The organism is Nitrosospira multiformis (assembly GCF_900110185.1).
In the GTDB taxonomy this organism is placed as follows: Bacteria; Pseudomonadota; Gammaproteobacteria; order Burkholderiales; family Nitrosomonadaceae; genus Nitrosospira; species Nitrosospira multiformis_A.
This window is the reverse complement of sequence record NZ_FOCT01000019.1, coordinates 1-53,443: the sequence shown is the minus strand read 5'-3', so window position 1 is coordinate 53,443 and position 53,443 is coordinate 1. Positions and strand designations below refer to the sequence as shown.

58 protein-coding genes, 2 tRNA genes and 1 pseudogene are annotated in these 53,443 nt (G+C 52.7%); 9 read left to right on the top strand and 52 right to left on the bottom strand.

The annotated features are described in order from the left end of the window. Window positions 1–624: 624 nt before the first annotated feature. Complete coding sequence (locus BMY01_RS15690) at window positions 625–1,167, bottom strand: hypothetical protein (RefSeq protein WP_074749056.1); 543 nt, start codon at window positions 1,165–1,167, stop codon at window positions 625–627. A 755-nt stretch (window positions 1,168–1,922) separates the two neighbouring features. On the opposite strand from BMY01_RS15690, the gene BMY01_RS15680 reads away from it, so the two are divergent. Continuing rightward, on the top strand, window positions 1,923–2,177 hold the full coding sequence (locus BMY01_RS15680) for an HU family DNA-binding protein (protein WP_439331413.1): 255 nt from the start codon (window positions 1,923–1,925) through the stop codon (window positions 2,175–2,177). Between the two features lie 75 nt (window positions 2,178–2,252). Here BMY01_RS15680 and BMY01_RS15675 read toward each other — a convergent pair whose 3' ends face one another. The 11 genes from BMY01_RS15675 to BMY01_RS17930 form a co-directional block, all read right to left on the bottom strand. Beyond that, a complete protein-coding gene (locus BMY01_RS15675) occupies window positions 2,253–2,873 on the bottom strand; it encodes a thermonuclease family protein (protein ID WP_254772789.1) in 621 nt (206 codons plus the stop codon). Window positions 2,874–2,914: 41 nt separating this feature from the next. Then, the gene (locus BMY01_RS15670; protein ID WP_254772788.1) at window positions 2,915–3,199 is read right to left on the bottom strand and encodes a helix-turn-helix domain-containing protein; all 285 of its coding nucleotides are present in this window, start codon (window positions 3,197–3,199) and stop codon (window positions 2,915–2,917) included. A gap of 110 nt (window positions 3,200–3,309) precedes the next feature. Further along, entirely contained in the window at window positions 3,310–3,627 is a 318-nt protein-coding gene (locus BMY01_RS15665) for a hypothetical protein (protein WP_074749053.1), read from the bottom strand. A 242-nt stretch (window positions 3,628–3,869) separates the two neighbouring features. Continuing rightward, complete coding sequence (locus BMY01_RS15660) at window positions 3,870–4,622, bottom strand: hypothetical protein (RefSeq protein ID WP_139176961.1); 753 nt, start codon at window positions 4,620–4,622, stop codon at window positions 3,870–3,872. Continuing rightward, window positions 4,558–5,163 carry a hypothetical protein gene (locus BMY01_RS15655; RefSeq protein WP_139176960.1) on the bottom strand — a complete coding sequence of 202 codons (606 nt, stop codon included), beginning with the start codon at window positions 5,161–5,163 and terminating at the stop codon, window positions 4,558–4,560. Before BMY01_RS15655 ends, BMY01_RS15660 begins: the two co-directional genes overlap by 65 nt. Next, window positions 5,130–5,423 (bottom strand): hypothetical protein, encoded by a 294-nt coding sequence (locus BMY01_RS15650; protein WP_302848436.1) that lies wholly within the window; start codon window positions 5,421–5,423, stop codon window positions 5,130–5,132. The genes BMY01_RS15655 and BMY01_RS15650 overlap by 34 nt, the downstream gene beginning before the upstream one ends. A gap of 49 nt (window positions 5,424–5,472) precedes the next feature. Further along, entirely contained in the window at window positions 5,473–6,006 is a 534-nt protein-coding gene (locus tag BMY01_RS15645; RefSeq protein WP_074749049.1) for a hypothetical protein, read from the bottom strand. Further along, window positions 6,003–6,287: a hypothetical protein gene (locus tag BMY01_RS15640; RefSeq protein ID WP_139176959.1), complete on the bottom strand. Its 285-nt coding sequence runs from the start codon at window positions 6,285–6,287 to the stop codon at window positions 6,003–6,005. Before BMY01_RS15640 ends, BMY01_RS15645 begins: the two co-directional genes overlap by 4 nt. 300 nt (window positions 6,288–6,587) lie before the next feature. Then, window positions 6,588–7,805, bottom strand: a complete 1,218-nt coding sequence (locus tag BMY01_RS15635) for an AAA family ATPase (RefSeq protein ID WP_175463296.1) — start codon at window positions 7,803–7,805, stop codon at window positions 6,588–6,590. Further along, window positions 7,802–8,683, bottom strand: coding sequence for a DUF7146 domain-containing protein (locus BMY01_RS15630; protein ID WP_217638690.1), 882 nt, complete (start codon window positions 8,681–8,683; stop codon window positions 7,802–7,804). Before BMY01_RS15630 ends, BMY01_RS15635 begins: the two co-directional genes overlap by 4 nt. Continuing rightward, the gene (locus BMY01_RS17930) at window positions 8,676–9,044 is read right to left on the bottom strand and encodes a helix-turn-helix transcriptional regulator (protein WP_175463295.1); all 369 of its coding nucleotides are present in this window, start codon (window positions 9,042–9,044) and stop codon (window positions 8,676–8,678) included. The genes BMY01_RS15630 and BMY01_RS17930 overlap by 8 nt, the downstream gene beginning before the upstream one ends. Before the next feature lie 180 nt (window positions 9,045–9,224). Here BMY01_RS17930 and BMY01_RS15620 point away from each other — a divergent pair, with 180 nt between their 5' ends. Both BMY01_RS15620 and BMY01_RS15615 read left to right on the top strand, forming a co-directional pair. Beyond that, window positions 9,225–9,770 (top strand): hypothetical protein, encoded by a 546-nt coding sequence (locus BMY01_RS15620; RefSeq protein WP_139176958.1) that lies wholly within the window; start codon window positions 9,225–9,227, stop codon window positions 9,768–9,770. A gap of 5 nt (window positions 9,771–9,775) precedes the next feature. After that, entirely contained in the window at window positions 9,776–10,963 is a 1,188-nt protein-coding gene (locus tag BMY01_RS15615; protein WP_074749044.1) for a tyrosine-type recombinase/integrase, read from the top strand. Between the two features lie 72 nt (window positions 10,964–11,035). Here the strand turns inward: BMY01_RS15615 and BMY01_RS15610 are convergent. Together BMY01_RS15610 and BMY01_RS15605 are read right to left on the bottom strand one after the other, a co-directional pair. After that, a tRNA-Lys gene (locus tag BMY01_RS15610) sits at window positions 11,036–11,111 on the bottom strand. A 230-nt stretch (window positions 11,112–11,341) separates the two neighbouring features. Beyond that, window positions 11,342–12,097 carry a Mut7-C RNAse domain-containing protein gene (locus BMY01_RS15605; protein WP_074749043.1) on the bottom strand — a complete coding sequence of 252 codons (756 nt, stop codon included), beginning with the start codon at window positions 12,095–12,097 and terminating at the stop codon, window positions 11,342–11,344. Between the two features lie 164 nt (window positions 12,098–12,261). Between BMY01_RS15605 and BMY01_RS15600 the strand changes: the two genes are divergently transcribed. The 3 genes from BMY01_RS15600 to BMY01_RS15590 all read left to right on the top strand — a co-directional run bounded on the left by BMY01_RS15600 (window position 12,262) and on the right by BMY01_RS15590 (window position 15,882). Beyond that, a complete protein-coding gene (locus BMY01_RS15600) occupies window positions 12,262–13,119 on the top strand; it encodes a GNAT family N-acetyltransferase (RefSeq protein ID WP_074749042.1) in 858 nt (285 codons plus the stop codon). Window positions 13,120–13,208: 89 nt separating this feature from the next. Beyond that, a complete protein-coding gene (locus tag BMY01_RS15595; protein WP_074749041.1) occupies window positions 13,209–13,652 on the top strand; it encodes a nucleoside deaminase in 444 nt (147 codons plus the stop codon). A 289-nt stretch (window positions 13,653–13,941) separates the two neighbouring features. After that, window positions 13,942–15,882 (top strand): AAA family ATPase, encoded by a 1,941-nt coding sequence (locus BMY01_RS15590; RefSeq protein WP_217638689.1) that lies wholly within the window; start codon window positions 13,942–13,944, stop codon window positions 15,880–15,882. A gap of 77 nt (window positions 15,883–15,959) precedes the next feature. Here the strand turns inward: BMY01_RS15590 and BMY01_RS15585 are convergent, their stop codons facing one another. From BMY01_RS15585 to relB, 5 genes are all read right to left on the bottom strand, one after another. Next, window positions 15,960–17,306: a N,N-dimethylformamidase beta subunit family domain-containing protein gene (locus BMY01_RS15585; RefSeq protein WP_074749040.1), complete on the bottom strand. Its 1,347-nt coding sequence runs from the start codon at window positions 17,304–17,306 to the stop codon at window positions 15,960–15,962. Between the two features lie 26 nt (window positions 17,307–17,332). Beyond that, complete coding sequence (locus BMY01_RS15580; protein ID WP_074749039.1) at window positions 17,333–19,024, bottom strand: carbamoyltransferase family protein; 1,692 nt, start codon at window positions 19,022–19,024, stop codon at window positions 17,333–17,335. Between the two features lie 523 nt (window positions 19,025–19,547). Beyond that, window positions 19,548–20,747: a cupin-like domain-containing protein gene (locus BMY01_RS15575; protein WP_074749038.1), complete on the bottom strand. Its 1,200-nt coding sequence runs from the start codon at window positions 20,745–20,747 to the stop codon at window positions 19,548–19,550. Window positions 20,748–20,919: 172 nt separating this feature from the next. Then, complete coding sequence (locus BMY01_RS15570; protein WP_074749037.1) at window positions 20,920–21,189, bottom strand: type II toxin-antitoxin system RelE family toxin; 270 nt, start codon at window positions 21,187–21,189, stop codon at window positions 20,920–20,922. Continuing rightward, complete coding sequence (gene relB, locus BMY01_RS15565) at window positions 21,173–21,400, bottom strand: type II toxin-antitoxin system RelB family antitoxin (protein WP_074749036.1); 228 nt, start codon at window positions 21,398–21,400, stop codon at window positions 21,173–21,175. Before relB ends, BMY01_RS15570 begins: the two co-directional genes overlap by 17 nt. 342 nt (window positions 21,401–21,742) lie before the next feature. On the opposite strand from relB, the gene BMY01_RS17155 reads away from it, so the two are divergent. Continuing rightward, complete coding sequence (locus BMY01_RS17155; protein ID WP_081353978.1) at window positions 21,743–22,882, top strand: HAF repeat-containing PEP-CTERM protein; 1,140 nt, start codon at window positions 21,743–21,745, stop codon at window positions 22,880–22,882. Between the two features lie 202 nt (window positions 22,883–23,084). On the opposite strand, the gene BMY01_RS18900 is transcribed toward BMY01_RS17155, so the two are convergent. From BMY01_RS18900 to BMY01_RS15380, 32 genes and pseudogenes are all read right to left on the bottom strand, one after another. Beyond that, window positions 23,085–23,192 carry a PEP-CTERM sorting domain-containing protein gene (locus tag BMY01_RS18900; protein WP_368086252.1) on the bottom strand — a complete coding sequence of 36 codons (108 nt, stop codon included), beginning with the start codon at window positions 23,190–23,192 and terminating at the stop codon, window positions 23,085–23,087. A gap of 15 nt (window positions 23,193–23,207) precedes the next feature. Beyond that, a complete protein-coding gene (locus tag BMY01_RS18895; protein ID WP_074749035.1) occupies window positions 23,208–23,552 on the bottom strand; it encodes a hypothetical protein in 345 nt (114 codons plus the stop codon). A 388-nt stretch (window positions 23,553–23,940) separates the two neighbouring features. Further along, window positions 23,941–24,408, bottom strand: coding sequence for a hypothetical protein (locus tag BMY01_RS15545; protein WP_074749034.1), 468 nt, complete (start codon window positions 24,406–24,408; stop codon window positions 23,941–23,943). A gap of 573 nt (window positions 24,409–24,981) precedes the next feature. Then, a complete protein-coding gene (locus BMY01_RS15535; protein WP_139176957.1) occupies window positions 24,982–25,782 on the bottom strand; it encodes a hypothetical protein in 801 nt (266 codons plus the stop codon). A gap of 52 nt (window positions 25,783–25,834) precedes the next feature. Then, window positions 25,835–26,908, bottom strand: a complete 1,074-nt coding sequence (locus tag BMY01_RS15530; protein ID WP_074749057.1) for a Fic family protein — start codon at window positions 26,906–26,908, stop codon at window positions 25,835–25,837. 386 nt (window positions 26,909–27,294) lie between these two features. Continuing rightward, window positions 27,295–27,675 (bottom strand): HNH endonuclease, encoded by a 381-nt coding sequence (locus BMY01_RS18890; RefSeq protein WP_081353977.1) that lies wholly within the window; start codon window positions 27,673–27,675, stop codon window positions 27,295–27,297. Window positions 27,676–27,727: 52 nt separating this feature from the next. Next, complete coding sequence (locus BMY01_RS15520) at window positions 27,728–28,009, bottom strand: hypothetical protein (RefSeq protein WP_074749030.1); 282 nt, start codon at window positions 28,007–28,009, stop codon at window positions 27,728–27,730. A gap of 192 nt (window positions 28,010–28,201) precedes the next feature. After that, window positions 28,202–28,474, bottom strand: a complete 273-nt coding sequence (locus BMY01_RS18885) for a helix-turn-helix domain-containing protein (RefSeq protein ID WP_074749028.1) — start codon at window positions 28,472–28,474, stop codon at window positions 28,202–28,204. 198 nt (window positions 28,475–28,672) lie between these two features. Further along, window positions 28,673–29,182 carry a hypothetical protein gene (locus tag BMY01_RS15505; RefSeq protein WP_139176956.1) on the bottom strand — a complete coding sequence of 170 codons (510 nt, stop codon included), beginning with the start codon at window positions 29,180–29,182 and terminating at the stop codon, window positions 28,673–28,675. 638 nt (window positions 29,183–29,820) lie between these two features. After that, on the bottom strand, window positions 29,821–33,372 hold the full coding sequence (locus tag BMY01_RS15495; RefSeq protein WP_074749025.1) for a tape measure protein: 3,552 nt from the start codon (window positions 33,370–33,372) through the stop codon (window positions 29,821–29,823). A gap of 95 nt (window positions 33,373–33,467) precedes the next feature. Continuing rightward, window positions 33,468–34,151: a hypothetical protein gene (locus BMY01_RS15490; RefSeq protein WP_074749024.1), complete on the bottom strand. Its 684-nt coding sequence runs from the start codon at window positions 34,149–34,151 to the stop codon at window positions 33,468–33,470. 215 nt (window positions 34,152–34,366) lie between these two features. Further along, window positions 34,367–34,543, bottom strand: coding sequence for a hypothetical protein (locus BMY01_RS17925; protein WP_175463293.1), 177 nt, complete (start codon window positions 34,541–34,543; stop codon window positions 34,367–34,369). A gap of 160 nt (window positions 34,544–34,703) precedes the next feature. Then, the gene (locus BMY01_RS15480) at window positions 34,704–35,072 is read right to left on the bottom strand and encodes a hypothetical protein (protein WP_139176954.1); all 369 of its coding nucleotides are present in this window, start codon (window positions 35,070–35,072) and stop codon (window positions 34,704–34,706) included. Between the two features lie 103 nt (window positions 35,073–35,175). Then, a complete protein-coding gene (locus tag BMY01_RS15475) occupies window positions 35,176–35,655 on the bottom strand; it encodes a hypothetical protein (RefSeq protein WP_074749021.1) in 480 nt (159 codons plus the stop codon). Further along, window positions 35,655–36,689 (bottom strand): YfjI family protein, encoded by a 1,035-nt coding sequence (locus BMY01_RS15470; protein ID WP_074749020.1) that lies wholly within the window; start codon window positions 36,687–36,689, stop codon window positions 35,655–35,657. Before BMY01_RS15470 ends, BMY01_RS15475 begins: the two co-directional genes overlap by 1 nt. An 86-nt stretch (window positions 36,690–36,775) precedes the next feature. Then, window positions 36,776–37,099: pseudogene (locus BMY01_RS18480) on the bottom strand (DUF3987 domain-containing protein); the annotation flags it as partial. A 107-nt stretch (window positions 37,100–37,206) separates the two neighbouring features. Further along, complete coding sequence (locus BMY01_RS15460) at window positions 37,207–37,623, bottom strand: hypothetical protein (protein WP_074749019.1); 417 nt, start codon at window positions 37,621–37,623, stop codon at window positions 37,207–37,209. Further along, window positions 37,623–37,874 carry a hypothetical protein gene (locus BMY01_RS15455; RefSeq protein ID WP_074749018.1) on the bottom strand — a complete coding sequence of 84 codons (252 nt, stop codon included), beginning with the start codon at window positions 37,872–37,874 and terminating at the stop codon, window positions 37,623–37,625. Before BMY01_RS15455 ends, BMY01_RS15460 begins: the two co-directional genes overlap by 1 nt. After that, window positions 37,874–38,305, bottom strand: a complete 432-nt coding sequence (locus tag BMY01_RS17920; protein WP_074749017.1) for a hypothetical protein — start codon at window positions 38,303–38,305, stop codon at window positions 37,874–37,876. The genes BMY01_RS15455 and BMY01_RS17920 overlap by 1 nt, the downstream gene beginning before the upstream one ends. Beyond that, window positions 38,271–38,951 (bottom strand): hypothetical protein, encoded by a 681-nt coding sequence (locus BMY01_RS15445; RefSeq protein ID WP_074749016.1) that lies wholly within the window; start codon window positions 38,949–38,951, stop codon window positions 38,271–38,273. Before BMY01_RS15445 ends, BMY01_RS17920 begins: the two co-directional genes overlap by 35 nt. A 10-nt stretch (window positions 38,952–38,961) precedes the next feature. Then, window positions 38,962–40,167: a tyrosine-type recombinase/integrase gene (locus tag BMY01_RS15440; RefSeq protein WP_074749015.1), complete on the bottom strand. Its 1,206-nt coding sequence runs from the start codon at window positions 40,165–40,167 to the stop codon at window positions 38,962–38,964. A 178-nt stretch (window positions 40,168–40,345) separates the two neighbouring features. Further along, window positions 40,346–40,421 (bottom strand) — tRNA-Ala (locus tag BMY01_RS15435). Between the two features lie 89 nt (window positions 40,422–40,510). Beyond that, entirely contained in the window at window positions 40,511–41,410 is a 900-nt protein-coding gene (hemF, locus tag BMY01_RS15430; protein ID WP_074749014.1) for an oxygen-dependent coproporphyrinogen oxidase, read from the bottom strand. Window positions 41,411–41,465: 55 nt separating this feature from the next. Beyond that, a complete protein-coding gene (purD, locus tag BMY01_RS15425) occupies window positions 41,466–42,776 on the bottom strand; it encodes a phosphoribosylamine--glycine ligase (RefSeq protein ID WP_074749013.1) in 1,311 nt (436 codons plus the stop codon). A gap of 201 nt (window positions 42,777–42,977) precedes the next feature. Continuing rightward, window positions 42,978–44,552, bottom strand: coding sequence for a bifunctional phosphoribosylaminoimidazolecarboxamide formyltransferase/IMP cyclohydrolase (gene purH, locus BMY01_RS15420; protein WP_074749012.1), 1,575 nt, complete (start codon window positions 44,550–44,552; stop codon window positions 42,978–42,980). A 110-nt stretch (window positions 44,553–44,662) separates the two neighbouring features. Continuing rightward, window positions 44,663–44,905 (bottom strand): helix-turn-helix domain-containing protein, encoded by a 243-nt coding sequence (locus BMY01_RS15415; RefSeq protein ID WP_074749011.1) that lies wholly within the window; start codon window positions 44,903–44,905, stop codon window positions 44,663–44,665. After that, on the bottom strand, window positions 44,902–45,915 hold the full coding sequence (gene dusB / locus BMY01_RS15410; protein ID WP_074749010.1) for a tRNA dihydrouridine synthase DusB: 1,014 nt from the start codon (window positions 45,913–45,915) through the stop codon (window positions 44,902–44,904). Before dusB ends, BMY01_RS15415 begins: the two co-directional genes overlap by 4 nt. 328 nt (window positions 45,916–46,243) lie before the next feature. Continuing rightward, complete coding sequence (locus BMY01_RS15400; RefSeq protein ID WP_074749008.1) at window positions 46,244–47,551, bottom strand: FAD-dependent monooxygenase; 1,308 nt, start codon at window positions 47,549–47,551, stop codon at window positions 46,244–46,246. 80 nt (window positions 47,552–47,631) lie between these two features. Then, a complete protein-coding gene (locus tag BMY01_RS15395) occupies window positions 47,632–47,976 on the bottom strand; it encodes a hypothetical protein (RefSeq protein ID WP_074749007.1) in 345 nt (114 codons plus the stop codon). After that, window positions 47,976–49,298 (bottom strand): Xaa-Pro aminopeptidase, encoded by a 1,323-nt coding sequence (gene pepP / locus BMY01_RS15390; protein WP_074749006.1) that lies wholly within the window; start codon window positions 49,296–49,298, stop codon window positions 47,976–47,978. The genes BMY01_RS15395 and pepP overlap by 1 nt, the downstream gene beginning before the upstream one ends. Before the next feature lie 114 nt (window positions 49,299–49,412). Then, window positions 49,413–50,120 (bottom strand): N-acetylmuramate alpha-1-phosphate uridylyltransferase MurU, encoded by a 708-nt coding sequence (gene murU, locus BMY01_RS15385; protein ID WP_074749005.1) that lies wholly within the window; start codon window positions 50,118–50,120, stop codon window positions 49,413–49,415. 25 nt (window positions 50,121–50,145) lie between these two features. Next, on the bottom strand, window positions 50,146–51,180 hold the full coding sequence (locus tag BMY01_RS15380) for an aminoglycoside phosphotransferase family protein (protein ID WP_074749004.1): 1,035 nt from the start codon (window positions 51,178–51,180) through the stop codon (window positions 50,146–50,148). A 96-nt stretch (window positions 51,181–51,276) separates the two neighbouring features. Here BMY01_RS15380 and BMY01_RS15375 point away from each other — a divergent pair, with 96 nt between their 5' ends. Together BMY01_RS15375 and BMY01_RS15370 are read left to right on the top strand one after the other, a co-directional pair. Next, window positions 51,277–51,579 carry an accessory factor UbiK family protein gene (locus BMY01_RS15375; RefSeq protein WP_074709282.1) on the top strand — a complete coding sequence of 101 codons (303 nt, stop codon included), beginning with the start codon at window positions 51,277–51,279 and terminating at the stop codon, window positions 51,577–51,579. Between the two features lie 111 nt (window positions 51,580–51,690). Further along, window positions 51,691–53,214 (top strand): YifB family Mg chelatase-like AAA ATPase, encoded by a 1,524-nt coding sequence (locus tag BMY01_RS15370; RefSeq protein WP_074749003.1) that lies wholly within the window; start codon window positions 51,691–51,693, stop codon window positions 53,212–53,214. A gap of 123 nt (window positions 53,215–53,337) precedes the next feature. Here BMY01_RS15370 and BMY01_RS18880 read toward each other — a convergent pair whose 3' ends face one another. Continuing rightward, complete coding sequence (locus BMY01_RS18880; RefSeq protein WP_081353981.1) at window positions 53,338–53,433, bottom strand: DUF445 family protein; 96 nt, start codon at window positions 53,431–53,433, stop codon at window positions 53,338–53,340. Window positions 53,434–53,443 lie beyond the last annotated feature (10 nt).

Below are 53,443 nucleotides of genomic sequence, written 5' to 3'. Positions count from 1 at the left end.
GTGATAGTTTTTTGTACGGTCCTCATACATCCTCCAAGGATATGATGCATGATTTTTATCACATATCGGTGTGATGGGAAAGTTCGCGCCTCCGAGGGAACTGATGGGACTTACTGGAGAATGAAGGACACTGAGAGTTCTTCATCACATTTTTAAAAATGGTTATTCCATTTTTTGCCTAAAATTGAAGGAACTCAGAAAGTGACCAAGGGCTTAATCACCCCCTTCACCCGCCCTATCTCCAGTGGCCCGAAATAGCGGCCATCGAAGGATGACAGCTTACATCCGACATGAGCAGCAACTCGGACTCTTTCAGCTCATAACTGGAATGCGGATAGCGCGGCATGGTCCTCCCTGCCTTATCTGCCTTGAGGCTCGCGCTTGCGGGCAATAGCTGGCAATACCCTTCTCGCTCGCCATGGCCTGTGACAGCGGCAAACGGGGAAAAGTGGGGAAGATTTTCTCCGGCGATAAAATATTCAATTGATTTGAAAAAGAGATCGTTACCGGGTGGCCGGGACGACAGCTTCAGGCGGGATGGCGGACTTTACGTACCTCATCAGAGTCATTTTGCAGTCATCAATTCTCGGAGCGTATTTTCCCAACCGATTGTGATTTACATCGTTAATTACGGCTTGCGTACCAGACCCCATCAATTTGTTCAAATCCGCCTTGCTCCTCCAAGTATGAGTCGAAATTCTCATGGTCGGCAGACAGCAGAATCAAATCACCATTCACATGGCCTTCGGTTTGGACGATCATACTTTTTACTGCCTCTGGTGAGAGCCCGCCGATGTTTCCACGCTCATCCACCATCCATCTTGTAGCATTCATGAATGCCTCGTTGCGGGTAAATCCTGTGCCGAAAACGTAGTAACCCGATTGAACAACCGCAAATCTGATTGGCAAGCGGCCTCCTGTCGCCCACTCCCGGTATTCAGGATAGGCCTCAACCAGGGCAAGTCCATCTTCGGTAGCTCTTACCGTCCAATGCTCTTCAGGGTATGGAATTCCGGTAGTTTCATTTATGGGACGGCTAATTGCTATTAGCCCTTCTGCCTCCAATTCCGCCAAATCATTAGTGTTATAGATTTCCGTAAAATGCTTTCCCGCCTTGTTGTGGGTAGTAATTTTCGAGAGGATTCGCACTTGTTCTGCTGTCTTCATTTTCTGCTCCCTGTAATGTCCTGCTCATTGTTGTGTCATGTTGCTTCGTCAGCTACCCATATATGGCTTAATCATGCTCTCAGGGCAGCCTGCCCATCTTTGTCATATTCATTACTTGGATCTCAGTTCGGCTATTCCAGTTAAAAACTGCATACCTGGATAATGAGCAGTTTCTTTGCGAAATTTGTCTACAAGATCCTTCTCCATAACTTGTACGCCATTCGCACATGAAACCTCGGCTTGAACGCCCTCGGGTATTTCGACCTTATCAGGCTGGTAACAAGGTCGAGTGCTTCAACTGAATCGGTATCCTCATAGAGAATGGAATCGACAGCTTCGAGGTTATAGTAAATCTCTGACACTGGTTTTTTCTTTTCCGTTGGCCTCAATCAAGGAGGCGGCGTATCGGACCACTTTAACCTGGCAAGGAGCTTTAACTTGCAATCACTTTTGCCTCGCTGTCCCCCAAATCCCTTCGGAATGATGAATGCCCAAATATAATCAGGGTCGCGGCCTTCCAGCTTTTGAAGTTGCTCCCTGCTGGAAACGAATCTGCCCAACATATCCTTTTTGACATTTTCCTCAAATTCTTTCCAGTAGTAAAAAACGTCCAACGTTATTTCTCCTTATTTATAAATAAGTTTTCTTATTTCACGTGCGACAATTCTCCCTCCATCAATCAACCTTGAGAGCTTCCGATAGGAAAGCTCTTCCTCGCACATCAGCGAACAACGCAAAAACGGAGACATCAAACCATGAACAAAAACGAACTCATTGAGGCGATTGCCGCCCAGACCGACTCCAGCAAAGCTGAGACCGAGCGCGCCGTTCGCGCGCTACAGGAAGTCATTTCGGAAACGCTACAAAAAGGGGAATCGATAACATTGCCCGGTTTTGGCACATTTGAAGTGCGTGAGCGCGGCGAGCGAACGGGCCGCAATCCCAAGACCGGCGAAAAATTGAAGATTGCCGCATCGAAGGTTGCGCATTCAAACCCGGGGCAACGCTAAAGGCTGCTGTGAACGGCAGAAAGTAGAAAGCTAGCAAGCCTTGCAGTGCTTCGAAAGCAATGATCATTCAAGCATTCATCGGAATGACTTAGCCAAATCGTCTTGAAGCGGGATGAAATCCTTATCCCACACGACCTGGACCTGAGCTGGGATAATGCTCTCAATCACGGAATAAATATCCACGGACTCATCTGGCACTTCGATACTGACAATCAAGCTATACCGGACATTATTCTGCCACCGATCCTGTGCCAGGTGCGACTGGTATCGAATCACTCCACAGCCCAATGCCCTTGAGACTGGCTGAGACTTCTGGGCCTCGGCATAAAGCCGCTTATCAGCCAGCCGCAGATCTTTGTCATACTGTGCGTAATGCCATGCCAGTCCCGCCTTGATCTGTTTAAGGTTCACGTCCTGTCCATTCAGCAGCACTTTTCCCAAAACACGCTGATAGCGGTCTTGCTTGTGCCACTCCACGGCAACTTCCTTGCCAAATACCAGATCAGCCAGGTTTTGCCGGGATACCGTGCGGAACGGCTGCTTGCGCTCGGGTGCATCGATGCCTATAAGGCTTACCTTGTGTTGATGTTTTGACTCATCGAGGACTGTGACGGTGTCGCCATCGGCGATCTTGACGACTCGACCCCTTAGTATTTCTGCGTGAGCGAGGCAAGTGCATAAGATATAGACAGCCAAGCCAATTATTAACCGGCTTAACTCTAATCCGGCCCGCGGCATTACGCGGTTACCCTGATGCCAGCCGCGTGCGTCCCATGCGCGGGCCGAACAACTATCTCAACATGCTGATCGAGCGAGACCAGTGCCTGCATCAGGCGTTCGAGCGAAATGTTCTGTAGCTTGTAGCGCCGAACCTGGGACACTTTCGGCTGCGTCATGCCGGTGAGGCGGGCAGCTTCTGTCTGATTTAAGCCCCGCTTGTCGATCAGTTCGTTCAGCTTGACCGCGAGGACCGTCTTCGCCGACAGCTCCTCCGCGTCGTCAAAGCCGAGGTCGGCCAGCACATTGTCGTACCTCGAGGATGGCCTTCTTGTGTCATCATGATCTCCCATTTACCCGATAGCGGGCGAGCACTGCCTTCAACCGCTTCTCGATCAACTCCACACGTCATACTTCAGAAGATAGAGATGGTAATGACCGCTGGCGTACCGGCGGTCCTGACCTCACCCTTGACACTTCTCGCCATTTGGGCGAATCTGGCGCCTACGCCAGCGGGAGGACTTTTCAAGAGACTTGGGGAACCGAGTCGTACCGAGGCCCGATTATACGCTGGCGTAGCGTCAAGGGTCGCCTTGGCTTGAGGCTGGCGGGAATTATATCCGCCTGAGTTCTCTAGCCAATCGCGGCCTTTGCGTTTTTCCGTCGCCCCTTCCACGAACCGCCTTGCCGGCAGCAGGTAGTTCTCGATGATCTCCCCGTCCGACAGCTTCATCTTTGCAAAGCCGGGAATGTTCTCGCGCAGCCACGCGCGGATTATGAAAGTTCCCCTCGTACTCTTGCCAAATAGCTATTGCGGCAAAACTAGGAGATCTGGATCTAACGCTATACCGGCATCCAAAACATTCAAGTGTGCAAGAGCATTTCGCACGTTTCTGAGTTTTATAAGCTTTGCTCGAATGCTAGGATCAATATGCGATTGCCTCGCGAAATATGCCAAGTACCCGATCTCCAAATCTAAGGCGTCATTGATCTGTTCACCATCGCATCGATCTGCACAGGGAGCTTTAGCCGGTGGCGTATTTTCCGAACAAGTGACCGGCGGTGTAATTCGATTAATGGTAGTAGCGAGGAAGCTTGGCTACTCCAAACGCGCATCCTTACTTCTTTCGTTGGGTCGTTAAGAGACAGAAACGCCGAATGGATCTGGCGTCGCCCGTCAAAAATATCAACTGTTCCGCTACTCCATGATGGTGGCCGTTCCTTCGTCCATCCATAAGAGTCAGCTAGTTCACCGAGGATTCTTTCAGGCAAGAAAAGTTCTCTAGTCTCCGCGTCCAGCAGCAAATCGGCAGCAACCACATCCCACTGTGCAAGTCTGGCTACAGTCGTAGCGATCAATTGACCATGCACGCCCTTCATACCTCTTTCCCGGACTCTCGAACCTGCATAGGCAATCATGTCTATTTCCGACAATACTCCTTCCCATATAGCGATCCCGAGAGTAATGTCTCCCTTCGGGAGGGCTGAGCGCTCAACACCATAGACAATACACACTAGTAACGGGCGGTCAAATGGCGGAATTGCTCTACAGACAAGCTCATATTCGCTTATAAATGTCTTCCATTGTTCCCAATGGCTTATCGGCACTCCATCCACAACCACAGTCTGCCCTGGTTCCAGCTTCTTGCTTAGGATCGATGGACTACGTTTCTCTGTCGCGGCAATGTCGATGCCCAACTGAACAAATAAGCAATCTGCTGGCTGCATATCTGTGCACCAGCACTTCTTCCGCTGCTTTCAGCCGCTGGGCCTCGATCCTGACATCCAGCCCGTAGCGTCTGGCCATCGCTTCTACATCGCCACGGCGCAATGCTGCGATCTGTCTCAGAATCCAGTTCAGGTCGGCGCCGTAGAGTCCGCGCAGACCGAAATGGCCGAGTGATTCATGGAACAGGGCCTCGATCAGCTCTTTCGTGCTTCCGATCTCGGATGCAACGATGTAGACCCTGTTGCCAGCGATGAAGGCGCGGGGGGTACCGCTTGCTCCACCCGACATCTGGAGGGCATTTTCCATGTGCACGGCTTCGGGTACGGCCGGATCGCCCATGTTCTCGACGATGACGATTTCAGGGGCGTTCTTCCACCTGGCGGCGATTGCACCAGTGATCGCGCGAATCTGCGATCTTGGGAGTCCAGAAACAGAAAAGCCACCCTGGAAGGTGGCTTTTGTGGGTCCCGGACGGGAGAATAACTGATCGAGATTGCCCTGCGATACTAGACTCTGCCCATACAGTCGAACTTGTTCCAAAATTCCGGGTCTTTCGCCGCTTTCGCTTGATATAAGGGACTTAATGAGTATGCCGCGACGACTTGTTGCCTCACCCGCTCCCGCCGCTCGTCCCATTCCTTGACTTGGCCGCGCTGAAACGCTCGCCGGTCCAAGGGCTGACCCAATCCCCCGATGAATTCTCTTCTGTTGAAGTCGTATCTGTCATCCTTGAACTCCGGTGCCTTGTTTTCAAAAGTCTTGACGAAAGTATGGATCAAGGCCTGCGTCTTGGCAACGATGTCAATTCCCCAAGCTCGTTGGCTCTACAAAGTTTTCACAAATGCCGTTTCAATTCCTGTCCATCAGAATGCAAAGCAACAATTCTTTAACCTTTGCGACGGTTTCAGTATCCGGTACAGCTTGACCCTGACTGCTTTTACGCGGCACGAAGACTTTGGCATCCACTATTTTTCGCGCATCGGCCGCATCGAAACCACGAGCAGCGCAAACTTCATCAAGAGCAATATCAATTGCCAGGAGACAGCTCTCAGCGAAATTCAATGTAAAGCGGCGACCTTCCATTTCGTGCTCCGCTTCTTCCGTTTCTATTCCTTTGGATAGCGTAATTAACATACAAAGAGCTGCTCGCATCCGTTCATGCTGATATTGCCAGTAAAGCAGCCCCCAGGCATTCGCCATCCGTAAGAAGCTCTCTATCCTGTCGATATAGGCGCTGTCCTGCATTGTGTAAGTCTTAAGAGGACAAGCGCTCCTGATTCTCGCAAGCTCACGCTCATCCCCGGCGACCATGTACTTCACCGCCAATGGCGCGAGTTCTACCGGCGTGAGGTGAGCGTACATCTTTGATGTAGGATCGTTCATGACTTCCTCCGTTCGAGGGTCTGCTCGATGAGTTCGATGCGCTTCTTGATATCCTCGGTTTCGAACGCTTTGCGAATCAAATCGAGAACATAGGCTAATCGGGTTCCATCCTGTGTCTCTATCCTTCCAGCCCGCATATCCCGATAAACAGAAGCAAGTTCCCGTCTCAGGGCATGAGCATCGTGAAGGTCGATTTTAGGGGGGGTAGGGTTAAGCAGTTTTCCTTGCTCCTCAAGAGCTTCCAGCGAATAATTTACGTTGGACCCGCCGTCCATTAGCATGCCCCTCCTGTATTGGCATTAATAAATATCGCTCGTCCCTGCCTTATCAATGAGCGTGAGCAATTGCCACGGGTCGTACTTTGCCTCCGGCACTCTTCATTGTTGTGTTACGCCTCTGACTATTGTTCGGTTTGGGGACATTTTTTGGTCCGCCAGCCTCGCCGTTGGTCCGCCGTGTCTTTTGGCGAACCTGAGGAAAAAAGGGTCATCGGCAGGGGACTTTTGGTCCGCCGCCGTTGATTTCCCTATAGGCGGCGGCGAACCAAAGATGATTATTTTGAGTGAGGGAGGATTAGTCATTCAGGATCTGTGTTCACCATACTTGACTGACGCCATGGGATGTAAATAAGTGCGTGCACCGCCGCGACCAGATTTTTTTTCAGCGGGCCAATCTTCCTGGGTTAACCGACCTGATGCAAGCAATCGATCCACAGCTTCTCGGATTTCTGCACGCGGCAAACGCAGATCGTGAGCTTCCAACGTACTTTTGTTATAGTACTTCCCTGCTCCGAGTTGCTCGGTAAGGAACTGGAGTACCCGATCTTCGGCACTTTCCTGTTCCATCTGCTTTGTGACCTTTATCCGCTCAATACGCTCAAACCGGTATCCACTGCGGCAAATCAGGATTTCATCCTGTGGGGCGCAATAGCTTATTTTAGGACGGGCAAGGATCAGGCCAGTTTCACCTTCCTCGAGATCCCTGTCCGTTGCTGCATGCCATTCATCCGGAGATACGTTCTGTAATACAAGTACCATTCTCGAACCATCTGCAAAAGCGCTGCCGCCGCGTCCTGCATACTGATCTTTTGCCCTGTCGCGAGCATTTTGCTTGCCGGAGTGATGAACATATAAGATGCAGCATCCAATCATTCTCTTCAGCCGGCGCGCTGCTTCAATCAAACCCTGTTCCGCGTCGTTGACTCGGCTCTCCCCTACACCAAATGAAACTGCAGGATCGATTACCACCAGAACAGGTCGCAGTGTCTGGCACCCTTGAATCAGGGCATCTACTTCTTCTGCGGCTGGTCTTACTACCTCGTCCCGGATCTCGGTTACTCGAAAACCTTGCCCTGATACATCGCTCAGGAGCACTCCTTGCATCACCTTTGTCCTTTCTGCCTCGTTCAGTCCCATTGCGTCAGCAAGGGCTCGTAGTCGGGCCACAAGCATTTCCCGGCTATCCTCTGCTGTTATGATGAGCACTGGGCCAGGTTTGAAGATCCGAAGGCCGAACAAAGGAATGCCTAAAACGATGTGGATTGCCATGTGAAGTATCAGCGTGGTTTTTCCTGTCCCGCCTGGTGCGATGAGCAACCCCACATCGGCATACAGTAGTTTTTCGATGATGCAATCCGGTGTGATCCGTGCGTTCTGAAATTCCTGAACCGTGATCGGAGAGGGAAGCTTCCATAAGGGTGGAGCAAGCTCATCAGCCCGAGCCATGGCGCTTCCCTGCTCCCCCTCTATGGTGAAGGGTGGAGCTGAGTCGACAAGTTGTCGTATTTGGTCGACACTCATTTCGGCTCCATTGCCACATCGTTCAGATCGCACTGCCGGGGAGGAATAACGATGCGCACAAACTTGCCAGTTTTTGTCCAGCACGTTGCACATTGTCTGGCTGCCCTGGCCCCCGCCTCATCGTTGTCCGCTCCAATCAACAATGCCTCGATCCCGGGTAATGCTGGAAAAGATGCCAAGTTACCTGCATCCACGAGACTCCACATAGGAGTGAACGCGTGCGCCAGGCTAAGGGACGTTTCTATCCCTTCACACACTCCTAACCCCAGTGTGACATTCGCATCAGGCCATAACCGGATGACACCGCCTGCCTTCCGATGACCGGATAGAAGTAGACGAGGCGGGTCGACATCTGCCTTACTACCAGTCGATTTAATCCAGGTGCGATGCAGTGTAATCGGTTCATTTGTAACGGTGTCCGTCACCAATGCCACCAGGGCCGGCCCGACATACCCACTAGGGTGTTTTAACGCGGGGTGGTAACGGAGATCGCCGTCCCTCGGAGGAATCACGCACTTCCGGGCCTTGAGGTAATCCAGCCCAACTCCCTGAAGCGTCTTTGTTTGATTGAAAAGTTGTTGTCCGTATTCTGATAATGTTTGAAATTTTCGACTTGTTTGGATGTGTTTCATCCCAGCCGTGAAGTTAGACCCGTCCTGCAGCGCAGGTCGAAAAGTCTCCACGTAATTACAACGAAAGCAATGTGCTACCCCCGCCTGATTTCCCTTGATCGTTAACCCGAGTGTTTTGTCGTCCTTACCCCGTCCGCAATGGGGACACCCAAGCCGATGATTGCCAAAAGCGAAGCGGGACCAATCGATTGCCATATTGGGGCTGGAGTTTGCAGGTTCCCGCTCAATCGAGATGAAATCACTCATCGTTCTTTCCATTTGAGAAGCGGCCTTTAGCCTGTTGCTTTGTCTCAACTTCTAAATTGCGTCTTTTTTGGGCTTGCGCCGTTCTGCGGAGTTTTCCGTCCTCGTTCAGCCAATCATCGTGATTTCCATTAGAGAAATCCTTTTTCCCCTTTTGCGCTGCCACAATTCCTAAATTGCGTCTTTTTTGTGCTTGCGCAGTGCTGCTGAGTTTTCCGTTCTCGTTCACCCAATCATCCAGGTCCTCTTTAAAATAGAAAACCCGTCCTCGTTTCACGAATTTCGGCCCCGTACCGTCACATCGCTTCGTTGCCATCGTTTTTACGGATAACCCCACGTAGCTCGCTGCATTTTCGGTATCCATACGTCCATCAGGAAAAATCAGGACATCTCTTCGTATTATTGGGAAAGACATGGAAGGAGTTCCCTATGTATTTAGATATAACTCACAAGTTAACATAACTTCTATGTATTGTGTTACATTACCTAACGTAGGGGAAAAAAATGGAAACTTATGGAACTTTCAAACAGAAGGATTTTGGAGATGAGCGAGAACAAAGGGCATAAAAAAGGGGGTGGAAAGCTTTCGAGGTCCGAGGTCGTCACGGTTAGGCTCGATCCGAAACTGAGATATATGGCGGAACTTGCCGCGAGAAAACAACGACGCACGCTTTCCAGCTTTATTGAATGGTCAATTGAGCAGAGCTTAAAGGAGGTGCTTGTCGTCAATGCAAGCAAAGGGGAAAGAAGCAATCTGGCTCAAATGGCGGAATCATTGTGGGACATCAGTTCACCAAAAAGACTTGTCAAGCTTGCTCAGAAATGTCCCGAGTTGCTCAACTATAAGGAGGAGCGCATATGGAGATTAATGGATGAATGGAAAGCGCTTTTCGATTTCTATGAGGATGGCTCCCGCCGCTTCCGTTGGGAATTGTTGGACAGTCTCTGGAAAGAGTTCGAACAGTATGGCGACGAGGAAATTACGGAGAAAGATTTAGGATGGAAAGTCGGGGAATACTTTCAGAGAACTGGGCTGCCCTCCTCTGCTCTGGTTATCCATTCCGAACCTCGATACATAGATGAGATTTGACATAAATGGCTAAAACATTTGTAAAACTGGCGCGTTTAGCGATGCGCAAGCTTGCTGCCGGCAAGAAGATCAGCGAACAGGGAATTACTTTCGAACGCCAAGCCAATGGGGATGGCGTGTTCTCCGTCAACATCATGGTTGATGGTCAACGAATTCACCGGGTAATCGGACGTGAATCAGATGGTACGACGCGTACCCAAGCGGAGGAGTTTATCGAGAAAGCGAGGCAAGACGCCAAATCGGGACGTCTCAATCTTCCGAAGGGGCGAAAGACGGCAATGGGGTTTGTCGAAGCCGCAGATAAATACCTGGCTAAGCTCGCGCAGGAAGGCGGCAAGGACCTAAAGATGAAACGATACCGACTGAGTATGCATCTATCGCCATTCTTCGGCGCTACGCCGCTGTCAAAAATCAGCACCTTTGACATCGAGCGCTACAAAAAACACCGATTGGAAGAAGACGTACAGGGAAATGTCACTAAGGATGGCACACAGCTCTATAAAGGAAAAACCAAACCAGGTACTGTGAATCGCGAACTAGCTGCCCTATCCCATCTCTTTACCAAAGCGGTGGAGTGGGGATGGCTGGATCACAAGCCCGCCACCATCAAGCGCTTGAAAGAGAATGATGGTCGAATTACCTATTTAACGGTAGATCAAATCAAACGACTTCTTAAAGCAGCGCAGGAAGACCAGAATATCCAGATATATCCCTTCATTCTCATTGGATTGGAAACCAGTATGCGCCGTAGCGAGATATTGGCCATTCGACGTGACCATATCAATATCGAGCGATTGAGCATATCCATTCCGAAAGCAAAAGCGGGAGCACGTGAGCAACCCATCACAGCTTACCTTGCCGACTTTCTTATTAAGTATGTGGAGGCACTTCAACCGGGGACACCGTGGTTATTCCCGTCTCCTGCAGCGAAAGAAGGACATACCGTCAACCTGGATAAACCGTTTCGACGCGTTGTTATCCGAGCCGGCCTGGACCCGACTTCAGTAGTGAGGCATACCCTACGTCACACTGCGATTACTCATTTAGTGCAAGCAGGAGTGGATCTGCCAACCATAAAACGTATTTCAGGGCACAAAAATTTGAGCATGGTAGAACGATACAGTCATCAGAACGGGGCACATATCGAGTCAGCAATGGATAGGCTTGCAGAGAGATACCGCAAGTCCAGTTGACACAATTACACAGGAATTACACAAATCGTGGAAAAGAAAAACGGCTTCCAGCATGGAAAGCCGCTTGAATACTGGTGGGTCGTGAGCGATTCGAACGCTCGACCTACGGATTAAGAGTCCGCTGCTCTACCAGCTGAGCTAACGACCCGGATTGAATGAACCGGAACTCTCAGTTGCAGGCTCAAGTGGGACAGAGGCAAAACCTAATTCGTCCTGTATTGCCCAAACTGAGGGTGCTAATCCTACCACATCCGGAAAGAAATTCGAATGGTACAATTACTTGATCCGGCCATTACGTGATCAAAAGCTGTGACCGGATGAGCAGGAGATCGAGCTTCCCCTCCCGATGGGAAATATTCAGCTGCTCAACGTAAGCGGTTATCCAGCAAATCGATTCGGCTTAATACACTCCTCCAGCATCGTCCGCATGCGTTGCCAGTGCGAACCCTCCCAGAAAACCCGCTGACAGATATCACACGTGCTGAAATGGTCGAAGCGTTCGCGTACGGAAGGCGGCAGGCGCTCAAGCACTACGGCCTTCTCGACAGGGCGTAGAGGCGCATTGCAGTTCAGGCATAAAGTAAAAGGCTTGATGCTGTGTGCGAGGTCCAACCGATCGAAAATCTCGCAGAGCTGGTCAGGCGGCTTCAAGGTCCGCACGTAACATCCATGCGTAATCGAACGCCGCTTGAGCAGTTCCCGGTCGCGGGTGAGCACGATGCGCTTTTCCTGGGCAGCGAGCAATTCGATCTGGCGGTCGTGATAATTATTGTCGTACAGCGTGTCGAAACCCGTCATGCGCAACAGATGCGCCACCCCCCCCAAGTGAGCATCTGCAATGAAGCGTGTTATCCGCAGGGGATGCTCACGCACTCGCAACAAGGGTGTGACATCGACCATTTCGAATTTGGGAAAGACCGCGACCCGGTCGCCATGCTCCAGTATCCGGTCGAACCCCACCGATTCTCCATTTACCAGCACCAGTTCCACTTCGGTATGAGGCACGCCCAGTGCTTCGATCATATGCTTGGTGGTCGCTGCACGAGCGCAGGGACAGGAAAATTCCCGCTTGCGCCGCTCGGGAGCGAGAAAGTCATTCAGTTCCTCATAAAAACGGAATGTAGCGGTAACCATGAATCAGTATTGCACTTTTCAGGCTTAAGCGCATGATTACCCCTTTCCTGGAGTATCAACGGCAGTTTGCGCGAGAGTGTTCTCTTTTTCTGGAGTAACATCGTCATACTGCGCGCACGTCTGCTGTTCATCGCCCATCAGGTGATTCCATTAGCGGGGAAAACATGCAATTCAGAATACGGGAAGGTCGCCTAGCGGATGCTGAGGCGGCGGGGATGATCTGCTACGAAGCATTCAGGACCATTTCTCAGCAGCATGGTTTTGAACCCGATTTTCCCTCGTTCGAAGTGGCGCGTGATCTCCTCCTGGCGTTGCTTTCGAGACCCGATGTATATTCAGCCATGGCTGAAAGCGAAGGAAGAATCATCGGCAGCAATTTCTTGTGGCAGGATTCCGCCATTGCCGGCATTGGCCCACTGACGGTAACACCGGAAGCCCAAAGCGGCAGGGTGGGCCGAGGCCTGATGGAGGATGTGCTGGAGCATGCCCGGAATAAACATTTCGCGGGCGTGCGGCTGGTGCAAGCTGCATATAATAACCGCTCCCTCTCCCTCTACGCCAAGCTCGGGTTTGAGGTGCGGGAACCATTGGCAACTCTGCAGGGAGCACCCCTGCAAATCGATATCTCCGGCTACAATGTCCGTCCGGCAGGGGCGGAGGATGCAAACGCGTGCGACTCCTTGTGCCGAAAGATACACGGCCACGATAGAGGGCAGGAATTGCGCCATGCGATTGCGCAGCAGACCGCAATGGTGGTGGAATACGGGGGCCGCATCACCGGTTACGCGACGTTAATTGGCTTCATGGGGCATGCAGTGGGAGAAAGCAATGAAGAGCTCAAGGCCCTGATCGGCGCCGCGGACGCGTTTGTGGGCCCAGGCTTTCTTCTGCCCACGCGTAATAGCGAGTTGTTCCGCTGGTGCCTGCAGCAGGGGCTTCGGGTAGTTCAACCGATGAATCTGATGAGTCTTGGCCTCTACAACCGACCCTCGGGGTTCTTTCTGCCCTCCATTCTTTTTTAAGGGGAAGGGATTCCAGGAGCTTGCCGTATTCATATCGGTGCGACAGTTGGCACGGACGATACAAACGGATAAGTTAAACAGGAGGCCAGATGTCTCAACATGAAACATTCCTGCGGGAAGCAGTGCGTCTCGCCAAAAACAACCGTGAACGGGGTAACCGGCCCTTTGCCGCAGTCCTCGTTGTCGAGGGGCAGGCCGTTTCCACCGGCGTCAATGACGTCGTGCAGAGCAATGATCCCACCACGCATGCAGAAATGGAGGCAGTGCGCACTGCCAGCCGGAACCTCGGTCGTCCTGATCTGAGAGGCAGCATCGTTTACGCCAGCGGTCACCCGTGCCCCATGTGCCTGGCAACCATGGTGATAGCAGGAGTGGATGCCGTCTATTACGCTTTCGACAACGATGATGCGGAACCCTATGGTTTTTCGAGCAAGGCGGCTTATCAGAAGCTGCGCCTGTCACTGGAGCCTCCACCCCTGCCGCTCATTCGACTCGATCTCGGCCTGTCTCCCGCAGAACTGTACGGCACCTAGCTTTGTAACTTGAGAATGAAGGCAGAAAAAGAATAAGAAGCAAGGAGATAAGAAAAAGGAGGTAAGACGTGGCCGTGCGTTCCGCGGCTTTTTTGGCGGGTTGACAAGAGTGTCGAAAAGTATTGCAAATTCTGGCTCAACAAACGCTCTTTAAGTACCCGCCCTGAGCAATCAGAGAGTTATAATGACGATACATATATTGCCTGCCAAAGAAAAAGACACAGACTTTATGAATAAGCAACCATTGCAAGACATGCTGCTCCTTCCCCGAATATCAGACATACCAGAGATGCCAGAGCCTCAGGATCATGCGGAAGTCACAAGCAATAGCGAAAGTCCCGTTGAAAGCCCTATTGACAGCACTGTTGACACCCCGATCATGGGAGAAGCAATAGACGACAGAATAATACACCCTATGCACCTTACCCGATTTCTGGTCACAAATTTTCGCTCGGTAGAGAACAGTGGCTGGATTGAGGTTGATAGCGTTACCGCCCTCATCGGCGTGAACGAATCCGGCAAGACAAACCTGCTGGTTCCACTCTGGAAGTTGAACCCGGCAGTCGGGGGAGAGATTGTGCCGGCTTCCGACTACCCGAAAAAACAATTCGGCACCCTGCGACAGGCACCCGAAAGCTTCCACTTCATAACGGCGGAATTTGAAGCAGGAGAGCTTGGAGAAGAGCTTTGCGGCAAGCTGGAGATCTCCAGCGAAGAGGCCTCCCTCATCGCTGTAAAACGATACTTCAATGGGGATTATTCGATCTCCTTCCCCCGGCGGGAAGAGCTTGGCGAGATCAGGAGATCATCAGGGGAGGGCGCGGAGGACGTTGTGAATACCGTAATCCACTCCCTTCCGAAATTTGTCTATTACTCTGAATTCGGAAATCTCGATTCTGAAATCTATCTTCCCCACGTAGTACAGAATCTTCAACGCACTGACCTTGGGCCCAGAGAAGCAGCCAAGTCGCGTACATTGCGAGTTCTTTTTAAATTCGTAGGCCTCGAGCCGGGAGAAATCCTTGAACTCGGGCGGGACTTCCCAAGGCGCAAGGGCCGTCGTCGTGAACCCACAGCAGAAGAAATCCGGGAAATCGCGATGAAGAAAAGGGAGCGTTCCATCTTGCTGCAATCGGCAGGCGGGCTTCTGACGGATAAGTTCAGAAATTGGTGGAAGCAAGGAGATTACAAATTCCGCTTCGAAGCAGATGGAAGCCATTTCCGCATATGGGTTTCCGATGACCGCCGCCCGGAGGAAGTTGAGCTCGAAAGCAGAAGCACGGGGCTTCAGTGGTTTCTGAGTTTTTATCTGGTTTTCCTCGTGGAAAGCGGGGGTGAGCACCAGAACGCCGTCTTGTTGCTGGACGAGCCTGGATTGTCGCTGCACCCCCTGGCGCAGCGCAACCTTTTTGCCTTCTTTGACAGTCTTGCAAAAGTCAACAAAATCCTCTACACGACCCATTCACCATTCCTGCTGGATGCAGAGCACCTGGGACGCGCGCGCAAGGTGTATGTTTCCGCGAGCGGAACGACGCAAGTGACGTCCGACCTTCGTAGCGTGGAAAAGGATGTCCGGCAGGCGGGAGCCGCCTATGTGGTTCACTCGGCGTTGAACCTGAATATTGCCGAGAGCATGGTAACGGGCTGCCAACCGGTCGTCGTGCAACGCATCTCGGATCAATATTATCTCTCGACCATCAAGACACTGCTCATTGGGGCAAACAAAATAGCCCCGAAGCGCGAACTGCTCTTTCCTCCGGCCGGCGCCAGCAAAACGGTAGGCGTTATCGCAAGCATTATCAGTGGGCGCGACGAGACGCTGCCCAAGGTAGTCCTGCGGGATGATGAAGCAGGAAAACAAATCAATGCAGAATTGAAGGCGGATTTGTACAGCGACGCGCAAGAGCGCATCTTTTCGACGGATAATTACGTTCTCTTCAGCAATTCCACGACAGAAGATCTGATACCTGCACCGTTTTTTGCACAAGTGATAGACCGCTGGGAGAGGAATACGGACACGGCCTTTGCGGATGTCCTGGTCAACGGCAAGCCGGTGGTGGAGCAGGTGCAGGCCTGGGCCGAAGCGCAGGACCTAGTGCTACGGGATGAATGGAGAGTTGAAGTTGCAAAGCGCGTCAAGGAACAGGCGCTGAAAAAGGGCATCGGTGCGTTTGATGCTGGCACCATTGCCCGCTGGGCGAAGCTCTTTCAAGAGTTGATCCGAAACTGATCGCCTCGAATGAATCGCTGCCAATGCTGTTGGTCCCATCGCAAGACGATTTGCAGCACAAAGCAGAAATCTCCTGATTACTCGCGAAGCAGCTGGTCGATGACATTACGTGTGATGGCATCGACCTGCAGGTTTTCGAGCACCTGAGCCCAGTCGGTAGTTCCCGCAGTGAACACCGCGCCGTTGCGCGAAAAAATTCCCATTGTTGCCGCGTGAATACCTTCACGGGCGGGATAATCCTCTCGAGGCGGGAGTTCCTGCCAATTGCCATCCAGCACGCTTGCTGCCAGAACACGAAACCCGTCTGGAGTACCGGTATTTCCGGCGTTTGAGGAAAGGACTGCAAGTCCCGTAGCTTTGTCGAAGTCATCCAGCGGAGCGCCGTCGCACTCGTACCCGACCAGCGGTGGCGAGGTTTTGTCACCAAATGCGTCGCCGCGTCCCAACCCAGTGCCGGCAAACACCCAGTGTTCCGGGTCCTGCACGATATACCCTCCCGTGTTCCGCGGTCCATCCCACCAGCCGCCGCCGTTCCGATAACTCACGCCCGTCAACGAATCCTCGGGACGAGCCACACCTGTGGATGACCACCAGTGATCAAGCGCTCCACGAGGACCGCCTTGATGACATAGCATCGCTGCTCCGCCATCTAGGATATGAATGCGCCACCAGCAGAGGTTGGCGCCGAAGAAGGCAACGTTGCCTCCTTTTGACACAAAATCTTCCGTCCGGTCTCGTATCGTCTCGCTCCAGTATTCGTCGTGCCCCACGCTCAGCATAAGCCGGTAGCGATCGCACAGGTCCGGATCGGAGTGGATATCGAGATCGGTGCAGAATTCCGGCTCGTATCCGTTGCGCAAAAGCCAGCGAATGAAGCGCGCATCCCAGTGGGCGAAAGTCTGGCGCGGCGAACTCAAATCGTAGTAATCGAGCGCCCCCCAGGTCTCGCCGCCGATGCCGCCACCCGGACGAAGCAGCGAGAGCCTGGCCCCTGACGGGTCCTCTGAACGCGGAGGATTGACGTAGAAGCAGCCACCGCCGGTGCAGTTATAGGCATGGTAAGTGGCGAGTGGAATCTTGTAGAGCAGTTTGCTGTGTCCCCTGCCGCGGACGACGAACAGGATGGCGGCGCTTTCCATTGTGAGGGACACGGCATTGCCGCCCGGTTCCTCCAGGTGAGCAATATAGACTCCGGACAGCCAGTCGTGTGGAACAGGAAACGCGTATGACGGCCATTGCCAGTCTTCCCCGGCGTTTCGTGGAGGTGCATATTCCCCTGCCAGCCAATCCGTTTCAGAGACCCGCAGCAGGCCCTCTCCCCAGCGATAGAAAACCACGCGAAAGCGCGGCGCGTCGGTGGCAATGTGCAGTACCAGCGTATCTCCAGGAGCGATGCCTGCCGAAGCGGGATAGCCTCGAATCACGTTATTTCTCCTGCTGTTTTCTTCTGCTACCCGACAGGAGTGACCGGCTCGGGTTCGATACGTTTGCGCACGAGATAGGGCGGCATGGCGAGTGCGTGCATTGGTGTGCGGCGAAATGACTCAAGCGCCTGGGCAGGCGTCTCAACGATAGGCTCTTCCTTTCGATTGAAGGATGTATTGAGCACTACGGGAACGCCGGTACGGGCTTCGAATGCTTTCAGCAGGGCGCGTAGGAAGGGATCATCCTGCTCGCCAACGGTTTGCAACCGGGCCGTGCAGTCGACATGCGTGACAGCGGGGATGATGTCGGCGGCCTTGGGCCAAACCGGCGCAGCGAACTGCATGAAGGGGGATGGACGGCGGATATCGAAGAATTCATCCGCCCGCTCGAGCAGCACTACCGGCGCCAGCGGACGAAACCATTCCCGCTCCTTGACTCTGGCGTTGATCCAGTCACGCACGTAGCCATGGCGCGGATCTCCAAGAATACTGCGGTGGCCGAGTGCGCGCGGACCAAATTCGCTACGCCCGCGATAGAGCGCGACCACCTTGCTGTCGGACAGCAGGTCCGCTATACGACCGCACAAGTCGGCAGATTGTTCTATATGCTCCACGACAAAGTCATCCGCCCCGTTTAACACGGACTCGATGTCTGACAGACGCGGCTCGGGCCCGAGATAGTCGTTCTCCCACCTATAGTCGCAACGCATTCCGCCCACTTCGGTAAGGCCGTACACGGCGCAACCAAGCGAAGTGCCCGCATCGCTCGGGGCCGGAGGAATGAAGACGCGCTGGAAAGGGGTTTCACGCAAGAGGCGATCATTGGTGGAGCAGTTAAGACCGGTGCCTCCGGCAAAGCATAAGTTCTCGGCGCCCGTTTGCGCGTGCAGCCAGCGGGCAACTTCGAGCACTGCCTCCTCGAATGCTCGCTGCCCGGCAGCAGACAGATTAGCACTATCGGCAAAACGGGAAGCATCATCGGCAGCATAGCGAAAACGGCTGCGATCGCGCAGTATTTCCATCCAGCGGCCGGGAATCGTCACCTGGGGACCATCCACCTGCAGGGGCGGCAGACCAAGCGCATTCGGGTCGCCATGCGGGGCAAGCCCCATCACTTTGCCTTCGTTGCCCTCCCCTGGAAAAACCGCCTGTGTCAGCAGAAAGTAAAACATTCCGAGCCCAACCAGGCATCGCTCGTTGCGGTCCCACAATTGCTTGCCGATGCATTCGATCCGCCCCCTATCTGCCTGATAGAACGAGGAGACCTCACGCCAATCCGGGGGCACACTGTCCGATCCGCTCCATTTCTCGGTGAATTCGGAAACCGGGCTGCCCTGACCATCGATGATCATCACCGCCGCTTCTTCAAATGGCGAGGGATGGAATACGCTGTAGACATGCGCGAGATGGTGCGAGATACGCTTGCGCCGACAGCCGGGGGCGAATTTCAGCGTCTCGGCCATCTCCTGCTCATAGGCAGAAAAATTTTTTATCTCGCTGTCGGATGAATAGCATTCGACGAGGACATCGATCGGCTTGCCGAGATCGGGCAGATGCGGCACGTACGCATTGCGGAAATCGTCGAGCCTGCCCCAGTGGTGCTTCCGCCTTGTGAGCCGTTCCTTTTGTATTGCATATACAACCTGTGATCCATGCATTAGACAGATGCTTGCATCCTGCGTGCGGTTAACCCCAAGCACTACCAATCCATCTCCCATTGGCTTCTCCTTTGTTGTTAAGCGGGATCGCTCACCTTGGAATGAATACATCTGGCTGGTTTTTTCCAGATGCTCCAGCCCGTGGAGCGGGTATGTTTGCGATACTCGGGGATTCACCTGATGGGCCAACGGGTGAGGTCCGTTCAGGAATCGCTGCTGGCGTAGCTATCCTTGCAGCTACCCTCGTCTCTGAATTGAGGGAATTTCTTGGCAGCCTTATTATGACTATAGTAGGGATTGGGTATTTGTAAAGGTTACTTGCGGGAAGGAAGTGAGCTGGCGGGGAGTTTCATGAAGGAAGGAGAAGCGGTAAAGGAGAAACACTAAAAGAGAAGAGAGAAGCGCCGAGGAGAAGAAAATTGCCCGCTACCTGCTCGCTGATTTCCGGGCGCATTTCTTTCCCGACTCTAATAGAGCCGACATCGATGACAGGTAGGAGCGTATCACAAGAAGGCAAACATAAGCTTCCCGGGCAGATAGCACTGGGAGTGCCGCTGACAGAAGGAAACAGAAGGAATTCCGCTCAGTACAACACTGTTTCCTGCTCGTTGTGGTCGGTATCACTGGCGAGAGAGGCGATATTACCCCGTATGCTGCAACTGATGACTTCCACGCAGCTTTTCCAGAAACCCCCGGAGAGCAGTTGCAGGGCCCGGAAATATCTGTTCGAGATTTCGGTCGGGGCGGTATAGCGGCAGGTGATCCCCAGACCTTCTTCATTGAGATTGATCGTCTTGTGCCACATCCAGGCAGGGAAAAACAGAACGTCGCCGGGATGAAGCTCGAACTCATAACGCGGCGCATATTCCACCAGGGGATACGCATCCCGGTCGCTCGGTTCCCCTTCCTTATCCGGGATGAACTCCGCAAACCGGCGCATGCCGTTGCCAAGTGCTGCCGGGTATAGCAACCAAGAATATTCGGATTCGATCAAGGTCCAGCGCTTGGAGCCGGAAACAGCAAGATACCAGTTGGGCCCTTCCTCACAGTGGTAGTTGGCGTTCAATCCCGCTCCCAAGCCTAAGATCAGAAAGCTCAGGACCGGCTTCGAGGGCCGTCCCATGACGGGAAAATACGCATGCGAGCGCGGAATGCGGAAGTATTCGTAGAAAGTTGGATTTTGATCGAGCAACAATTGCTGCGGGATGTAATTGCAGCGGCGGTCCTCCGCAATCTCGCGCAGCGAGGCATTCACCATCTTCTTGCTCCGCTTGTCCAAAGCCTGGACGATGGTATCCGGAAAACGTTCCGCAAGTTTGTCGAGCGTCCAGTCGACTGGCGCGTTACCCACGAACCCGCGCATAATGCACGGTACGCTGCGCTTCACATGCTCCCGGTAAAACCGATTGGGCTCTATCTGGCCGGGTTGATACTCCGTGATGGGGAGAACTTGCCTGCGCGGTACGCTCCGATCCTGTAACCGTTGCAGGATGCGCAATTCGGTACGCTTGCGGGCATCCCGCAGCAGATTCGGGTTATGAGACAGATGCTGGCACAACATCATACTCTTGAGCGCCAGCACATTCCAATATCCCAGCGGCAGCTTCTTCACAGCACGCCTGCCCATACGCTCCACAAGAAAGGTACGCAGAAAAAGCTGCTGCTCCGCCACCAATTGCCATAGAACATAGAAAAATGTGGCAATTCCAGCGAGAGGTATTGCTAACGTGTCTCGCGCACGTGTCAATGCAGTAATTTTTTTTGGCTGGCCTGCAATCTCCATGGAAGCCTCCCTCTAAGGTTGATTCGCCATGAGAATCAGTTCATTTAACTCCTCATCTTATGAGCTCATTTTATGGATTAAGTCTAGTCCGTATTCCGACATAATGGAAATAATGGACGAACGAATTAACGTGCAGCTTCCTCCTCCAATACTAAAAACAGAGAAAAAACATTCAGCGATATATCTCCCTGCGCTGGCTTATTCTCACAACGAGAATCCGCACCGTGCTGTCCTCGATATTTGCGATAACACGGTAATTACCCACCCAATACTTCCAGAATTCATTCAATTGGGAACCCTTCAGGGGCTCACCGATACTGCGCGGGTCATCAAGCAAGGCCACGCGTTCGTACAAAAAAACCAGAATAGGACGTGCCGCTGACAGGTCGAGCTGGCTCAATTCACGCTCAACTGCAGGATATAACTCAATCTTCCACGCCATAACGCTTCATCACTTCCTCTATCCGCACTGTCTGAGTTTTACCGGAACGAATATCGACCACGCGTTGCTCGGCTAGATACAAATCTTCCAGATCATCCAGATGCTCACGGATCGCCTCGGTGATGTAATAACTCTTGGTTCGCCCCGTCCTGGCCGCCAGGTTTTTTAGCCTGGCTTCCAGATCACTGGGAAGCCGAATCGAGAGAGCCATGAAAATTCCATTGCGAGCAATGTAAATTGTGATACAAGTATCACATAAGGGATGACGAGTCGCAATTTTTGCATTGGACAAATGATCTACCTAACTCGCTTGGTAGAATTAGAAACCTTTCTGCGAACTCCCTAGATTGGTAGCTCTAGAAAGGTGAACGGCCAGCGGGGCAGGCCTTACAGCATGCGAACTGCCTGCAACACGGCACTGTTGTTCGAAAGACGCACACTTTCAGTTATTTCCGCTTAATCCAACCTCTTTGCCTTGAAAGTCCATATTTATTTACTAGTATGAGATAAAGGGCATTTCCTGACAGACAACTCTTAATTAAGCGCTTGCGCCATGAAAATTATCTTTAGCTTTAAAGGCTCCGGCCTTGTCTTGGCAGCACTCTTAAGCCTTGGAACAGGTTCGTTGTCTCCCGTGTTCGGGCAACAGACAGTTTCGTATCTAATTGACCTCAACAGCAAGGCGATGACCCAGCTAGGAAGCCTGGGTGGAGACACTTTCGCTAGTGCCATCAACGATGCCGGACAGGTAGTGGGTAGTTCCTTTCTAGGCAAACCAACGCCGAATTTTGCGCCCAGTTTGCAGGCTTTTATTACCGGCCCCAATGGCATGGGCATTAGAAACCTTGGCGTGCGTGGGTTCTTTGTCACTGCCCCTGACATCAACGATGCGGGACAGGTAGTAGGAACTTCCCAAGTCGGACCCGATGCGCCTACTACTAGTGGTTACATCACCGGCCCGAATGGCATGGGCGTTATGGACCTCCGCACTTTGGGAGATTTTGGCTCGGGCACGTCTGCACACGGTATCAACAGTTCAGGACAGGTAGTGGGGCAGTCTAGCGTACTTGCTTTCATCACTGGCCCCAACGGCGTCGGTAAGACCAGCCTCGGTACTTTGGGCGGAACATTCAGTAATGCAAACGCTATAAATAATGCTGGGCAGGTGGTGGGTGTGTCAAGTACGGGTTCAGGCGGGGATCATGCTTTTATCACGGGTCCCAATGGGGCGGGAATGACCGATCTCGGTACTCTGGGCGGAACATTCAGTGATGCAAGCGCTATAAATAATGCTGGGCAGGTGGTGGGACGGTCAGGTACGGCTGCCGACCAGGATGCATGCTTTTGCCAGTATCATGCTTTTATCACGGGCCCTAACGGAGCAGGAATGACCGACCTCGGTACTCTGGGCGGCCCTACCAGTGCAGCCGCCGACATCAATGACGAGGGACGGGTAGTAGGCTCAGCCGACACAGCCGAAGGCGTCAGGCATGCGTTTATCACGGGCCCTAACGGGGTAGGAATGATCGATCTTAATACGTTTCTGGGTTTCCGATCCGGGGTTATTTCAGGAGCCACCGGCATTAATAACCTGGGGCAGATTGTCGCCATTGCCACGATTCCCGAGCCGTCGTCCTATGCCCTGCTGCTTGCCGGTCTGGGAGTGGTGAGCTTCATGGCAAGGCGCAGGTAGTAAAAGAACCAGGGCCGTTCACGGACTCATCAACCATACGTGTCGGCTATCAGTTTCAATTTTGGAAATGATGGCAATGGCTCATTCTTCCTCCATATACCTCTTGGACTGCCCGTAGCCTGAGCGTCGAGCTTTCCCGCACTGGCACGACGAAGCTTCAGCGTCCGGAAGTTATTAGGCGGAAGTTTATTTAACTACAGACCTATCCCAGGCTAAAAACTTCCCCATCGATCTTTTTTCGCCGCGCGATGAATCCAACAAGGGGCAACCCCGCAAGAAAGAGCGCATAGATCTCCGGCTCCGGAACGATTGCGATAGCGATGACCTACCCCGCGTTGTTGATGCCGCGGGCTTCGGTTAGAATCACCCCACCAGGCAGATCAACCAGGGAACTGAGGTCCATCACGCCTGCGCCATCTGGGCCGGTGATGAAAGCATGTTGAGCGCCTCCCGCCGTGTAAGACCAACCCACCACCTGCCCGGCGTCGTTGATGCCTTGAGCAGAGGTGAAAGTACCACCCAAGGTGCCAATAACAGTTGCTGTCTTGCTGTTGAGGTCGATGAGGTATGAACGTACTTGTGCGGAGGCGCTGGTGCCGAAACACAGACCAGCAGAAAATGCTGAAGCGAGGATAAAGCCACGGATTTTGAAACCACAGATGATTTTCATGATGGATCCTTCCCGATTTTCTCAACAAAAGGTCGGATTGCCAAGCTATCAAAAAGCAATACTCCTGCTTTGAATGTAGATCAAGGATTTGAATTATCAAGGGGCACGAAATGCAGGATGCCTGTCAGGTCATCCACCTCGAAGCCTGAAGGAAGTACCCCAATGATTGCAATGGATGAGATTGGACGGCGAAAAACAAAAAAACCGCGCATCTCTTAGATTTGCGCGGGTTCTCTAGACTGCTTTGAATTGCTTAAAATGGGTTATTGGTGGACGAGGAGGCTCGAATAAATACCGTAGATTGTTTACTGATAATGGTTTTTATAATTGCTGCTGAGAATATACCCCCAAATGTACCCCATCATATGACCGTTAGGATAGCTTCAAGTTACCAATCAAATGCTTCGATGCTGAGAAAGATACCGTAATTCCATTGCTCGCCTCTTGGTCCACGTCCGCCTATAACAACAGCCTTGCAAGCAGTAATCTGCCCAGATAATTTCTTAGCGCCAAGTCTGCGCCTGAAGCTGCGCGCATCTTCTCTGCCGAAATATCCTACAGTCATTCCGTCGATATCGACCCGCACGGCTTTGTTGTCATAAGGGTTATTATCTTCAGGAATAAGGAACGCCTTAAATTTTTTGCTTCCAATGTTTTCATCGTCTGGGCCGGCCAGAAGCTTTATTGCATCTTGATAATATGACTCTCCAACAATATCGCACTCATCGCCATTGTCTGGCCATTCGTAGGCGACATTCGGAATAGGATTTTTGCGTGGTTCTTTTTTGGATGAGTTTAGTGCGTAATAGAAGCAAAAAGAAACGACAGTTATGACTGCGATAGAAAACCCAAGCACTTGAGGCTCCTTTTGTGAAGCGAAGGCATTTTCGCTCCGCGAATTATAGGAGTCTTGGCTATTTAGTCATTTGTACCAAGGTACTATCTCTCCCGTCCTGAGGCTCTCATAAGAATTTTGTAGGCCAGAACAATCACAGTACCTAGAGCGCGGTTTACATTTAGGGATTGCCCATAATTTTTCCTGCTCTACCTGCCGCGCAACTCTTGGAGCCAGGTTGCAGCTGGCTGTCGGGGTTATCGCACTGGCCGACTATAGAGAGGAATGGCATGTACCCCCGATTTATACCCCCATAAAAGGCCGGATACAATAGAACTTTGTCGAACGTTGCAGGACATAAACCAATGAAAAAGCCCGCTAATACGGGCTTATGGGACTTCTTAGGGACGAGGACTCTCGAATTAAAATGCAATACCTTGTAGCAAAAGATATTATTGAACAGGATAAGAAATATGCCCCCAATTGTGCCCCCAAAGGATGGACGACCCCATACTTATACCTCAAATCGTCCTCTGCGGGGGTGGTAGCGATATTGGGTTGCACTCGGCTGTTTAGAATTAAACATAAAAGTTTTTAGTTGTTTTTTATAAAACCATGCATCGCCCAGATTTGCTTCTCAAGTTCTTTTTCGTCGAACATCGATGGCGGTTTCTCATTCAACTCCCATGGCCCGATCGTTGATACTACGCGCCTCAACTCACGCATGCCGTTACGCTCCAAAATTTTTACTTGATTTTCGCACCAACTGGTCAAGCCCAGGATTGTTTGACAGTACCCTTCGGGAGGGCCCCAATAGTACGCCAGTACATGAGGACGAGAAAATCCGTTGACTTTATCATGATGTCGAATGGACTGAATTAAACCGGGATCTATTCCCTCCGTCGCGATTTGGTGCACATAGGCATATGCTTTTGGATCGAGAACGTTATTGTGCCGCTCAAGAATAACAGTTGCTCGTTTCCGATGATGGTTGAGATTATCCGGTAACCACTCCCACCAAGTTCTAGGCGGTGTGACATTAGGTTGCGAATCCATATTCAGAAATTTCCCCATCTTTTGGAATGAGTCCGCGTTAAAGAGCTTATCAAGTGACTTGGGTGAGGCTTCTGGGACACATGAACCATATACACTCGACCAGAACTCGACGATCCTACTGGTTAATAGCCGCACGTCTTCATAAGCGGTAGCTTTCTGAGGCAGTGATCTACGCTCTTCTTGTCGTTTTATCAAGTTATCCACTATTACCACCGTTACCAAAATACCGAGCGTTTCGGTAAAAGCATTGAGGCCGAAGTCTCTGAACGCCTCCGAACCATATAGCCACAAGCACAGACATACTGCGGCAGATAACAATAGAACGAGAATAATGATCAATCTGTATTGCATTGGGAGATCAATTAAGGGATAACAGGCTACACATTATGTTTTACAAAGCTTCCTGGCTGAGAATGTCGCATAGAGGTCGATTGATGTAATAACTGGAACGCCCTATTTTTTGTTTATGTAAAAAGCCGCCTTCGGCTAGCGAGTCCAGATATTTGGTAGCAGTTAACCGCGAGACCTTCAGTTCGTTTTGTACAAATTCAATTTTTGTGTAAGGGTGTGAGAACAGGTTGTTGATGAGATCCTGACTGTAAAAAGAATAGTCTTTACGAATTCTGTGTTTCATATCCATTAGCAACGCCTTTATAGCCTGAATGGTAGTTATGCTACCCGAGGCAGTACGCTCTACTGCGGTAAGCATGTATAGTATCCAACTCTCCCAGTCATCCCTTTCGCGAACCTCCTGAAGCAGCCGATAGTATTCAGATTTAGTGCGCACAATGTAGCGACTGAGATAGAGTACCGGGACATCGAGGAGGCCCTGTTTAACCATATAAAGTACGTTAATAATCCGTCCGGTGCGACCATTTCCATCGTAAAAAGGATGGATGCTCTCGAATTGATGGTGAATAAGCGCCATCTTAATTAGAGGATCGGCATCAAATAACTTATCGTCATTAATAAATTTTTCTAGGTCATTCATTAACATCTGGACAGTGTTGGGATCTTGGGGAGGGGTATATATTATTTCACCGCTAGTACTCTTAAGTGCGGTACCGGGCAACTTGCGAAAACCCGCTTTATTTTGCTCCAAGACAGACTGAATCTCGAGAATATGATTATTCGTCAACAAGCCAGTCTGCCGAACATACCCAAAGCCGAGATGAAGCGCTTTCCGATATTGAGCCACCTCCTTCGTAGCGATATTTGTTGTGGTTTCGAGGGTATCTGCAGCACGAAACAATTCATCGTGAGTGGTAACTATATTCTCGACCTCGGAGCTATCTTTGGCTTCCTGTAGGCCAAGCGTGTTAATCAGAATGCCCTGATTTGGCATGGTTGCGGCTACACCTTTGAGTTCAGCCAACTGACGACTAGCTGTCGTTAGCCTTTTCAGAATATCCGCTCTCTCAAACCTCGAAGGATGCAAGTCAGTCAGTTGGCAAAGCCAAGTCATTTTTAAATTAGACATGTATAGAAAATGGCAAATTGATATACATGTTAACAAACATATGTAAAGGGTAAGGCGTTTTTCTATACAAGTCGCGATTAATTGATGGGTCACCTTCTGCTTTAATCACGTCTTTGATATATGCCCCGCTGATAACCTCTTTTTTGAATTTTTCATTTTGTGGAAATGAAAAAATGGTTAAGCGCACGGTGTCCTAGGCACATGCCCTAGACTTTTTGCCCGCCCCCCTATATTCGGGTTGTGTGGCCCGCCACTCTTATCTCTCACACCCGCCATTTGCTGAAACTTGATTTCGTAATTGAAAAATCAAGATGAGCTTTTATTTAAATAAATCAATGGCTTTCTTACCTTCTATACCCTACCATTTGAATTCAATTTGAAATATGGGATTTTTTGTCTGCGTGGGAAGGCGCGCGGTGTCCAAGCAGGAAAGCTGTAGACTTTTGCCCGCCCCCGGCCCTCTGTGTCGCCTCTCGTTTCGTCTTGGCGTCGTGGCACGAATCGCACAACAACTGCTTGTTGCTTTCATCGTCTGATCCACCAGCCCATAAGGGAACGATGTGATCCACTACTCTCCCGAGTCGTCCGCATGACTGACATACGCCGCAGTCTCGACGCTTAATGCTCTCTCTTTCCTTGACGCCAGCACTACCTCGTTTGCGCTCAACGATACCGGGACGCACAGACTGAAGCGTCTGCACTCTTGATGTGCCTATAGTGCCGAGCCGGGGCTTAAGGGTTACCAGCTTCATGGGCAATAAAAAAGCCCACGTATAAGGTGGACTCGATGGGCTGTTTTAATCTCTACTGTAGCGGCTCGTATGTGTATCCACGTGCCAGCATACACATCGATATGAGTTGCTCTTTTCTCTCACGTATCATTGCATCATGTACTACCGCTTCCCTCACGTCATACATCACCGCACTGCTCGCGCTTGCTGTTGCCTTTGCTGCCTCGAATTCACACTCCGTCAGGTCTTTGTGACGCTGAACAGGATCACCGCCAGGCTTACTTAAAATCATTTGTTGCTGTGCTGCGCATGCATACAGGAGCACGCACAGAATAACAGTGATGTGATACTTCATGACGCATCCCTCTTTGTTTATTGGGAGAGCCATTGTATCAACTCTATTTACCCACCCCCGGCCCAACAAAAACCCCCGGTTTCAGGCCGAGGGTGTCTTGTTTCATCAGCGCCAGCTATTGGAGCAGCTGCCGCTGGCCGTCGCGGTTATCGCACTCACGACTAATTGGGCGAAGGACGTCTGACTTAGATTTCAGTTATTTTTTTGCCGCCTCTTCTCCCGCATCGCAAGAAGTTCGATTTCAGCCGCACTGTATTTTGAAGTATAACTGCGCCGCCAATTCTGCTCAGAGGGAGATGCAGCACCTGTCCTTTGCTTTAGAAACTGATCAAGCGCATCCCTGTGTACACGGTAAATTCTTCCGTGTACATGGATGACGGGCAGCCCATCGGCGACCATGCGTGAGACAGTGCGGAGAGACACCTGCAGCTCCTTCGCTATGTCTTTAAAAGTTAGGTAGGTCATGAGGACGAAGAGGTAAAAATAAAACCCGCCGAAGCGGGTTAAAAAGGGAGCGTAAAGGCAGGGAGCTGTCTACCCTGCCATTTCAATATAGCAGATAACAAAAACCTGCTCGGGGCTGGTTTAGGCGGATGCGAAGTGGCTAAAGATGCGAGAAGAGGGAGGGAAAACCTCCGTGCAAGAATACACGGAGGGCTGAAGCTATTTAATCTTGCTATAAATGATTGAAGCGGGATCTCGGTCCTGGATCTGGGAAACAAGCTGATTTGCATCTAGTTTTATTTCAAGTTTATTTTCAAAACTAAAAGTACAGGATCGTGAGGCCGCTACTAGCACCAAGAGAAATGTATAGATGGGCATCTTTGGAAATTGCTGCCCAAGAGATGGGCTAATTTCCTTGATTTCTCTTAGTAGATTTTCTGTAGGTATTTTTTCCGTATAAGCCTTTATCGCCAAGCTCTCCAATCTTGAACACATTTGTCTGGTTAATGTTGCATCGCGAACCATACGAAGAACACCGTTAACCATATCAAACGTTCCTTCTTGAATGTCTGCTAACGCGCCGCAGAACAGACATGTTTCTTTATTATTTAGAAAGGCAATACCTTTGGTGTTGCCCGCAATTCGAACACGCTTAGACCTAAATAGCGCCCCGCATGAAGAACAGGAGGCGTGAAGCTGAGTATCGCTATGCACCATATTTGTTTTCATAAATCCCTCTTGTTTATTATTGGGATTTTTAAAGAAGCAATAATCGTACCCTCTTGGAAGTGATTGAAATAAGATAACTGTTTTGTTTATGAGACCATTCCTGTAAGAATTTCCGACTTCTGAGAGGGTAATAAAAAACCCGCTCTAGGCGGGTTTGGTGGTCTTTATCCTCAATTTTAGAAAAATTGATTACGTTTATGAAAGGAAGGCCCCGAGCGTGCTCTAGAGCGGAAAGAGGTAGAGATTTGTCCTCCCCCTCCCCCTCCCACTTTTCCTTCTATAGTACATTGATGACCTATTACGATCCGATGGCATATGGAAAGATGGAAAGTAACGTATCAACCAAAAGTCGTATCAAATAAGCCGCTGGGGACTTATGTTGATAGCGGCGCTAACCGTGATCAGGTAATAACCAAAGTAGTTCAGAGGATAAAAGCGGAGTACCCAGCTATTGATCTTGAAAAAAACTACATCCCACAGCCAGAAACAGAACGCGTTACCTATTCCAATGATGATTAGGATAATCGGTCGTCCTGCCATAATTCTGAGTTTCTATTTTGTGGAAATGAAAATCTGACTAGGCGCACGGTGTCCAAGGGGAGGGATCTAGACTTTTGATCCACCCCCGACCTGAATTATCAGATTGCTCGCTCCCTTGGCATTCCCTCTACATTCCATTCTTCTGAGAGCCTTAGCATCCTATCTGTTGTCTTCGCGGTACTCGCTGTATTGCGGGCGATAGCAAGATGCGCAGCTTTCAGTTCAGAACGCAATTGCTTGATCTCGTCAGCCATAGCTTTCGCGCTCTCGTTCGGCTCACGCAGTCTCTGCATGAGTTCACGGTTATCGGCGGCCGGAATGATGCGCTCCCCGGCATGGGCATTGATCGTCATGTCCTGCGGTAGTGAGTTCGTGCCGACGGCGAAGCTCGGAAAAACCTTAGCGGGAGGCGCCTCGAATACCTGCTCCGGTTGCGCGCCAGTCACCCCTGCATTCGCGGCGAGTTGCAGATACCGTTCGTACTCAAATTTTGTCGCAAAAGAGTCGGTTGTCAGCAATTGCATCGAGTCGCGGATACGCTTCGCCTCTGCTTCCGCATCGGCAGCCGCCTGTCCCATAGCATCGGTTACAGAGGCAAATGCTGGCGCGAGGCGCAACAGCGCAGCGAACATTCCCTGCCCTGCCTGCGTGTTCAGGTCCTGCGCTTCGACCAGTGCGCGGAATTGCTCGCGTGTAGCTGGTAGCGTGGCGATGCCGAGTCTTTTCAGTTCGGCATTCATTAGCCGGGATGTGCTGGCAGCGCGTTCAGCGTCGGTATAGAAACCTTCGAAGAAGGGTTGCAGCAATGAGCCAGCGTTTTGCAGGCCACCGAGCAGTTGCACGAGGTTGTCACGTAGTCCGATGGATGCAAGACCGATCTGGTTTAGCCTTTGGCCGGTCAAGTCCAGGGCGGCATTGACCAGGACGTATTCCGCCTGCACCCGGGCAGCCGTATCTGCAAGCGATTCGCCGGTACGCTGGAGCTCGACAAGCTCCGGGATCAGGTGCGCGCCGAGCGAGTTCGCAAGGTCTGTCGCGAGCTGCGCTCGCTGTTCTTCCGTTTCAATCTGGTTCTTGACGGCAAAATTCCAACCGGAGAGGGAGCGGGTAGCGTCCCCGGCCGTGTCAGCCAGAGAGTCGAACACGTCCATGACCCCGAACATGATGCCGTTCACCGCGTCGAGCTGATCCCGCTCGATACCGAGTCCCCGACGACCTCGTTTCTTGCCTCCGAAAAGACCGACCTTACGAGTCCAGTCGGCTTGAAATTCGCCGTGAAAGCCATCCTCCAGGAAGTTTCCGGTCAGTTCTGCGGAGCCGAACCTTTTGGGACCTTTCCCAAACAGTCCGGCAGCAATACCAATGATTGGCGCAATGAAATTCAGGGGACTGTCACCCTTAATGCCGAATATCTTTTTACCGGAACCGAACATGCTACTGAGCGATCCGGCGGCCATCATTGCGCCGATGAACGGCGCCGCTGTGCCGAGCATCGAGCCCATCGATATAGCGGAACCGATACCGGACATTCCCGCGGCTCCGTAAGCTCCGGCAGCACCAGCAGCCGCGCTACTGCTCATGCCTATCCCCGCTCCAAATGCGCTAACCGCACTTGATCCGAAGACGGAACCCAAGCCAGATACAATGCTGCTCAGGCCGCTTGTCAACCCGCCGCCAAGCGCACTAAGAATGGATGAGGCTCCACCCCCGGTTGCGGCACTTGCCGTTCCTGCGGCTGTCCCGCCCATCACGCCCATAATTGCCCGGCTCATCGGTGACAGAACGATGTCGATAACAGGTCGTAGTATCAGCGTCTGAAACATGTTCTTGAGGCTGTCTCTAAAGTTTTCGGCAAACCCCTTCCCAGACTCAAACCCGCGCAGGAGAGCGTCTGTAAGCGAGCGGTTTATGTCTCGCGCGGCGTTCTGCCAAGCATCTGATGCCGCTTTTGCTGCATTCTTCGCGGCTTCTAGCGCCTCTCCTCTCTTCGCCTCTGCCGAAAGTTGCTTCGATAGCTCAAGTCTGCGCTCGAGCATATCGATCACCTTGATGTCGATATTGTCAGCCGCCCATGCGCGGTCGAGCGCGGCTTGCAGATCGGCCTGCCCCATCTCAGCTACAGCTGCCGCTCCATACTCTAGGAGAGCGTTTTTCTGCTTGAGGGATTCGAGGGATTTTTCGTCTGCGGCAATCAAGGAAGCGTAACCATCGAGACGTTTCTTCTCTTCCGCTTCGAGCCGTCTCGCAGCCTCTACGTTTTCTTCCTGCGCGATAGTCGCTTCTGCCCACGCTTGAGCAGACGCCATGATTGCGACACGCTGAGATTCCAGAGGCGCGGCAGCTGCGGCACGAGCAGCAGCAAGCAACTTGACCTGGACAGCATTCAGGCCGATCGCTTCTGTTTCCTGGTGGAGACTGATAATGTGATCGTTGGCGGCTTTCTCAGATGCTTTTGCAGCCGCTATTGCAGCCTTTGCGGCTTTCTCCGCTTCTTTTGCAGCTTCCGCAGCTTTTGCCTTGGCTTCAGCTTCGGCCAGCAGTTTTTTCATGCCTGCAGCGGGATCGGTTGCAGCCTCTTCCGCTAGCGCCGCTGTTTTCGATAACGCACTGAGATGCGCTATCTTTTTTTCAATTATGGCGATCTGAGTATTGAGGTCCCTTACATCGCCAAATACAAAATCATTTATCCAGTTGGCCGCCGTGGGCGCCGATAGCTCGTCGCGCATCTTTTTCATTCGCGCGACTTTTTGCTCTAAGTTGGCAACGGTTGCGGCAGCGTTTGCCTGTTCTTCGGGAGTTGCTATCATCCACCCAAACAAGTCGCCACCACCCCCAAACGCGCCTCTCAATCCATTAAGCGCCTTGGCAATCAGGCTGATCCCTTCGGCGGCTTTTCTGCTTGCGCCGGTAATTTTGTCAATTTCGCCTACCGTCAACAGCAATTCGTTTCGCACTGCCTGCCATGACGTGCCGATGGTATTCGGCAGCGTTTCCGCTTCTTTCAGTAGTTTGGGTAGTTGCGAACCGAGGCCCTCAACCAAAATATCGGTCGTGAGCTTCCCTTGATGCGCCATCTCGCGCAGCTGTCCGACAGGCACGCCTATCGCGTCAGCCAATGCCTGCATGACACGCGGAGCAGCCTCGTTGACGGAATTAAATTCTTCGCCGCGCATTACGCCTGATGCAACGGCTTGCGAGAATTGCAGCATTGCAGATGCTGATTCTTCCGCTGTTGCGCCGGATATTCTCAGGCTGAGAGCAAGCGCATGGCTTGTATCTGCCGCCTTACGCTGTCTGTCAACGGTATCAGGCAGCGCCTGGGCGATACGAGTGTAGAGATTGGCTGTTGCTTCCAGCGGCCCTTTTGTGCTTTGAGCGATCCGTTGAATATCCTCCTGCGCTTTGGCAAACTCTGCCTGGCTCTTTGTGGCAAGCCGTAGACGAGCGTCCATGTTTGAAACAGCATCGGCCATCTTCCCGAGTTCGCCTATGCTGACCATGGCGAACATTCCGGCAAAAAGGCCGCTGACGAGATTGCGTATCTGCGAAACGGACCGGCTGACGACGCTCTTGGCGCGATCCATGTCCCGTTGCAACCGGGCAATGTTCGCCGCCATCTCGATTGTCAGAGTGCCGATGTTTCCGTTCATTTTTTCATTTCCTTTAATTGTTCATAAAAAACCCCAGCTATTAGGCCAGGGTTCCTTTTTGAAATATGCGCGACTCGTTGATCGATATGCATCCCTTATGCCGCCTCTATCAAGGCATTGAGCCTGGTCTTCAGTGCCTTGCTTACGGGATTCTTCGGTTCCCGAGTCATTTTCGGAAAATTCTCGGGGAGCTCGCTCTGGTCAATAAAACCCTCCCGGAACGCCTCCATGAGATAACGATAGACACAGGAGTTGGGGTCCTTCAGAGATCCTAATTCCAGGATGCACATGGGTGTAAGTCCCCCTGCCGCGAAACCTGCAAGAGACAATCCTTCCCGTAAATCCGCTTCAGCAGTCAGCGCCTCGTCCAGTTCCTTGAGCTTTGCAACAATCTTGCGAACGTTCTCATGGTGTACCGGCCGGAATCGCTCTACGACCTCAAGCGATGCCGCAGACCGCTTATCCATGACTACCTGTTCCTGAAGTCGAATAGCAGCCTTGATGACCGAAATACGCGTGATCAGATCTTGATAACTCTCCAGCAATTTCGCTTCATCGGTGGTTTCAGGACTTGACCCCTCTTCCAGCATCTTCTCTGCCGCTTCTTGAATGGGGCTGCGTTGCGGTTGCCCTTTTCCAAAATGCATATCGATCAGAATTGCGTCTCTCTTTTCTTCCGCCTCAATCAGTTGAAGCCGTAAATCAGATAGTTTGTTGCTTGCAGCAGCGTATTCCTTGTTGTCCGAAATCTTGGGTAGTGCAACAGCTTTATTCTTCATTTCGATGTTTCCTTATGGTTGAAAAAGGCTTTTGGCCTTGATATTTGATAATTCCGCCTTCTTTGCCCGCCCCCTTGATCAAGGGCAAGAACAAGCTTCCTCCTTGCTACCAATGAGCGGGCGTCAGGAAGGGGCCCGGCATTCTTGTCGTTCATGATCCTGTTTTGGTAGAAGGCCATCATCCAGTCTCTGTAGTGGTTCATCGCTTATTCCTCTTAATTGTTATTCAGGGGTATCCGCTTGGACGAACGGGTTTGCCGCTGCCCGGTCTTCTTTGCAAACACGCTCACATTCATTTCCAGGTTCTTGAGACGCTCATCGTTTGCCTTCTTAAACTCGGCAAATGCCTTGCCTTGATTCAGAAGCATATTCTTTATTTCTTCGTTATCCATATGCTAAGGTCCTTATGTGATGTCATCGTATTAATCATGAACTGAGTATAGGGATATGATATAACACGGGATTCCCGGCTTAGGGGTATAGGGAGAAGAGCGTTTGAAAAAATCTGAGGTAATAACGGCGCAAGTGTCGCACCGTTACCAGGGAGAGGAATTACTGATTTGCCTTGCACCAAGAGAGCTTGTTCCTGATGCTCTTAAACGAGAGTAACTGCCTTCCGGTCTTTGGGTGATGATAGACCACTGTCTCCCACACCCTATCGACCTTCTCTATTGGGCTTTCTTCCTCGCCGTACATGTCCCGGCGGGCTGCTTCCAGTTCGAGCTCATGCAAGAGCCGGTCGAAGGTTATGGGGCCTTCTATCTTAGGAAGCAACTCCTGAAGATAGCCTTTCAGAAAACCGGGCCTCTTCCCAATTCTTTGCTGTTTCTGGAATGAGAGCCCCAGTCTAACCAGCGTAAGCACCTCCTCACGTTCGGGGCTGGGGGGGCAGGTTTGCTCTATGTAAGAAGTAATGCTCACTTAACCCCCACCCCTATCAATTTCGCGGATATGCACGCGGAGGGGAGGGCGCGCTCTAGAGCCATATGGCTCAAGGAATACCCCTCCCCCGTACCCTCGCGGCTCATACTGCTTCCCTCCTCGCGTCAGGAAGGCTCAGACTGAGTTCTTTTGCCTCAGTTGAGGGGTAAGTATTGCCTGCTGATTTTAATCGTGTGGAAGAGCCCATAGACAGGGCATCCTGTTTCAGCGCTCTAAAACAAACCAGTGCGTTATCAAAATCTGCCAGGGCAATGGTCAGAGCTTCGTCATGTTCTTCCTCAGTAAAGCCGTGGAAGTCCGCAATGAAACGAACCAAATTGGTAAGCTCCAACCGCTCAGAGTCTTGCTCCTCCTTGCGGTTTGCTATTGCTATTGTTGCTACTTTTGCTACATGGAGATGCGACGCTGCACCACCACTCCTTTGAATAGGGTTTGCTACTGCTATTGTTGCTACTTTTGCTACTCTTTCCGTTGATTCCGTATGTTGTGTAGCAGGAATAGCAGGAGTAGCAGTAGCAAGGTCTCTGTCGTGTCGTTTTTTGATCAGCGCAGACAAAGCCATCACGCACCCTCCTTATTTAACAGAGCAGGATTGATCTTGATGATTAGCCGCTTGCCATCCTTTTCCAACTGGACGCGGTTAAGTTCCTCAAGCTCCCGTATCGCAGCGTCCAGTGCTGCTCCATCTCGAATGGGTCCGTGCTGCCGGGTATAGTTCTTCCCGATGAGCGTAACCTGCTCTCGACGGCAATACTCAATCAGCCAGTTGTCCAGCCTTGCCGCGTTCGCTAGTTCTGCAGGCAAGGCGAGTTCTCCGAAGAACCGTCTTGATTCGCTCAAGTGCCAGGCAACAATCCGGCTTGCAGATTCAAAGCATTCGTAGCTAATCGGTCTGATCCCCTGCTCGAATACCTGGAACAGAGCGGCAAGCCGTGCAGCGTTGTCGGCTGATTTGCTTGCCACGTCCCGTACGTCGTATAGCTCCCCGCCGGACCGCAACTCGGATTCAATCTCGTTGTGAAACTCGATCCAGCATTCCTTGGCGTCGCGTTCCAAGGTGAGCAGAGTAGGTGTGAGGGTTTCATCCTCATCCAGGGGAGCGGGGATATTGAGGATTTCCGTAATGCGCCGATCAAACGCGGCAACATGAGGCCAGTTTGCCGGCGCTTCAGTGAAGGGCCGGTATCCTTGTGTTGACTCGGGCCATGCAACCAGGAATCGAGCAAAAAATCCTGTTCCTCTTGCCAATGCTCCGGACCTTGCAAAGAATTCCCGCAGCGTAGGTTCCTGCACTTGCAGGGCTACGGTTAGCCGTGCTCCCCGCACTGTGAAGGATTCCGTTGATCGCCGGTCAATCGTCAGACTGGTTCCATCCCATAGCTGATTCAGCAAGCCAAGGTTCCTCATGACACTATCTTTACCCATGCCATGCGAACCGAAGACAATGCCTGCTTCTGCCGATACCACCCCACCGGAAGGCCACTGTTTTGCCAACCCATACGCCAATGCTTCGGGAGTTGCATCGGCATAGAACAGACGGGGAATGCGTGGGGGCTCCGGCTTTTTGTGTTCCAGGTCGCGCAGTGCCAACTCCATGCTTTCGGTAGACTTGTTGTCTTTGGAAAGCTGCGTATTTTTTCCTTGATGCCGCCACGCTTGGCATCCCAGGCCTCTATATCCGCCTTGTAGTCTTTGAGCGGCTGCTTTGCCATCTCGGCTTGTTGCTGCTCGTAGTCCCGTATAGCTTTGGTAAAGAAACCGTCACACGTGGATTTGCGTTCGCCGGAATCAGCTATCGTTAGCATGAATAGTCCGGTTGGACCTGACAGCTTTTCAGCCCGTTTAACGTCTACATGGTTTTGGATTGCCAGGGAAATGGATGACAGAGCTGATGAAGCTACCAGGGGAATAGGCGCTTTCACAAATCCTGCCACCTCTTCCACTGCATGCCGGATCGTGTCTGGAAGGGCATCGATCGGATAAGGCTCGGCCGGTACCTTTGCCATCAAGGGTTGAGGATCGGGCCACTCTTGCAGCGGAACGCCCATTAACGCCATGAACTCCGCGTGCGCTTCCGGTGTCGCTTCTACTGTTTCCCCCATCGCGTTCAGCATCACGCGGCCTCCTGTATTGCAAGGTACCGCTTAAGGATCGCCCAGGCATCGCCGGTACCGGCAAGGTCAAGTGCAAACGTTGCAAGGAAGCAGGGATTAACCTTGGCTACTTCCTGTGCAACGGCATCCACTCGGTGCGCGTCTTTGCTGCGGTAGGTTATTTGAACAGACAGACCAGCAAGGAATCTGAATTCAATCTCAGCCGGGGTGAGATCATTTGGAATGATGATCCGGGGATAGGCCTTACCCAGATCCCAATCGAAAGCAACTACCACCATCCTGGAAGGGGCTTTTCCTACCTCCCGAATAGACATTAACTGCTTGCCGTAGGGCGGCAGTCGTTTATAATCTGATTGCGGTTTGGTTTGGAAAGTCGCCCTGGTGCCCTCCAGGGCGTTTTCTTTTGTGGGGCTCATTATTTGTCCTCCCACTCGTGTTCTTCCAAAATCGTGTTTGCCTTTTCGATGCTCTTGATCAAGTTTTGGAGCACGTTGGCAAACCCATAGGCTTCAGCTGTAGATAACTCGAATCCGCTATCGAGCCCTGCTGCATTGCAGATGCTTCCCCGTAGGAACTCAGCTACATAGGCAGCCTCCCAAAGCATGTCCCGGACTTCAACGAGTGAATTTGTTGGATTAGCTGGCGAGGCTTTAATGAGTGGATTCATTATCTGCCTCCTGTCGCGGTCATTGGCTCGACAAGCTTCAGGTAGGGCGGATTCTTTCTATAGCGGGAGTGGGCCGACTTTATGGTGTTAATAATGTGGACGGAAGCAGAATTTATCTCCTCCGTAGCCCACTTTTCCAATGCCGGATTCCCCTGCATTCTCCATACGTAGTTGGATACGCAGGAAGGATCGGTTCCCTCCTCCGGGGCATACTCGATCTCAAATTTTCTGAGGATGGGCGCAGCTTTCTTTGGCTTTCGGTATTTGTGGTATTTCTTAACCTCGAAAATGCCGCCTTTCAGTTTCTTTGTTTGAAAATCATCAGGGCCATGCTCTCCCTTTGAGAATGAGATATGCCACTTCAGTCGTTTCCTTCCTTCAGGGAATTGGTCAGGCTTAGCGATACCAAAAGCGTTTGGCTGCCGCCACATACTGTTTCAGCTTTCGATGCGACAGGGGGAATGTCTTTAACAATGCATCAGCTGCTTTCTCGTTTGACAAGGATGGGGAAATATTGGCTTTCCAATATTCAACAACTTCATTCCGAAGCATGTAAGTTTCGTGATGCCTCTTCAGGGCGTTTGCTCTAGCCACAAGTTTTTTATGCTGGATCCCTCGAATTCTCAATCGGTACCCCGCAAGTGCCTCCCGCGCTGCGAACACTGAATCGACGAACTCATCATAATCTTCTTTTTTCGTAAATCTCAGCGCAGCCATGTCCAGGGCCGCTGCCGCCATTCCCAACACGGAAAACGCCTTAATAGTGTCGAATATCTGATCAGGTAGCCCCTCAAAACTAGCGAATGCGAGCCCCTCTAGACTTTTCATTTTGCCAATGCTGGCGTTCAGTGTTTCTGGCAGGGGCGGCACAAATTTTAATTTCTCCGACCCACCTTCCTCATTTCTCAAAGAGAAAGCAAAGGAGAACGATTGGAACCATGCCTTTTCTTCCTCACTTTTAAAACCGAGTTTTTCAAACTCCTTGTATATCTCCTCTTCAGAAGATTTGTACTGCTTCATTAGTGCTTCGCCGAGCAGTTTTGGATTGTAAGAAAGGTGTATAACCCGAGTCGTCATTTACTCTATTTCACTCCGTTACAGGCACGGCTTCAGGGCCGGCTTTAACCTGATCTAAGTAATTCGCCCACAGCTGCATCATTTCCCGGCGCTCTTTTAAAAACTTCGTACGATTGTAGGCGGCTCCCAGGACATCGGGTACTTTATGCGCGAGTTGGTGCTCGATAACTTCCGGTTTTTGGTGTAGCTCTTCTGCCAGGATAGTACGAGCCATAGCCCGGAAACCATGTCCCGTTATCTCCGTTTTGGTGTCGTAGCCCATTCGGCGCAAGGCAGCATTGATCGCAGCATCGCTCATGGGCTTTTTGGGGTCGCGCCCGGGAAAGACATACTGTCCGGCTCCTGTCAGCGCCTCGAGCTCGCGGAGAATTGCTACCGCTTGATGAGCCAGGGGAACAGAATGTTCCGTCTTTGTCTTAGTGACAAAATAGCGCCATTCGGGTTTATCAAAGTCAATATCCTTCCATTCAGCGCGCCGTAGCTCTCCAGGACGCACGAAAAGCATTGGGGCAAGGCGTAAGGCACACTGAACTACGAACGTGCCTCTAAAGCCCTGTATGGCGCGCAACAGCTCCCCGACCTGGGCAGGGTCTGTGATCGAAGCAAAATGATTCTTCCTGGTGGACGGAATGGCATCCTTCAGATCCTGAGAGGGATCGCGCTCTGCTCGACCCGTGGCCACGGCATACCGGAATACCTGCCCGCAATTTTGCTTAACTCGATGGGCGGTATCCAATGCTCCGCGGCTTTCGGTCCGGCGAATTACCGCAAGTAGCTGAGGAGGCGTAATGTCTGCAATAGGTTTATTCCCAATCCAGGGGAAAACGTCATTTTCCAGGCGGCTGATGATTTTGTCAGCATGGGAGGGCGCCCACTGCGGGGAAAACTTGGCGAACCACTCGCGGGCGATTGCCTCGAAACTGTTTGCTGCATTTTCCTTGCCTGCGCGCTTAGATTGCTGCTTAACCACGCCCGGGTCTACATCATTTGCCAGCAGCTTGCGCGCATCGTCACGCCGTTGCCGTGCAAGACTCAGGGAAACATCAGGATAAACTCCAAAGGCGAGCCGTTTTTCTTTTCCTCCAAAACGGTACTTGAATCGCCAATATTTCGAGCCATTCGGCATCACTTCGAGGTACATGCCCCCACCGTCCGCTATCTTGTAGGACTTGGCTTCTGGCTTTGCCTTGCGCACAGCCACATCGTTTAGCTTCATGACGAACAGGTGATTGGGGGCATCAATTCTGCATTGGGGGCATTTATGACGAAATTATGCCCCCTTTGATAACTCGATTGCAATAGACGGGAATGAATGGCAGACAACAAAAAACCCGCGAATCTCTTAGATTTACGCGGGTTCTATGTATGAAGCTGGACTACTTTAGACGGGGTATTGGTGGAGACGAGGAGGATCGAACTCCCGACCTTCGCATTGCGAACGCGACGCTCTCCCAGCTGAGCTACGTCCCCATTGATTGCATATTTTATAACAAACCGTTGCGCCGTAGTATGCCGTCGCAAAGCAACAGGAGTTTCAATCCTAAGCTATCCATAACGGCTTACACCCAATCCTTCCCGATCAAAAAATTGGTATAAAGCTTGTCCTCCGCACTGCCCGGCTCCGGCTTCCAGTCGTAACGCCATTTCACGACCGGGGGCAGGGACATAAGGATGGATTCAGTACGGCCCCCCGATTGTAGACCAAACAGAGTTCCCCGGTCCCACACGAGGTTGAATTCCACGTAGCGGCCGCGGCGGTAAGCCTGAAAGTCGCGTTCGCGCTCGCCGTAGGGCACACTCTTCCGCCGCTCCAGGATCGGCAGATAGGCATCCAGGAAGTGAGTACCCACACTCTTCGTCAGGTTAAAGCAGTTGTCAAAGTCGGGTTTACTCAGGTCATCATAGAAAATGCCGCCAATACCGCGCGGCTCCCTGCGGTGCTTGAGGTAAAAATATTCGTCACACCATTTCTTGAAGCGCGGATGAAAATCGTTGCCGAACGGTTGCAGCGCGTCCTTGCAGGTCTGGTGAAAATGCACTGCATCTTCTTCAAAGCCGTAATAGGGCGTCAGGTCCATGCCGCCGCCGAACCACCATACCGGCTCGGCGCCTTCCTTGCGCGCTTCCAGATAGCGCACATTGAGATGCACGGTAGGGGCATAAGGGTTGCGAGGGTGCAGCACGAGCGACACTCCCAAGGCCTCGAAACCCCTTCCCGCCAGTTCTGGTCTCGCAGCGGTAGCGGAGGCAGGCAAGCCTCCCCCGAACACGTGCGAGTAGTTCACTCCGCCGCGCTCCAGCACGTTACCCTCTTCCAGCACGCAACTCAGGCCGCCTCCTCCTTCCGGTCGCTCCCATTCATCACGGCGGAAGTGCTTGCCATCGACTTTTTCCAATCCCTCCACAATGCGTTGCTGAAGTCCCGTAAAGAAATCCCGGGCTTTTTGCGCAGTGCTCATGCGATCTCCCATACACCTGTTTGCTGCTGAGTTTTTTCTTCCACACTGTCCACTGCTATTTTCGATGGTTAATAGCCCGATTCCCGATATCATGCCGCATCTGGCAACCGTCGAAATGAATCTGTTCGGCGATTTCATAGGCACGTCGCTGAGCCATCCTGAAGTTGTCGCCCAAGGCAGCTACACAGAGGACGCGCCCGCCAGCTGTCACGATCTCTTCCCCGTTTTCGCCGCCCAGGGCGGTTCCCGCATGGAAAACATGATAGTCTCCTTCCACCGGCAACGTTGCAGGCAAGGCGGACAGACCCTCGATGACATCGCCCTTGCGGGGAGAATCGGGATATCCATTCGCTGCCATCACCACCGCTAGAGCAGCCCGCCGATCCCACTCGGCCTCTATCTTGTCCAGATTCCCGGACAGGGCATGCTCGATGAGGGTGATAAAATTGCTCTTGAGGCGCAACAGGATAACTTCGGCTTCCGGATCGCCCATACGGCAATTGAACTCGAGCACTTTTATGCCCCCGCCAGGGGTAATCATGAGCCCGGCGTAAAGGAAACCTATGTAGCGCTCGCCTTCCTTCTCCATCCCATTTATCGCACGCTGGATGACTTCCCGCATTATTTTCCCGTGGAGAGTGGGGGTAATCGAGGAAGCGGGCGAATAGGCCCCCATGCCCCCGGTGTTAGGCCCCTCGTCGCCATCCTTCAGGCGCTTGTGATCCTGACTGGTGGCCAGCGGCAAAACGTGACGACCGTCAGTCATGACGATAAAACTGATTTCTTCGCCTTCCACAAATTCCTCGATTACAATCTTCGGTCCTGCCTTGCCTGACTGCTTTTCACCCAGCATCTTGTCCACGGCGGCATGCGCTTCTTCCAGCGTCGCCGCCACGACCACGCCTTTGCCTGCCGCCAGCCCATCCGCTTTTATCACGATGGGAACACCCTTCTTGTCGACATACCGGTGCGCCTTGGTAGCGGAACTGAAGGTGGCATAGTCTGCGGTAGGAATGCCATGGCGGCCCATGAAAGCCTTGGCGAAATCCTTGGAAGTTTCCAGTTGTGCCGCCTTTTGGGTAGGACCGAAGATCTTCAGGCCAGCGAAACGGAAGGCATCGACGACACCTTCCGCCAGGGGCGCTTCCGGCCCGACAACGGTGAACGCAATCGATTCCTTTCTGGCAAATTCGATCAAGTCCGGAATGGCGGTGAAGGGCACGTTCTTCAGGTCTTTTTCGAGCTCGATACCCGCATTGCCCGGGGCGACAAATACGGTCGCAGGAAGTCTTCTGCGCGAGGAATCCAGCAGCTTCCACGCGAGGGCGTGTTCTCTGGCACCACCGCCGATTACAAGTAGTTTCATATCTCTGGATTCAGAACTGCAAGGAGTCCCCTTGCGAATCGGCCTGTGCTATCCGCGTCTATCGGGTAATTGGTTGGGTTGATCGAGGGATTCATAGAAAAGCAAAAATCAATAACCGGGAAACAAGAAATTTTTATTCGTTGGCATTGCACGGCGCACTATCGCCCCGGCTGACATTGAACAACCGCTTTTTCCATGCATTCAATGCCTGAAATGGCGCACGCCGGTAAATACCATTGCCACCCCTTGTTCATCCGCCGCAGCAATAACCTCTTCATCCCGTACACTACCACCCGGCTGGATGACCGCCGCCGCCCCCGCCTGAACGACGACATCCAGCCCGTCGCGGAAGGGGAAGAAGGCATCGGATGCTACTACCGAGCCTGCCAGGATGAGGTTCGCGTTCCCGGCCTTGATCGAGGCAATGCGCGCGCTATCCACCCGGCTCATCTGCCCGGCGCCCACACCGAGCGTCTGCCCATTGGCACAAAAGACGATGGCGTTCGATTTGACGAATTTCGCCACCCGCCAGGCAAACAGCAGGTCCTGCAATTGCTGCGCTGTTGGCTGAACTTTGGTCACCACCTTTAATTGCTCAGGGGTAACGTTGAGGCTGTCCGGAGTCTGCACCAGCAATCCTCCACCCACTCGCTTGAAGTCGTAGACGTTGTTCCCCGTTTCAGATGGTACGTCAAGCGCCACGGTCAGCACGCGCACATTGGTTTTAAGCGCGAGCATCTGCCTTGCCTCATCAGTCATTTGCGGCGCGATGATCACTTCGACAAACTGGCTCATCACCGCCTTGGCAGCCGGGGCGTCCAGCGTGCGATTGAAAGCGATAATGCCGCCGAATGCGGAAGTGGGATCGGTGGCAAATGCAAGCTTGTAAGCCGCGAGGGGCGAATCCCTGATCGCCACGCCGCAAGGATTGGCATGCTTGATGATGACACAGGCTGGGGAATCAAACGTCTTTACGCATTCCCAAGCGGCATCCGCATCCGCGATGTTGTTGTAAGAGAGCTCCTTGCCCTGCAACTGCCTGTAGCTTGCAAAGCTACCGGAAACGAGTTGCGGATCGCGGTAAAAAGCGGCCTGCTGATGCGGATTTTCCCCGTAGCGCAGAGGCTGCACCAAGCTGAAATTGAGATTCAGGCGTTCCGGAAAGGTACGACGTTGTGCATTTTCCCCTTCGATGGAGGTGAGGTAATTGCTGATCGCTCCATCATAAGCGGCTGTATGCGAAAACGCCTTGCACGCCAACCGGAACCTGAACTCAGGCGTAACCTCGCCTCCGGTAGCCTTCATCTCGTCAAGTAACGCGGGATAATCCCCCGGATCGGTGACTACCGCCACGCTCTGGTAGTTCTTGGCAGCAGCGCGCACCATGGTCGGGCCGCCGATATCGATATTTTCAATGGCCTCTTCCAGGCTGCAATCCGGCTGCGCCACTGTCTGGCTGAAAGGATAGAGATTCACTACCACCAGATCGATGGCGGGAATTTCCGCCTTTTCCAGCGCGGACACATGCTCGGGCAAATCCCGCCTGGCCAGAATTCCTGCGTGTATTTTTGGATGCAGGGTCTTGACCCGTCCATCCAGCATCTCCGGAAAGCCGGTGTAGCTCCCGACCTCGGTCGCGGCAACGCCAGCATCCCTCAAAAGTCTGGCGGTACCGCCTGTAGACAGAATGGTTACTCCAAGTTTGTGCAGCTCTCGCGCAAACTCGACAATACCGCTTTTATCTGAAACACTGATCAGGGTCCGTTTAATCGACATTCGTATTTTTATTGAATCAGGATGGGTCTGTAGCGTGATGCATTACAACCGTTGATTGGCCCGCTTGCGACTGACCTTCAGGCGTGTAAACAACAATTTTGCCCGAGCGTCTATTTGATCTGATACTGCTTCATTTTATTGCGCAGCGTATTGCGGTTGATGCCGAGCAATTCGGCGGCACGGGTTTGGTTACCTCCGGCTCTTTCCATGACCAGTTCGATCAGAGGCTTTTCCACGCTGTGTATCACCATCTCGTGGATGGCATGCGGCTTTTCGCCGTCGAGATCGTTAAAGTAATCTTCGACCGTTTTGCGTACGCACCGCGCGATATCGTTTTCGTTAATTATGCTCATGCCACCAATTCCTCAGCCTCGACGTAGGTCAACCGCCGCCCATAGCCGGCAAGCTCACTGAAAAAGTCGTTAACCGCAGACAGTTGCTGGTCGGTAGACTGCAGCTGGTTCATGGCATGACGGAAACCCGCAGACCCGACCAGTCCTTTGGTATACCAGGAAATATGCTTGCGGGCGATGCGGACCCCCGAATACTCGCCATAGAAGCCATACAGATCGTGCAAATGTGCGACGAGTACACGGTGAATTTCCGCCACTTCAGGCAGTGGAAGGTGTGAGCCGGTCGCGAGATAGTGATTGATCTCGCGAAAGATCCAGGGGCGGCCTTGTGCTGCGCGACCGATCATGACCGCATCCGCTCCCGTATAGTCAAGCACATGTTTTGCTTTTTCCGGTGTCGTAATGTCCCCATTGGCGACAACGGGAATCCGCACCTCAGCCTTGACTGCCGCGATGGTATCGTATTCGGCATGGCCGGTATAAGCACAGGCGCGAGTACGTCCATGGATGGCAAGCGCCTGGATGCCGGCATTCTCGGCAATGCGGGCAATGGAGAGCGCATTCTTGTGCTGGGTATCCCACCCCGTGCGAATCTTGAGGGTGACAGGTACACTCACCGCGCCTATGACGGCATCCAGGATCCGGCCGACCAGCGGCGGGTCCTGCAGCAATGCAGACCCTGCCATGACATTACAAATCTTCTTGGCGGGGCACCCCATATTGATGTCGATGATCTGAGCCCCTTGCGCGACATTGTAGCGCGCAGCTTCCGCCATCATCGCCGGGTCGGCGCCGGCGATCTGCACCGAGATCGGATCCACCTCGCCTTCATGATTGGCGCGGCGGCGTGTCTTCTCGGAACCCCAGAGGAGCGAATTGCTCGACACCATTTCGGACACAGCCATTCCGGCGCCCATGCTTTTGCACAATTGCCTGAACGGGCGATCTGTCACTCCCGCCATAGGCGCCACGATAAGGTTGTTTTTGAGAGTATGAGAACCGATTTTCATGATTCTGAACTGGCCCGCCAAAGTGCGGCGACGGACAAGGGATGAGAATGGACGTAATTCTAACAGCTATTGCAGATTAGAGTAGCGGCCCTGCCGCTTTCGATAAGGCCTCGGTAGCAGAGCTGCCGCGGCAAGGAGAGAGTACCAGCGGATTCATGGCGAAGCAAATCCCGTTGCTGGAAAGCAGATTTAAGCAGATTTCGCCATGCACGCGAAGCCTTTTCCGGCGCGTTATCTTGCGCCAAACCGCTCTGACCCTTATCCGTTTTGCGATTCACGAACGGATGGGGGCGTGCATGCTCGGGCGATCTCAACTTCATCCTCAGGATCAACCTCTCGCACCGAACATCATGCGCCGCGCAACGAACTTTTTGAGCTGTGGTAGGCAATCGAGCGCACTTAACCCCGCGCCGCGCACAGTGCTCAAAAAGGGATTGTCGTTGGAAAAGAGTTTCACCAGCGAGTCCGTGAAGGTACGTCCCATATTGCTGTCCAACCGGCGCTTGCTGCTGTAGCGGGCAAGCATGGCAGGTGTACCGGTTTCAGCAGGAAATGCCACAATTTCCTCAGCCAGCTCCCACGCATCGCGCAGCCCCAGGTTGAAGCCCTGTCCGGCAACCGGGTGCAGCGTCTGGGCGGCATTGCCAATCAACACGGTGCGAGAGGCCGTGACAGGAGTCGCGTACTTGAGTGTAAGGGGAAAACCGGAGCGCTTGCCGGCTTCAATAAATCTGCCGAGACGATCGCCGAAATGGCCGTGCAACCGCTCAAGAAAGGCGGCATCATCCAGGCTAAGAATTTCCTGCGCCCTGTCGGGAGAAACGGTCCATACCAGCGCAAAGCCGTCGCCTGCAGGCAGTAGTGCAACGGGACCCTCCGGAGTGAAGCGTTCATAAGCCACACCCGGTTGATGGCCTCCGGGAGCATCCTCCGCAGCCTTTGCGTGTGAAGACCGCATTCCCGGTCTCGTTCGAACTCGGGCAAATTTCGGTTTCGTATCTAATAATTCCGTTCCGGAAACCTGCTCCGCCAAATGCTCCTCAAAATGCTCGGTCTTTACACGCGCAACAATCGCCCATTGCTCGTAGTCATGTACCTGTTGCGTGATGCCTTCGATCTGCGCCGTGAGACGGCCCCCGTCTGCCACCACCAGAAGCCTGGCTGTTGCCTTTTTTGTTATCCCCTCATGTTCAAATTCCACCCGTCCAAATCTGTCGCTTGTTTCCATATGGGTTACCTGCGCTCCTGTCAGGTAATCCATTTCGCACTTTTGAAGGGCCTTGTGCATCGCACGGAACACGTCATCGTAATTCACTACATATCCCAGTGCGGGCACGCCTATTTCACGGGCCATCATAACGGTCCGGCCGAGCCCGCCCTGGTTGGAGACATGAATGGTGAAGATAGGAGTAACGTCGGATAACGTCTTCCAGACACCCAGGCGCTGCAGGACAAGCCGGCTGCCTTGGGATAATGCCAGAGGACGGAGGTCTTCCGCCTTTTCCGGCAGCCCGCGCGCCTCCAGCAACAGCACCGACAACCCGCTGTTGCGTAGCGCGAGAGCCAACGCCATGCCCACTGGACCGCCGCCGATGATGATCAGATCATAGTCATATTGATATTGAGCGTCGATCATGGAAAAGCTGACTTGTGAAGCGGATTTCTGTTATTGCGCCTAGTTACTACTGGCTGCTACTGCTGCTGAACACTACTGCACTACTGCCCCTGGCGGCCTTTTGTCTTGTCAACGCGCTCTTCGACAATTTCCGCGTCTTCGATGACAACATAATCTCCTTCCGGTGCCTGCCCGGATTTCTGCAACTTGCGTCGCAACCACCATATGCGAAATGCGAGACCACCAGCGGCGACTGCAAATAATGCAAGAAAAGCGGTAAAAAAGAAAATGCCCAGAACTGCCATGACGATAAACACAGGGACCAGAAACAGATAGGTGAGCAAACGACCACCGCCTCCACCCGCCCTGAAAACGGACTCTTCCGGCGCCCCTGTGCGTCCATCGCGGGTTATGCGTCTGATAACTATTCGAGGGTTTTCATCCATTATTTCGATTTCCGCCGTCGCATCAGTTCTTCAATCTCATCCACCATCTTTGGAGCAGCTGATGTCAATACTTCACACCCCTCCTCCGTTACCGTAACATCGTCTTCGATACGGATGCCGATATTATGAAAATGGGCGGGTACATCATCCGCAGCGCGGATGTAACACCCTGGCTCCACTGTCAGGGTCATTCCCGGGAGTAAAGCGCGCCATCTTCCATTCTGCTTGTATTCACCGGCGTCATGCACGTCCAACCCCAGCCAATGACCGGTGCGGTGCATATAGAAACGCTTGTAGCCTTCCGTTTCCACTACCTCCTCCAGGCTCCCGCGGCACAGGCCGTATTCAATGAAGCCCTGCGAGAGTACGGCAATGGCTGCATTGTGCGGAGCATCCCAGGAATTACCTGGCCTTACCTCGGCTATCGCCGCCGCCTGCGCATATAACACCAGTTCGTACAAATCCTTTTGTGCCGCGCTGAATTTTCCGTTGACCGGAAAGGTACGCGTGATATCGGATGCGTAGCCGTCCAGTTCGCAGCCTGCATCGATCAGCAATAATTCGCCCTCATTCAGCCTGTCCTTGTTTTCGACATAATGAAGCACGCAAGCGTTCGCTCCCCCAGCAACAATCGGCGTGTAAGCCGGCGCCTGAGCTCCGTGGCGACGGAATTCGCGCAGCAGCTCCGCCTCCACTTCATACTCCTTCATGCCAGCGCGAGTTTTCCGCATGACGTGCTGATGGGCACCCGCCGAAATCCGTGCCGCCTGGCCCATGACCTGCAGCTCTTCCGGGCTTTTGAACAAACGCATCTCGTCCAGCAGACGGCGAATATCGCGAATGTCCTCGGGGGGAGTAAGGCCGCTGCGCACCTGTTGCCGCACTTCATTGATCCATCCCACTACACGCCCGTCCCAAGCTGCGTCGTGACCCAGTGAGTAATAGATTGCCGGTTGTCCCGCAATCAGCTTGGGCAACTGCTCATCCAGTGCAGAAATGGAATAGGCCTCGTCGAACCCGAACGCTTCCCGGGCCGCTTCGGGGCCATAACGGTACCCATCCCATATCTCTCGCTCGGCGTTTTTCTCCCGGCAAAACAGGATGTGTTTCGATACGCCATCCACCGGCCCAGCTACGATCACCAGCACCGCCTCCGGCTCGGTAAAGCCCGTCAGGTAATAGAAATAGCTGTCGAAGCGGTAAGGATAATGCGCATCCCGGTTCCGCAGACGCTCAGGGGCAGTGGGAATGATGGCAACGCCTTCCTGCATTTGCCATGCCAGGGAATGGCGACGATCGGCGAAGGATTTAACGGGGGTCATTTAACAAGCATTTTTACAGTATCTGAATGTATAAAGCAAAGTAAATCAGCCCATTCTTTTCCCCTGATCCCGATCCCGCCTGATTCCGGAACGCCGGGAGGGGGTAGGAGGCAGTTACGACACCGGCCGCATCAGATCGGTGTCGAGCAGGCGAAGACGTTCCGGGGTACCTACATCCACCCATAATCCGGAGTAGCGTTGTCCGCTCACTTTTTCTCTGGCCATGGCCTCCTTCAACAATGGAGCGAGTTTAGCCACGGTTCCGGGCACAATATCCTGAAAAAGCTCGGCCTGATATATGCCAATGCCACTGAACGTAAGCATCTCTTTTCCGGTTACTGCAACCCTGCCGGATGCGAGAGAAAAATCCCCGTTCGGGTGATGCGCAGGATTGTTAACCAGCACCAGGTGCGCAAGCGCATTGTCCGGATGCTCCCGCATGCGGTGCAAGACCGGCAGCAGAGTTGAGAAGTCCATGCTGCAATAGATATCGGCATTCACGGCAAGAAAAGGTTGACGCTGCCCTTTGCCAGAGCCCGCTCTTAGTATAGGCAGGGCTTGCGCAATTCCGCCCGCGGTTTCCAGCGCAGCGGGTTCAGGCGAGTAGTGAATGCGAACCCCGAAGCGCTCGCCATTGCCCAGCGCGGCTTCGATCATCTGTCCAAGATGAGCGTGATTGATGACAATATCGCGAAACCCGGCTTGTGCGAGATTTTGCAGGTGATATTCGATCAGCGCCCTGCCTCCCACGCGCAGTAAAGGCTTGGGCAAAGTATCGGTCAAGGGACGCATGCGTTCTCCACGTCCCGCCGCAAGGATCATGGCCGCAAACCCGGTTCCGGCCTTCTCAGAAAGTGTAGCCAACTTTCAATCCCGGCTTGTGGCTCTCCCACCTGTCAAGCAGCGTCAGCAAGGGATCGAGCTCGCGGTAGCGCTCGCACGCCTTGCGCAGGTAATTCGCTACCAGCGGGATGTCCTTGAGATAACCGCTCTTGCCATCCCGATAATTCAGGCGCGAAAATATTCCCAGGACCTTGAGATGGCGCTGCACGCCCATCCACTCGAAATCACGGTAAAAATCCGCAAAGCTTGCTGCAACCGGCAATTCGAGTTTGCGCGCCTGCTCCCAATAGCGGATCAGCCAGTCCAGTATGCGTTCTTCGTCCCAGCGGATGTATGCATCCTTGAACAGGGATACAAGATCGTAAGTAATGGGACCATATACTGCATCCTGAAAATCGAGAATCCCCGGGTTGGATGACGTTACCATCAGGTTGCGCGAGTGGTAGTCACGGTGAACAAAAACTCTGGGTTGTGCCAGATTATTTTCCAGGATGAGCCGGAAAATGGCATCAAGTTGCGCCTTTTGGGTGGGGACAGGCGTCACCTGCAAATGATAAGCGAGATACCAGTCCGGAAAAAGATTCAGCTCCCTGAGCAGCAACGCTTCGTTGTAATCCGGCAACAAGCCCGGTCGGCTCACAAGCTGGATCTTGAGAAGCGCACTCGTGGCGTCGCTGTATAAACGGTTTGCTTCAGCATCCCTGGCCACGCTGTCGATGCCGTTTGAATTGGCATTCAACGCCTGCAGAAAGGTCGTGCTCCCGAGATCGGACAGCAACAAAAAGCCCTGGGGTAAATCCTGCGCCAGAATCTTCGGCACATGAACACCTGCCGCCGAAAACAGGCTGGCCACCTGCAAAAAGGAACTGCAATCTTCCTGTTGCGGGGGCGCGTCCATCACAATCAAGGTTCTGCCGTCGTCGAACTTGACGCGGAAATAGCGTCGAAAACTTGCATCCGCCGAAGCAGGCGACAAGGTAAACTGCCTATCAGGAAACTTTGCGACGAGCCAGTTTTCCAGAAGACGGAAGCGTTCCATATAATCTGCCGATTGCCTATTTGACCGAAGTATGAGATTTTAACATCAAGTATCGCTTCTCACCGGTCCGGTGGCGAAGCAGAAACAGGAGGAATTATGGTTAATCAGAAAGTACTGGATGAAATTGTAACCAAAGTCAATGAATTGGTCTCGCAAAGCCCGGTGAAGGATGTCGAGAAGAACCTTCGCGTCATGCTCGGGGCGGTGTTCACCCGTCTGGACCTGGTAACGCGCGAAGAATTCGAAGTACAGCAGGAGGTGCTCAAGCGCACGCGTGAAAAACTGATCGCGCTCGAAACACGGGTAGCAGCATTGGAAAGCGCTGCGAAGAGTGGCCCCCTACCCAACACCCTGGACGTGCCCCCGGAGACGCTGGACGATCTGTCGGAAACGGAATAAGGCGGGTATTCTGAGGTTCAGAATATCAGGCTTTTAATATGCAAGAAATGCTCAACGCTGCCGTTTATTATCTTTATTAAACGATCCCATTCAGGTTGAGAATTTTTTCGCATGCCGCTTGCTGTTCTCTATAGCCGCGCTATCGCTGGCATGGAGGCGCCACTGGTAACAGTGGAGGTTCACATTGCCAATGGACTGCCGGGCTTTACCATCGTCGGCCTGCCGGAAGCGGAAGTAAAGGAAAGCAAGGATCGCGTGCGGGCTGCGCTGCAAAACGCGCACTTCGAGTTTCCGCCCCGACGCATCACGGTCAATCTCGCACCGGCTGATCTGCCCAAGGAAAGCGGCCGCTTCGACCTGCCGATTGCGTTGGGTATATTGGCCGCGACTGGCCAGATTCCATCGGACAAGCTCGGCCTTTACGAATGGGCGGGAGAACTGGCGCTGACCGGAGAACTGCGCTCCATCCGCGGCGCGCTCGCTATGACTTATGGCGCCGCCCGCTCCGGCCGCAGTTTCGTGCTGCCTCAACAAAACGCCGCGGAGGCGTCGCTGGTCAGAGAAGCTGCGGTTTACCCCGTAACTTCCCTGCTCCAGATTTGCGCCCATCTTGCCGGGCGTGAACCTCTGCAGCTTTATTCGCTTCATGCGGAGAAGGACAAGGGTGCAGGCGAGGGTGAGGAGAGTGCGCGTCGCTATCCCGGCATGGAAGAGGTTAAAGGACAGGCACAGGCCAAGCGGGCGCTCGAAATTGCTGCGGCAGGCAGTCATAGTCTCTTGATGGTCGGCCCTCCCGGTACGGGCAAGTCCATGCTGGCGGCACGCCTGCCCGGCATCCTGCCTGCCATGACCGAAGAGGAAGCACTCGAATCGGCAGCAATGCAATCCCTCGGAAGTAGCGGCTTCAACGTTGCCAACTGGAAGCGGCGCCCCTATCGTTCCCCCCATCATACGGCTTCGGGCGTTGCTCTTGTCGGAGGTGGCAGCAATCCCCGTCCCGGTGAGATTTCGCTGGCAGCGAACGGGGTATTGTTTCTGGATGAATTGCCCGAGTTCGATCGCAAGGTATTGGAGGTATTGCGCGAACCGCTGGAATCGGGACGCATCACGATTTCGCGAGCGGCACGACAGGCCGAATTTCCCGCACGCTTCCAACTGGTTGCAGCCATGAATCCCTGTCTTTGCGGCTACCTCGGACATTTCAGCGGAAAATGCCGCTGCACGCCTGATCAGGTGGCGCGCTACCGTGGAAAGATCTCCGGCCCCCTGCTGGACCGAATCGATATACAGATCGAAGTGCCGGCTCCGCCTCAAGAGGACCTGATGCGGCAGGCGCAGGGGGAATCCAGCGGAATCATCCAGAGGCGCGTGCAGACCGCTTATCAGTGGCAACTGGAGCGGCAAGGAAGGGCGAATGCCTATCTGGCAGTAAAGGATATCGACAAATACTGTATTCCAGACAAATCGGGGGAGAACCTGCTCGGGCAGGCTATCAGTCGTCTGAATCTTTCCGCCCGCGCTTATCATCGCATCCTGAAAGTCGCGCGCACAATTGCTGACCTGGCCGCAAGCCCGGGGATTACCGGTGCCCATATTGCTGAAGCGGTGCAGTACCGGAAAATGGATCGGAACTAGAATTGCCTCAGATTGAATTGCCTCAGATTGCCCTATGCCTGCTCGTTATGCCTTATTCCACGCGACAGCGCGTTAGCATGTTCTTGAAAACTTGCTGAGAAGCATGTTCGCAGCGACTGGAGGTCAAGCGAACGCGTGGGCGATGGTGTAAATCGTCAGGCCTGCCAACCCGCCTATCAGCGTGCCATTGATGCGAATGTACTGCAGGTCCTCGCCCACCTGCCGCTCG

Excerpts from the sequence above, each read along its gene's own strand:
- BMY01_RS15690 (WP_074749056.1), bottom strand. The coding sequence starts at position 1,167 with ATGAAGACAGCAGAACAAGTGCGAATCCTCTCGAAAATTACTACCCAC.
- BMY01_RS15680 (WP_439331413.1), top strand. The coding sequence starts at position 1,923 with ATGAACAAAAACGAACTCATTGAGGCGATTGCCGCCCAGACCGACTCC.
- BMY01_RS15665 (WP_074749053.1), bottom strand. The coding sequence starts at position 3,627 with ATGAAGCTGTCGGACGGGGAGATCATCGAGAACTACCTGCTGCCGGCA.
- BMY01_RS15660 (WP_139176961.1), bottom strand. The coding sequence starts at position 4,622 with ATGCAGCCAGCAGATTGCTTATTTGTTCAGTTGGGCATCGACATTGCC.
- BMY01_RS15645 (WP_074749049.1), bottom strand. The coding sequence starts at position 6,006 with ATGAACGATCCTACATCAAAGATGTACGCTCACCTCACGCCGGTAGAA.
- BMY01_RS15640 (WP_139176959.1), bottom strand. The coding sequence starts at position 6,287 with ATGCTAATGGACGGCGGGTCCAACGTAAATTATTCGCTGGAAGCTCTT.
- BMY01_RS15635 (WP_175463296.1), bottom strand. The coding sequence starts at position 7,805 with ATGAGTGTCGACCAAATACGACAACTTGTCGACTCAGCTCCACCCTTC.
- BMY01_RS15630 (WP_217638690.1), bottom strand. The coding sequence starts at position 8,683 with ATGAGTGATTTCATCTCGATTGAGCGGGAACCTGCAAACTCCAGCCCC.
- BMY01_RS17930 (WP_175463295.1), bottom strand. The coding sequence starts at position 9,044 with ATGGATACCGAAAATGCAGCGAGCTACGTGGGGTTATCCGTAAAAACG.
- BMY01_RS15620 (WP_139176958.1), top strand. The coding sequence starts at position 9,225 with ATGAGCGAGAACAAAGGGCATAAAAAAGGGGGTGGAAAGCTTTCGAGG.
- BMY01_RS15615 (WP_074749044.1), top strand. The coding sequence starts at position 9,776 with ATGGCTAAAACATTTGTAAAACTGGCGCGTTTAGCGATGCGCAAGCTT.
- BMY01_RS15605 (WP_074749043.1), bottom strand. The coding sequence starts at position 12,097 with ATGGTTACCGCTACATTCCGTTTTTATGAGGAACTGAATGACTTTCTC.
- BMY01_RS15600 (WP_074749042.1), top strand. The coding sequence starts at position 12,262 with ATGCAATTCAGAATACGGGAAGGTCGCCTAGCGGATGCTGAGGCGGCG.
- BMY01_RS15595 (WP_074749041.1), top strand. The coding sequence starts at position 13,209 with ATGTCTCAACATGAAACATTCCTGCGGGAAGCAGTGCGTCTCGCCAAA.
- BMY01_RS15590 (WP_217638689.1), top strand. The coding sequence starts at position 13,942 with ATGCCAGAGCCTCAGGATCATGCGGAAGTCACAAGCAATAGCGAAAGT.
- BMY01_RS15580 (WP_074749039.1), bottom strand. The coding sequence starts at position 19,024 with ATGGGAGATGGATTGGTAGTGCTTGGGGTTAACCGCACGCAGGATGCA.
- BMY01_RS15575 (WP_074749038.1), bottom strand. The coding sequence starts at position 20,747 with ATGGAGATTGCAGGCCAGCCAAAAAAAATTACTGCATTGACACGTGCG.
- BMY01_RS15570 (WP_074749037.1), bottom strand. The coding sequence starts at position 21,189 with ATGGCGTGGAAGATTGAGTTATATCCTGCAGTTGAGCGTGAATTGAGC.
- relB (WP_074749036.1), bottom strand. The coding sequence starts at position 21,400 with ATGGCTCTCTCGATTCGGCTTCCCAGTGATCTGGAAGCCAGGCTAAAA.
- BMY01_RS17155 (WP_081353978.1), top strand. The coding sequence starts at position 21,743 with ATGAAAATTATCTTTAGCTTTAAAGGCTCCGGCCTTGTCTTGGCAGCA.
- BMY01_RS18895 (WP_074749035.1), bottom strand. The coding sequence starts at position 23,552 with ATGAAAATCATCTGTGGTTTCAAAATCCGTGGCTTTATCCTCGCTTCA.
- BMY01_RS15530 (WP_074749057.1), bottom strand. The coding sequence starts at position 26,908 with ATGACTTGGCTTTGCCAACTGACTGACTTGCATCCTTCGAGGTTTGAG.
- BMY01_RS18890 (WP_081353977.1), bottom strand. The coding sequence starts at position 27,675 with ATGAAGCTGGTAACCCTTAAGCCCCGGCTCGGCACTATAGGCACATCA.
- BMY01_RS15520 (WP_074749030.1), bottom strand. The coding sequence starts at position 28,009 with ATGAAGTATCACATCACTGTTATTCTGTGCGTGCTCCTGTATGCATGC.
- BMY01_RS18885 (WP_074749028.1), bottom strand. The coding sequence starts at position 28,474 with ATGACCTACCTAACTTTTAAAGACATAGCGAAGGAGCTGCAGGTGTCT.
- BMY01_RS15505 (WP_139176956.1), bottom strand. The coding sequence starts at position 29,182 with ATGAAAACAAATATGGTGCATAGCGATACTCAGCTTCACGCCTCCTGT.
- BMY01_RS15495 (WP_074749025.1), bottom strand. The coding sequence starts at position 33,372 with ATGAACGGAAACATCGGCACTCTGACAATCGAGATGGCGGCGAACATT.
- BMY01_RS15490 (WP_074749024.1), bottom strand. The coding sequence starts at position 34,151 with ATGAAGAATAAAGCTGTTGCACTACCCAAGATTTCGGACAACAAGGAA.
- BMY01_RS17925 (WP_175463293.1), bottom strand. The coding sequence starts at position 34,543 with ATGGATAACGAAGAAATAAAGAATATGCTTCTGAATCAAGGCAAGGCA.
- BMY01_RS15475 (WP_074749021.1), bottom strand. The coding sequence starts at position 35,655 with ATGGCTTTGTCTGCGCTGATCAAAAAACGACACGACAGAGACCTTGCT.
- BMY01_RS15470 (WP_074749020.1), bottom strand. The coding sequence starts at position 36,689 with ATGGAGTTGGCACTGCGCGACCTGGAACACAAAAAGCCGGAGCCCCCA.
- BMY01_RS15460 (WP_074749019.1), bottom strand. The coding sequence starts at position 37,623 with ATGAGCCCCACAAAAGAAAACGCCCTGGAGGGCACCAGGGCGACTTTC.
- BMY01_RS15455 (WP_074749018.1), bottom strand. The coding sequence starts at position 37,874 with ATGAATCCACTCATTAAAGCCTCGCCAGCTAATCCAACAAATTCACTC.
- BMY01_RS17920 (WP_074749017.1), bottom strand. The coding sequence starts at position 38,305 with ATGTGGCGGCAGCCAAACGCTTTTGGTATCGCTAAGCCTGACCAATTC.
- BMY01_RS15445 (WP_074749016.1), bottom strand. The coding sequence starts at position 38,951 with ATGACGACTCGGGTTATACACCTTTCTTACAATCCAAAACTGCTCGGC.
- BMY01_RS15440 (WP_074749015.1), bottom strand. The coding sequence starts at position 40,167 with ATGAAGCTAAACGATGTGGCTGTGCGCAAGGCAAAGCCAGAAGCCAAG.
- hemF (WP_074749014.1), bottom strand. The coding sequence starts at position 41,410 with ATGAGCACTGCGCAAAAAGCCCGGGATTTCTTTACGGGACTTCAGCAA.
- purD (WP_074749013.1), bottom strand. The coding sequence starts at position 42,776 with ATGAAACTACTTGTAATCGGCGGTGGTGCCAGAGAACACGCCCTCGCG.
- purH (WP_074749012.1), bottom strand. The coding sequence starts at position 44,552 with ATGTCGATTAAACGGACCCTGATCAGTGTTTCAGATAAAAGCGGTATT.
- BMY01_RS15415 (WP_074749011.1), bottom strand. The coding sequence starts at position 44,905 with ATGAGCATAATTAACGAAAACGATATCGCGCGGTGCGTACGCAAAACG.
- dusB (WP_074749010.1), bottom strand. The coding sequence starts at position 45,915 with ATGAAAATCGGTTCTCATACTCTCAAAAACAACCTTATCGTGGCGCCT.
- BMY01_RS15400 (WP_074749008.1), bottom strand. The coding sequence starts at position 47,551 with ATGATCGACGCTCAATATCAATATGACTATGATCTGATCATCATCGGC.
- BMY01_RS15395 (WP_074749007.1), bottom strand. The coding sequence starts at position 47,976 with ATGGATGAAAACCCTCGAATAGTTATCAGACGCATAACCCGCGATGGA.
- pepP (WP_074749006.1), bottom strand. The coding sequence starts at position 49,298 with ATGACCCCCGTTAAATCCTTCGCCGATCGTCGCCATTCCCTGGCATGG.
- murU (WP_074749005.1), bottom strand. The coding sequence starts at position 50,120 with ATGATCCTTGCGGCGGGACGTGGAGAACGCATGCGTCCCTTGACCGAT.
- BMY01_RS15380 (WP_074749004.1), bottom strand. The coding sequence starts at position 51,180 with ATGGAACGCTTCCGTCTTCTGGAAAACTGGCTCGTCGCAAAGTTTCCT.
- BMY01_RS15375 (WP_074709282.1), top strand. The coding sequence starts at position 51,277 with ATGGTTAATCAGAAAGTACTGGATGAAATTGTAACCAAAGTCAATGAA.
- BMY01_RS15370 (WP_074749003.1), top strand. The coding sequence starts at position 51,691 with ATGCCGCTTGCTGTTCTCTATAGCCGCGCTATCGCTGGCATGGAGGCG.